Source organism: Paenibacillus cellulosilyticus (genome assembly GCF_003182255.1).
Classification (GTDB): domain Bacteria; phylum Bacillota; class Bacilli; order Paenibacillales; family Paenibacillaceae; genus Paenibacillus_T; species Paenibacillus_T cellulosilyticus.
Map to the genome: position 1 here is coordinate 1 of NZ_QGTQ01000037.1, position 57671 is coordinate 57671.

Sequence of the window (57671 nt, forward strand, 5' to 3'; positions counted from 1 at the left end):
AACGCAGCACCTTCCAAGATGCTATGTATTCACAGCACAACAGTTTTTTAGAGGCCTCCTGGTAAAGGTGGCCTCCATTAGAGAGTGACATTTTCATAGCACAGTTAAAGTGACATTTTCTCAGACGATTGACACCAAGGTGAAACGCCTATCACCATCCTTTGGCGGCGTAATGTGTTTTATTCCGGAGAAATATAAGCCCATTTATAAAATGTATTACTCTTATAAAGTCTTATATTTGTGCAGAGGTCATTCGTCCTCTCCTGGCTTCGTTACAATCACAACATCCTCTACATGTTTACGGTTCATCTGATGGCGCTTCTTCCGGTTCTCCTTCGACTCGAACACGATATCCATATCATAATCCTGTCCGGGATACAGCTTACTCCGGTCGATATACCTTGCGAGCCGCTTCTGGTTGAACGTCAGCTTCCGATCCTCCACTTGTACAATGACATTGCCGCGCTCATCTGCTTCGCGATACACAATGCCTGTTCGTCTCAACGGATGGATCCAAACGCAGTCCCCTGCTCGATGCTGGGCTCCAGACTGTTTAGCTGGTTTGTTACCCTCTGCATGCGAGTTTTCTTCCGGCTTCCTCTTGGCAGCCTGCCGAGAGGTTACTTGTGGTGCCGGCATGTGCAGTTGGAGCTGCTGCCCGCTGCTGGCTGCTAGCGATTCTGCACGTGCAACGATTCGCTCCAGCAGGCCGAACCGCCTTGCCACAGCGAACGCCCGACTCTCCCCTGCCTCACCTATCACCAGACGATGCAGCGGCCGAAGCGTCTCTGGATCGAAGGTCATGCTAGCATTCATGCAACCGGGCGTTTGGGACGCGAACCGTTTGATCTCGTTAAAATGGGTCGTCGCCACCACACGTGCCTTCATCTCCATGAGATGCTCGAGTAAAGCGACAGACAGCGCAATCCCTTCGCCAGGGTCCGTACCTGCCGCCAATTCGTCGAGCAGCAGCAGTGAACGGTGATTGGCCTCCCTTACCATCAGCGCGACGTTTGTCATATGCGAAGAGAACGTACTGAGTGATTGCTCCAGACTTTGCCCGTCCCCAAGGTCCGCCATCACCTTGTGGAAAATACCAAGCTCGCTCCCCGCAGCAGCGGGAATGAGAAACCCGCATTGATGCAGTAGGACGAGCAGGCCAAACGTTTTTAATGCTACCGTCTTACCGCCGGTATTCGGCCCGGTAATCATTAATTGCTGCCAGTCGGCGCCGATTTCCGCATCCAATGGGACGCAGCGCTCTGCTGCGATAAGTGGATGTCTCGCTTGCACGAGCCGCACGAGCGGCTCTTTGTTCATAGCAGGACGGATGCCATTATACGACCGTGACATTTTGCCCCGGGCAGTAATGAAATCGAAAGCTGCCATCGCTTCAATGTTCCATTCCAGCTCAGACGTACGTGCTTCTGCCATCGCGGACAATTGCGCCTGAATCGTATAGCATTCACGCTCCTCGTCCGCCTTCCAGCTATCCCATTCCTGCTGCAGCACGGCAATGTCGCCAGGCTCTACGAACAATGTCTGACCGCTCGATGATTCATCCCATACCGTCCCTGGAACCTGCTTGCGCAAATCCCGCTTCACCGCGATTACGTAATGCCCTCTCCGCTTGCTAATGATCGACTCTTGGAGCGCGCTCTTGTACTTGACCATCGTCTGCTCCAGCTTCTTCTCAATCTTGCCTTCAATCGCATATAGCTGGCGCCGGATACGTCCAAGCTCTGGGCTGGCCTCATCTGCTAGACTGCTGCCACGCAAGCAGCGATTGAGCTCTTGTCGCAGCTCGGGGCAATCATCCATGGATTCGGCATAAGACGCAATGCGTGGTGCAGCTTGGCGTTTGCTGGCCATGTAACGCTTCATCTGTGCAATAGATGTCAGCCACACATTCAATTGATAAAGCTCGGACGGTACATACACTCTTCCCTTGCCGAGCAGCGCAATGATCTCGTCGATCCCTTCCATCGCAGACAGCGGGATGCTTGCGCCTGTCTCCAGCAGCCTCGCTGCTTCCTCTGTTTCTTCCAGCCATGCCTGCACCTGTCGTTCATCCGTACTAGGGGCATGGCGTTCAGCCAGCCTGCGTCCCGCAGGTGACACCGTGTATTCGGCAGCCATCGTCAGCATTTTATCCAATTCCAGCATTCGCTTAGCAGATTCATTAATCATCGTTCAATCTTCCCTTCAACATGATTTTTGGGCACAAAAAAACAGGGACAGAACGCGAGTAAACGTTCCGTCCCTGCTAGGCGTATCAAGATTCGGGCCAAGGTGAACCGACTGATGCCTTCTTATTTAGAAGGCACAGCGCGTTTCATTCTGGAGAAATAGAAGCTAACAAATAAGCAGAAAACTTATCCACGCTTATATTTCAACAAAAAAAGCCGTGCTGCAAGAGCACGGCGAAATTGGACCGAACGTAATATACGCGTTCAGGCGGAATTGTCGTCGCATGTTCTTAACTGATTGGACGAGTTCCACTAAGCTTACAGCACGAATAAAACCTTCACGATGGAAAGTTTCAAAAAAAGCTGTCTCGCTTAGGCAGACACTCGGTTTATCCAATTATTAGTTAAGAACACCCGTCGTCATTAAAATTGCCCCTTACGCATATAAATGTAGATACATCGTCATTGTATCGCTGTCAGGTTCGTCCAGTCAAGCTTCATAATGGGAGTACGCTTTAGGCCGTGCTGTGTTTTCTCAATTATCAAACAATTCAACGTTTCTGCTATTGCCATTCCATAAACTCCGAGTATAATACTAGGTATAACAAAACAAGACGGGTGATGCCTGATGAAAACGAACATAACGAATCAGATCGAAGTATGGATTAACGACCAGCTGGATCTGTACAACTATGCTCTTCAGATCGGCGATACAGACTGGCAGCAGCAAATTCTCGACACACTGTCTCAAAAAGATAAATACCTGCAAGAGCTCTATAACGAGCAGGAAAATCAACGGTTATGGGGCCAATTCAACGAGATCAACCAGGCTATGCTGCAGCTTCTCGAAGAAATTCGTACACAAGCTTTGGATCGTGAACAGCTGGAGGCCATCCGTGTGAAGCTGTCGGAGCTGAAGAAACGTCGGCTTACGATCGTCCACAAAATTAATTCGGTGAAAGTTACGCCTTCATCCAACTAAATAGATACAACAAGGCGCTGCCCTTCCCTAGTCGGGATCGGCAGCGCCTTGTTGTAGGTGAGGGCCGTCACGGAATGTAAATAACCTGCCCCTCTGTAATCGATTGATCCTGCAGTCGGTTGTAGAGAGACAGCTCCCTCGTATTTTTTCCATACCGAACTGCGATATCATCGAGCGTTTCTTCCTTTTGGACGATGCACATCCGAACTCTGCGGAACGACTGTTCATCAGCAAGCTTGCCTAAGAACAGCGTCTTCCATTCGATATCGTCGCCTGTCGTCACTCGAGACTTCTCACGTGCTCCTGCCGAGCTGTTCTCTGCCGCTTCGCGAATTTCTTGTTCACGCCGTGACGATTGCAGCAGCGTACGTAAGCCTACCGGCTCCTTCGAAGGCTCCGCCTCTTCCACCCGCTTCCGGCCGAAAGCAACCTTCAGCTCCTTCCGGTTGGCATCCGCTTCTTCTTGAGGCGCCGCTTCGACAGCAGCCTGCGCTTGCTGTGCTTGGTCAAAGAATGACGCTGAACCTGAACGCTGTGCCGTGAATTCTTGCTCATGCTGCTCTGCCTGTTCGTGCTGCAGCTCAGGCGGTGTATAGAAGCCGCCATCGTCATCCACGAACGCTTCAGCCGACTCATTCGCAGGCTCCTGGCGTGCCTCTTGTCGCGTTTCCGGACGTTCTTCTGGACGCGCAGAAGGCGATATATCGCCAAACGAACCTTCCGCATTCCGATTGGCTTCCCCAGCAGCGTTGTTCGCGACTGGTGCGTCATTAACGGACGGAATTGCCCACGGCTCATCCGGCCTACCATAAGACGAATGATAAATCGGCTCCGGCGCCTGCTCTACAACGGGCTGCGAAGCGAATGCCGACCAATTGATAACCGGCGTGTAAGGCTCCGGTTCAGGCTGCAGCTGCGGCGCAGCAGCTTCGTTACGAATGAACGACTGTGGCTGTTCCCAAGGCACTGAGAATGGCGGCTGCTGCCAGGACTGCACTGGCTCAGGCTCCAGCTCTTCTTCTTCTGGAAATTGAGCCTGTCCGTAGTCATTTGCCCTTACCGATTCAGGGCTGTCATAGAAGCTCGATTGGAACGATGGTTCAGCAGGCTTCGACTCCTCTCGCCGGTGAACGACCGTGATTGGCTCATCTTCCTCCCAGGCATTATCCACTTCCTCACGATGCTCAACAGCAATGCCGTGAAGCGATAAAATACCTGTAATGTTCAGTGTCCGCGATGACAGCAGATCGACATCGAAATGATCGATTTCAACCGATATATCATCCAGACTTTGCACTCGATTCATCGGCAGCGTGATTTCGACCGGAATCCAATGCTCTAGCGACTGCGGCTGCTGCAGATCATTTTGTGACCGATATACACCAGTCAATAGCAGCTGCCCCTTCAAAACTGCCTGTTCGCCCTGTTGGACGACCTGAATGCGAGGAACCAGCTCGATTTCCTCCAGCTCCTCAATCGCAGCAACATCATCCGGCAAATGGACGCGTTCGTAAACATCAAAGCGCAAACCGCTCGTTTGATCCGTCACGCTTCAGTCCTCCCTCCCGCCTTGCAAGCTTGGGCAATCTTCTCATTCAATAACTATCATATGGCAGCGTTGTATAGCGCATGACTATGAATTCGCTATAGATTCGAGCGCGCTGGCCAAAATAAAAAACCGCGGCAAGAACGAGTTCTTGTTCGCGGTTTTGCTATTGGTTATGTTAACGCCCGCCTGAGTGGTTCATACCATTCAGGGCGTGGAGAGAATACTTCCATCTGCCCGCCATGCAGCGGATGGGTAAAGAGCAGCCGCTCGCCGTGCAGCGCTTGATGCGCAAGCAATCGCGTACTGCCACCGTACAGGCTGTCACCAACTAGCGGATGACCGATGTGGCTCATATGCACCCGTATTTGGTGCGTCCGGCCCGTCTCCAGACGAACGCTGACGAGTGCTGCACTGCTGTACTGCTCCAGCAACTCGTAATGGGTGATGGCTGGATCACCACCTGCTCCTGCACGCCGCTTGGCCGAATGATGACGGTCACGTCCAATCGGCGCGTCAATTACACCAGCGCGCCTTGCAAGACGCCCTTGCACGAAGGCGATGTACTGACGATCGATTGCCTTGCTGCGCATCGCCTCATCCAACCGCTGCTGTGCAAGGTCGTTTTTGCTATACAGCACCGGTCCAGACGTCTCATTGTCAAGCCGATGGATGTGGCGAACGGGCAGCGGATCACCCTTCTTAAGCAAATGAACAGCAGCCGCTTCGTCCAGCGTACCACGTTCCCCTGGCTTAGAGGCATGGACAGGCATGCCAGCGGGCTTATTCATCACGAGCACATAATCGTCCTCGTATAGCGGTTCTGCAATAAGACTACCGCTTCCGCTGGAGGTACTCGCAGCTAGACGATAGAGCGGATCCTTCGCAGGATCCGCTGGCACGAATGCATCCAGAACGATTCGCTCGCCTTCCATTCGGATGCCGCCAACCGAAAACAGCAGGTTGATCCACTTCGTTGGGAACCATCCAGCTGCAGCCAGCCACTGCTTCACTGCGTGTGAATGTGAATCGGCTGCTGGCCATGCTCGCTCTCCAGTATCGTCCAAGCCTTGCGGCAGAAGCACCAGCTTGCGCCCTTCACGACGCGCACCGGTCTGCCAATTAAAACTTATGCCGCTTCCGCTCTGCATCGGCAGCTATTATAGACGCGACAGCGCTTCGTCGTTCGCTGCGATCGTCAGATCGATATCTTCTTCCGTATGAACGCCCGATACGAACATGCCCTCGAACTGCGATGGCGCAACGCTTACGCCAAGATTCAGCATCGAGCCGAAGTAGCTGCGGAACTGCTCGAGATTTGACGACTTAGCCGTCTCGAAGTTTATGACATGCTTGTCCGTGAAGAACGGGCACACCATCGAGCCTACGCGATTGATCGTCACCGCGACGCCATGCTTAGCCGCATTCGCTTCGAAGCCAAGCTGCAGGCGCGTCGACAGACGCTCCAGAAGCTCATAGCGCTCTGGCGTCATTAGCTTCAGCGTCGTGTAGCCTGCAGCCATCGCCAGCGGGTTACCGGACAGCGTACCTGCTTGATAGATCGGACCAGCTGGTGCCATCTGCTCCATCAGGTCACGTCTGCCTGCATATGCGCCAACAGGAAGGCCGCCGCCGATTACTTTGCCAAGACATGTCAAGTCCGGCGTAACGCCGTACAAACCTTGCGCGCAATGATAATTAACACGGAAGCCCGTCATAACCTCGTCGAAAATAAGCAAGTTGCCGTACTTCGTCGTCACATCGCGCAGACCTTGCAGGAAGCCAGGAAGCGGAGGCACTACGCCCATATTGCCGGCAATCGGCTCGACGATCACGCAGGCGATCTCTTCGCCGAACTTCTCGAACGCGAGCTTTACCGATTCGATATCGTTATAAGGCACCGTGATCGTATGCGTAGCTACGCTCTCTGGTACGCCAGGGCTGTCTGGCAGTCCAAGCGTTGCCACGCCGGAGCCTGCTTTGATCAGCAAGCTGTCCGCATGACCGTGGTAGGAGCCTTCGAATTTCAAAATTTTGCTCCGCTTCGTATAACCACGCGCAAGGCGCAGCGCACTCATCGTCGCTTCTGTGCCAGAGTTAACCATCCGAACGATATCCGCGGAAGGTACGCGTTCGCATACGAGCTGCGCCATCAACGTCTCGATTTCCGTTGGTGCGCCGAAGCTCGTGCCCTTCTCAGCCGTCTTCTTGATCGCTTCAACAACCTCTGGATGCGCATGGCCCATAATGAGCGGTCCCCATGATGCAACATAGTCGATATAGCTGTTGCCATCGATGTCATAGACGCGCGAGCCGCTTCCTCGTTCGATATAAGCTGGCGTCAAGCCAACCGATTTGAATGCCCGTACAGGGCTGTTAACGCCGCCGGGAATATACTGCTTCGCCAGCTCGAATGCGGCTTTGGACCGCTCATCGTTACGCTGGCGGTTCCGATCGAATGTTTCACTCATCGTTTCCGTCTCCTTCTCTCTGTACGTCCCTCTAGGCATGTATTAGGAAAATTACTGTGATTGCCTTAGCCCTTCAGCCAGTGTGCTGCATCCTTCGCATGGTACGTAATGATCAAGTCGGCGCCCGCACGCTTCATGCCGATGAGCGTCTCCAGTACGATCTTCTGTTCATCAATCCAGCCATTCGCTGCTGCAGCTTTAACCATTGCGTACTCACCACTCACATTGTAAGCAACGAGCGGCAGATCGAATTGATCTTTCAGCGTACGAATAATGTCGAGGTAAGACAAAGCAGGCTTGACCATCAGGAAGTCCGCGCCTTCGAGCACATCGCTCTCAGCCTCACGAAGCGCTTCACGCGCATTCGCCGGATCCATTTGATACGTCTTCCGGTCACCGAACTGTGGCGCGGAGTGTGCTGCCTCACGGAATGGACCGTAGTACGCAGATGCATATTTGACCGAATACGACATAATCGGCACGTTGATGAAGCCTGCCGCATCGAGCCCTTCACGAATCGCTGACACAAAGCCATCCATCATATTCGAAGGGGCGATAATGTCTGCTCCGGCTTCGGCTTGCGATACAGCCGTACGAACGAGCAGCGGCAATGTCGCATCATTATCGACATCCGCCGTACCGTTATGCTCATGAACGTGCACAACGCCGCAGTGGCCATGCTCCGTATATTGGCACAGGCAAGTATCCGCAATTACAACGAGCTCCGGTGCCCATTGCTTAATAAGACGAGTCGCTTGCTGCACAATTTCATTCGCATCATAGGCGGACGAGCCAACTGCATCCTTCGTTGCCGGAATGCCGAACAGCATAATCGATGGAATGCCGAGTGCTACGATCTCGCGAATTTCGGCTTCCAGCAAATCAAGCGAGAAGTGATACACGCCCGGCATCGAGCGGATCTCTTCTTTGATATTCGTCCCGTGTACGACGTAGAGAGGATAAATAAAATCATTTACTGATAACACCGTTTCGCGCACCATGCTGCGCAGTGCAGCAGATCCACGGAGACGGCGATTACGAACCGTTGGGAAACTCATATAGGAAACCTCCTGAAGATTTCTACCCACCAGGCTTTCTACCCGCCCAAACCCTCGGGAGTTCTACCCACCTAAATCCTCCCTGCTAGGGAGGACCCCCGGGGTTTCCAACCCCGGGTCCCCGGAAGTTTGGTGCTGGGAGAAACTAAGGTGCGTGTATGATACTGCGTGCTGGGAGTCGCGTGACCCTTTGGGTCATAGCTTTTGTTCGAGCTTACTAAGACAAAATTACTAATACAAAAAAAGAAGAATGGCTAAAACCAAGCTTTATTCCTCTAGGGGACTACCAATTAAACGTTCAAACTCGCTGCATTCGTCCGCTCAGCTAAACGCTTTGCGACTATGGCTGCAACCAGTGCTTCAATGGTTGCTTCTTCTGGCTCAATCGCAACTTCGAGTCCGGCAGCCTTTACTGCTTGTGTCGTGATTGGGCCAATGCTTGCGATTTGCGTTTGTTTCAATAATGCCACTGGGTCTTCGACGCCATTGGCCCGCAGCAGTGTTAACAAATTCGTTACCGTCGACGAGCTGGTAAACGTAACGACATGAACATCGCCATCTCGCAGCTGCTCAAGCGCCAGCTCATCTTGATTGTCAGCAAGTACGGTTTCATATACATCAAGCTCAACGGCGTCAACGCCGAGTGCTTTCAATTCACGTGGCAGCACCTCGCGTGCCAGATCGCCTCTAGCCAGCAGCGCACGCTGGCCAGCTTGAACCTCGCCGCCAAGCTGCTCAAGCAATCCTTCCTGCTGGAACTTCCCGGGCAGCTCTTCTACGGTCAAACCCCGATCCTGCAGTGCTTCAGCCGTCTTAGGTCCAACTGCTGCAATCCGCGCCCTGCCGAATCGGCGAATATCTGTCCCATAGCGGCGCAGCCAACGGAAGAACGACTCAACGCCATTCACGCTTGTGAACATGAGCCAGTCGAACGATTCTGCTTCATCGAATGCACGCTCGATTGCTTTCTTTTGTACATCCTCCGATACATCGCGCGTCTCAATAACCGGATATTCGCACGGCTCGCCGCCCAGCTCCTCGATCATCTGAACGAGCTCGCTCGCCTGAGCACGAGCACGAGTTACGAGCACTCGCGTGCCGAACAACGGCTTCTTATCGAACCAGCGAAGCATGTCGCGCTGTTTCACTACATCACCAACAACGATTACTGCGGGAGGTTTAAAGCCTGCTGCTTCAACCTTCTCCGCAATGTCAGCCAACGTGCTCGTCAACGTTTGCTGCTCGACACGCGTTCCCCAGCGAACAAGAGCAACCGGTGTTGTTGGCGCTTTGCCATGGAACATGAGCTGTTCGCTAATGTAGCCAATCTTTGCAACGCCCATCAGGAAAATAAGCGTTCCTGTCGCATTCGTTACTTTATCCCAATGAATCGACTGATCTAGTTTCTCCGGGCTCTCGTGTCCCGTTACGATCGACAGAGAGGAAGCCATATCTCGGTGTGTGACCGGAATGCCCGCATAAGCTGGCACCGCAATTGCCGAAGTAATACCTGGTACAATTTCAAACTCAACGCCGTTCTGCACGAGCAGTTCCGCCTCTTCGCCCACACGCCCGAAAATCGTCGGATCGCCGCCTTTAAGACGTGTAACCGTCTTGCCTTCAAGCGCAAGATCGACGAGCAGCTGATTGATTTCTTCCTGCTTCATCGTATGGCGATCCGGAAGCTTGCCGACATATACACGCTCTGCTCCCGGCTTCAGATGAGCCAACAACCGCGGGCTAGCAAGTCGGTCATAGACAACGACATCTGCCCTCTTAATACATTCAAGTCCACGGACCGTGATCAGCTTTGGATCACCAGGACCCGCACCTACCAGATATACTTTCCCCTTCATCGCTCATCAGCCCCTTACTTGCGCCAGAATATCATCTGCACCGGATGCACGGAGTTTGTCCGCAACGGCCAAACCAAGTGCTTCTGGATCAGAATCTTTGCCTATTTCTTTCAGCAAAACCGCACCATCTGGCGATCCGACGATACCGACCAGCTCGATAACTGCGCCTTCGACCGATTTCTCCTCCAAGCCCGCTGGCAGCGTAACGACCGCGTGAGCGCCAATTGGAATCTGGCAGCCACCGTTCAATGCACCGAGGAAGCTGCGCTCCGCGCGCACAGCAAGCTCAGACACCGGATCATTCAAAAGTGAGAGCAGCTCGCGAACGCCAGCATCCGATTCTCGGCATTCAATCCCAAGTGCACCTTGGCCTACCGCAGGAACACAAATATCGATTGGGAGTCGATCGTGAATACGCGATTCCCAGCCCATCCGCTGCAAGCCTGCAGCAGCCAGCACGATCGCATCGAATTCCTCCGTCTCCAGCTTGCGAATACGTGAATCGATATTACCGCGGATCGACACGAGCTCGATATCCGGACGGTAGCTTTTCAGCTGACTGGCACGGCGCAAGCTGCTCGTTCCGATCTTAGCACCTTCAGGAAGCGACGATAGCCCACCGCCAGTCGATGTAATGATGACATCGCGAGGATCAACCCGCTTCGGCACTGCACCATTCATCAGCCCTTCCGGCAGCTCGAATGGCATATCCTTCATGCTGTGTACAGCCATATCAATTTCGCCGTCAATGAGCGCCTGCTCAATTTCTTTGACGAACAGTCCCTTGCCGCCGACCTTGGACAGCGTTACATCGAGAATCCGATCGCCTTTTGTTACGATTTTGACAATTTCGAATGTATAAGGTAATCCATGCTGCTCGCTCAGCTGCTTCAACTGATCAATGACTTGACCGGTCTGGGTGAGTGCAAGCGCACTTTGTCTTGTTCCTACTCGAATGACGCGCGCACTACCGTCTGCCGTATGATTCGCTTTAGTCATCGTTTCTCCTCCTAAAAATGCTGCTGCCTGCAAGTAAATTGCTTACTTCGTAAGCATACGCCTACGTACGGGGCTTACGCAGCCTCTCTATCCATCTATCTATTAGCATTGGATTTAATTCCGTCTGAAAACCATCCTGTAGCACTTGCGCCAGCTCATGCCAGCCTGAATCATCGGCGGCAGCCGCTTGCAGCAGCTGCTTGGTATCTGCTTGCTCAGCCTCAGGCGATCTGGTGTTATTCGCATGCAGCAACCGATCCCGCAGCAGCCGAAGCGCTCGCAGCCGTACGGCATATTCATCGCCATATGATTGCTCAAGCTCTACCTTCAGTCTTGCAGCCAATGATGGGCTCGCTCCATTAGTCGTAATTCCAATGACTAAGTCACCTCTGCGGACGACTGCTGGCGTGACGAATGAGCCTTCATCACCGTCGCTTACGGAATTCGCCCATATACCAAGCGAATCCGCCTCGCTAACGATTCGAGCATTGAGCGTCGAATTGCTTGTAGCTGCAATGACTAGTGAAGCTCGCAGGATATCATCCGAATCATATTGCCGATCAACGATGCGAACGAGGCCCGCTTGCCCAAGTCGAGCCAGATCGTCTGTCACCTGTTCTGCAATGACTTCAATCTGATCCGCCCCAGCAGCTAGCAGCGCTGCTGCTTTACGCTCAGCAACTTTCCCGCCGCCGATGATGACACACCGTTTGCCCTTAAGCCGAAGCATAATCGGATACAACATGCCTTCCGGCATAGCGGGTTCCTCCTTACAGAATCTTTGAAGGCGTTCAAAGTCACTCTGCCCTATAATCAATGAAAGCTCGAAATCGGGTTAAGCAGAACATTAAGAATCATAATACCAAATGCAAGCAAATTATACCTCGCCGCCATGTAGCCGACTTGTCCATGTGTCTTGCGTCTAACGAAGTTTGCAACATAGAGTACAAGAGCTACAAGCGAGATAATCACTTTCAAATCGGCTAAGTAAATCAAGCGTCCTTCAATAACGACTGAGGCGATCGCTAGCGATAATGCGATAGCAAGCAGCGGTACGCCCGCCGATACGAAGCGGAAAGCGTAAATCTCAATCACTTCCAGGCTGGGCAGCCGCTTCATCGGCATGGTCCAGCTCTTCTTCTTCAGTTTGCGATGAAGGAACAAATACATGCCAGAGAATACAGCAGATATGGTCAATGCAGCGAACGCGCAAATCATTAAGCTAATATGTAGAATAAGCAGATTACGAGCTGCCTCATACGGCTCAATGGTTTGCGACGGCTTCGGATTCACAAGAAGCAGCGCCGCTAATACAGCAAACCCAATTAAGTTGACGATGAAGACCAAATATTCAATCCGGAAAAATTGGCTGATGACGAGTGATATCGTAACTAACAGCCAAGAGACAGCAAACCAATATTCAAACCCCGATATATAACCGACGTCGAGATGCGACATCATCCGATATACCAAATATCCCGTCTGCAGACCCCATACAAACATAAGCAGCCCTGTACCAATCCGTCTAGCACTCCGATTCGCATCTACGAAGTCAGAGAAATAAAACAGTAAGGTCAGGGCGTATACGTATAGCATGGCATCATAAAACCAATGTGTTGTTATCATAAGCAGCCCTCCTCACTGTTCCCACAACAATGAAAAAACCGCCACATATAGCGGCGGCTTCTCATGGCGTTGCAGCAGCTATGCCCGCCGGCATTTGAACGGATGCTGACTCGGCAGCCGCCTGCGGCTCTTTTACTTGGGAAGGCTTTGATGCCGCTTGTGCGGTTTCGCGTCCATCCTCGATCGATTGCTCAAGCGCAAACAGCTTGACGAACATATCCATCGCTTCACCGGCATGTTTCTCGCCAGCCATTTCTTTAATACGAAGTATCGGGTCGCTCATCATTTGATTGACGATGCTCTTCGTCAGCTTGCGAATGACCTTCATCTCATGTTCATCCAGACCAGGCAGCTTCTTCTCTAAGCTGTCCATTGTTTCCGAATGGATCGTCTCCGCCTTCGTCTGCAGCGCACGAATGAGCGGGATGACGCCAAGCGTCTTATACCAGCTGCGGAACGACTCGAGCTCGATCGCGATCATCGTTTCAATCTTCAGCGACTCTCTGCGGCGCTGTTCCAGATTGCTGCCCACAATCCCTTCGAGATCATCGATATTGTATAAGAACACATTATCTACTGCAGCGATAGCTGGATCAAGATCCCGCGGCATCGCGATATCAATCATAAATAATGGACGGGATTTGCGGCGCTGCATCGCAGCCGCAACCTGTTCGCGCAGCAGCACATATTTGCTTGCGCCGGTCGAACTAATAACCACGTCGGCTTCATGAAGCCTTGCAATGGCTTCCTCCATTGTGCATGGCGTACCGCCAAGCTTGTCCGCCAACTCCACCGCCCGTTCGAGCGTGCGGTTCGCCACGATGACGCGTTCCGCACCGTTTGATGATAGGTGCTTACCCGTGAGCTCGCTCATTTTGCCAGCGCCAATGATCATGACGGTCTTCTTAGCGAAATTGCCGAATATACGCTTGCCAAGTTCAACCGCTGCGTAGCTGACCGATACAGCCGCTTCGCCGATCGAAGTCTCGGAGTGCGCGCGCTTCGCCATCGTAATGGCCTGCTTGAACAACATATTGAACAGCGTTCCCGTCGCCTTCTCTTTCTGCGCAGTCAGAAACGCTTCTTTGACTTGACCTAGAATCTGTGTCTCGCCGATCACCATCGAGTCCAATCCGCTCGCAACGCGGAACAGATGCTCAATCGCCTGATCATCTTCGTACATATATAGATGATTCGTAAACTGCTGTCTAGGCAGCGCGAACCACTTCTCCATAAAGCTGCGAATGTAATGACCGCATAGATGATGCCGATCGACGACCGCGTACAATTCCGTTCGGTTGCAGGTCGCGACGATGACACCTTCTAAGATGCTCTTAGTCTGTTTTAATTGCTGCAGCGCTGCAGGCAAGTCTTGTTCAGCGAACGTGAACCGTTCCCGTACCTCGACTGGCGCCGTGCGATAATTCAAACCAACAACGATGATATGCATGCGATCCTGCCCCCCTTTCTGTTCGAATCTGTATCTTTCGGTCACGAACATTATAGCATAGTTCAATGGGACTTCTGTCTTCAAATATGAATAATGTTTGAAACAACATCTGTCCCTAGTGTTGTCAGGTGAAACTTCCATTATTCGCAATGCTTGTACAACAGCGGAAAAAATAATAAACAATAAAAAAAGACCATGAGGGTATAATACCAGACCCATGGCCGTTTCTTCTATACAAAGTATGACGCAAATCGTTCTGAATTCGCTATCGTTCGTTATTTCACCGGCGATGCAGAATTCATTTCAGGTTCAACAACTTGCAAATCGCCCATGCGACGAATAAGACTCTTCGTATGCACTGCCGTCGGCATAATGATAAATCATCGTATAAGTGCAGTAAATTCGATTGACGATTGCGTCTCCGCGGAAAGTCGCTATAGCTTTGCGCATCGCGTTCGTTAGTCCCAGATGGACAAACCGGCAAACCTATACGTTGTCGTGAAGTTCAAACACTAACGGCCCGTTTCCCTAAACTATAAACTATTCAGCAATCGTTCCAGCATCCTCTGCATTGGAATGCGAGTCGTCCGTCTTGCTTCCTCGTTCTCCGATCGTCTGCATAATATGACCCCACAGCTGATCACGGCCCTCGCCTGTTTCGGACGAGTACCGAATAATCGTATCACGCGGATCTGCCTGCAGCGTCGTTTTGACGAGCTTGATCTGTTTGTCCCATTGACTCTTCGGTATCTTGTCCGACTTCGTGACAACAATACAAGTAGGAATCTCAAAATGCTTGAGCCATTCGTACATTAAGCAATCGTCCTTGGACGGCGCATGACGAATATCGATAATGAGCAGCACGAGCTTCAGCTCGTCCCGATCTCTGAGGTATCTCTCAATCATCTTCCCCCATGCTTCTCGCTCTGTTTTGGAAACCTTGGCATAGCCATAGCCTGGGAAGTCGATGAAATAGACCTGCTCGTTGATTCGGTAGTAGTTCAATTGCTGTGTCTTACCCGGCTGAGAGCTTGTCCGAGCCAAGTTCTTGCGATTGATCATGCGATTAATAAGTGATGATTTGCCGACATTGGAACGCCCTGCCAGAGCGATCTCTGGCAAGGCGTCAATCGGATATTGATCTGGTCTTACTGCACTTATAACGAATTCTGCTGATGTGATTTTCATGTAACGGTTGTCCCTGCTTTCTGTTCTTGTGCTGAAGCGTCATCTTCAGCATGCGTTGCTGCGGGTAATAAGGCGTGCTGCAGCACTTCATCCATATGACCAACCGGTATGAAGGTCATCTCCTCACGAATGCTCTCTGGCACGTCGATGAGGTCCCGCTCATTATCCTTCGGAAGCAGCACTTTGCGGATGCCTGCCCGATGCGCCGCCAGCGATTTCTCCTTCAGTCCGCCAATCGGCAGCACTCTGCCGCGCAGTGTAATCTCACCGGTCATTGCGACCTCACGCGATACTGGACGGTTCGTCAAGGCGCTGATAAGCGCTGTCGCCATCGTAATGCCGGCCGATGGGCCATCCTTCGGAATTGCCCCTTCAGGAATATGGATATGAATATCATTCTTCTCGTGAAAATCAGGCTCGATCTTAAGCTCCGCCGCTCTGCTGCGCGTGTAGCTGAACGCTGCTTGCGCCGACTCTTTCATGACGTCGCCAAGCTTGCCTGTCAGTGTAAGCTTGCCGCTGCCTGGCAGGACCGTGACCTCGATCACGAGCGTATCGCCGCCAACCTCAGTCCATGCAAGCCCCGTTACAGCACCGATCTGATCCTCTTGTTCAGCGAGGCCGTAACGGAATTTGGCTGGTCCCAGCCATTCCTTCACTTTTGCAGGATCCACTGTAATCGGACCCTCATGGTCCTTGGAGACGATCTGCTTCGCTGCCTTGCGGCACAGTGCGGCAAGCTGCTGCTCTAGATTACGTACGCCTGATTCGCGCGTATATTCGCGTATAATGCCTTGAAGCGCCTCGCTCTCTACGACGAGCTGTTCATTATCCAGCCCATGCTCACGCTTCTGCTTCGGCAGCAGGTAGCGCTCTGCAATCTGAAGCTTCTCGAGCTCCGTATACCCTGGGATATAGAGCACTTCCATCCGATCAAGCAGCGGACGCGGCACATTGTGCAGCGAGTTCGCTGTCGTCACGAACATGACATTGGACAAATCGTACGGCACTTCGATGAAATGATCGCTGAACGTCGAGTTCTGCTCCGGATCGAGCACCTCAAGAAGCGCTGACGCTGGATCCCCTCGGAAGTCCATCGCCATCTTGTCGATCTCATCGAGCAGGAAGACGGGATTCATCGCACCTGCTGTCTTCATTCCCTGCATAATGCGGCCCGGCATAGCACCGACATACGTACGGCGATGGCCGCGAATCTCTGCTTCGTCACGCACGCCGCCAAGTGAGATGCGAACGAACTTGCGATTGAGTGACTTCGCGATGGAACGCGCAATCGATGTTTTGCCGACGCCAGGAGGTCCAACAAGACAAAGGATTGGCCCCTTCAGCTTCTGTACGAGCTTCTGTACGGCTAAGTACTCGAGTACCCGCTCCTTCGGTTTATCCAGTCCGTAATGATCATCGTTAAGAATGGCCTCGGCTTTGTCGAGATCAAGATCGATCCCTTCATCCTTCCCTTTGCGCCAAGGCAATGACAACAACCAATCGATATAATTGCGGATGACGCCCCCCTCCGCTGAGGTGGACGGCATTTTCTCCAGTCGATCAATTTCTTTCTCGACCTTCTCCTTGACCTTATCCGGCAGTCCAGCTTCCTCCAGCTGGCTGCGCAGCTCTTCGACCTCGCCAGCGCGACCTTCCTTGTCGCCAAGCTCCTTCTGAATCGCCTTCATCTGCTCGCGAAGGTAATATTCCTTCTGCGTCTTCTCCATCTGCTTCTTGACGCGTTGGTTGATCTTGCGTTCAAGCTCAAGCACTTCGCGTTCGTTGTGCAGGATGTCGAGCAGCTTCTCAAGGCGTTGACGGACGTCGATCGTCTCAAGAATGTCCTGCTTATCGCGGATCTTCAACGAGAGATGGCTTGTAATGACGTCGGCCAGCCGCCCCGGCTCATCGATGTCAGAGACGGCTGCAAGCGTCTCAGGCGTCACTTTCTTAGACAGATTGATATAAGTCTCGAACTGGGTAAGTACCGTTCGCATAAGCGCATCTGTCTCGGAATCATCCGACTCCTGCTCCGGAAGCTCCTTGATCATAACCTCGTAAAACTCATCGTTTGGCAAATAGTCCAAGACTTCTGCCCGCACAACCCCTTCGACGAGTACACGAATCGTTCCGTTAGGGAGCTTCAGCATTTGTCTGACGCGAGCTATCGTACCGATTCGGTATATATCTTCCTGCGTCGGCTCCTCAATATTAACCTCCGATTGGGAGCACAGCAGAATCATATGGTCCTCGACCATGGCGCGTTCAAGCGCCCGAACCGATTTCTCTCTTCCCACGTCGAGGTGGAGTACCATGCTGGGATATACGAGCAGTCCCCTAAGCGGAAGCAGGGGCAGCCTGCGTCCTTTCGTTTTTCCAGGCCCCATTCCAGCACCTCCAATAGTGATGTCTATCCCATTTTATCACTCTGCCGAATCCGCCTGCAAATACGGCACCGTCGGCGCGATAAAACGGTCCTGCACGGCGGCCGAATCGACCATTTGGAACTTCTCCTCCGATTGCGGGAAAACGATAGCGAATACTTCTTCTACACGGTCAACCGGCGTAATATGTACCCCTTCGAGTCCATCAAAAATCGCCTGCCAGTTCTCACGCGGAATGATCACTCGCTGCGCACCCGCTTGGAAGGCCGCCTCAACCTTCGCCAATACGCCGCCTACTGGCTTCACATTACCGTGAATGCCGATCTCGCCGGTCATCGCCAGCTTGTTATCTACAGGCTCGCCTTTAATGGCTGATGCGATGGCAGTCGCCATTGCAATGCCTGCCGACGGCCCATCAATCGGTGTACCACCAGGGAAATTGATATGCAGGTCATAATCATGCGGTCGCAAGCCATAGCGGCGAAGTACCGTCAGTACGTTCTCTACAGAGCCCTTCGCCATACTTTTACGACGAAGCGTACGTGAGCCGCCACCAAGCTCTTCCTCATCCACTACACCTGTAATCGTAAAGGTTCCCTTCCCTGTTCGAACAGGTATCGCGCTAACCTCGATCTCAAGCAGCGTGCCCATGTTTGGACCGTATACAGCAAGTCCGTTTACAAAGCCGACTTGCGGCTCCGCTGGAACTTTACGATCCGGTCTAGGTGGAATCTGACTGCTGTTCACAACCCATTCAATATCAGCAGCGATAAGCTCGCTCCGTTTCTCAGACAACGCAAGCCCTGCAGCAAGCTGGATGACATTGACGGCTTCCCGTCCGTTCGTTGCATAACGCGTAACGACCTCGATTGCTTCAGGCGATGGCTCGAATCCGATTTTTTTCACCGCATTGGATGCAATCTGAGCAATTTCACCTGCAAGCAGCGGACGGAAATATACTTCCATGCACCGGGAGCGAAGCGCTGCCGGCAGCTCCTGAGGAGAGCGTGTCGTTGCACCAACGAGACGGAAATCCGCTGGCAGACCATTTTGGAACACGTCATGGACATACATCGGAATGTTAGCATCCTCGGAGTTGTAATACGCACTCTCCAAAAATACTTTGCGATCCTCGAGAACTTTTAATAATTTATTCAGCTGGATGGGGTGCAATTCCCCAATTTCGTCAATAAACAATATCCCGCCATGCGCCTTCGTCACTGCACCCGGCTTCGGCTGCGGAATACCTGCGACACCCATGGCACCTGCACCTTGATAGATCGGGTCATGAACAGAGCCAATAAGCGGATCGGCAATGCCGCGCTCATCGAAACGAGCCGTCGTCGCATCGATCTCCGTAAACTTCGCATCAGGCAAGAATGGCGATGTCGGATTTTTCTTCGCTTCCTCCAGAACAACACGAGCCGCTGCCGTCTTACCGACGCCAGGAGGGCCGTATATGATGACATGCTGCGGATTCGCGCTGCACAGCGCTGCCTTAAGCGCTTTGAGGCCATCGACCTGGCCGACGATATCCTGCATCGCCTGCGGCCTTGTTTTCTCCGCTAGCGGCTTCGTAAGCGAAATCGAGCGCAGCTTGCGGAGCTTGTCCAGCTCCTTGCGCGATTCACGATCAACCGCCGAGCGGCTCGTCTTCTGATTACGAAGCAAATTCCAAAAGTATAGACCGATAACGACAGCAAAAAACACCTGAATCATCATTAACACAAAACTTAAAGTCATAACAATCCCCTCCTGACATATGGATCTTTGAGCCTGACAGCAGGATCAAAGACTCTGCCTCCTAATTTGCTTTCATTTTCGATATTGCTTCCTGCAAGCAAATGGTTGGCGCAATGCCAATACAAAAAACACCCGCAGGTCTAATACTTGTCAGTATTCCCTGCGGGTGTTTGAATATACGGAGGAGACTGTTATTCGCGTTAAGAGGTAGTTCAAAAAGTCCGCTTTTGATCACGAAGCATCACAGGATGTGTATTCGGCATCGAATCTTGGATGAAGCTGAGACTTCCGGTTCTCACGTAGCAAACCACTACGCTCCGATCCTCATTCCCACCTTGATCCAACCTTCTCGGTGCTGAAAAGCAGACTTTTTGAACATGAATTTCAAGTCCTATTTGACCGGCGCATGCAGCTTGCGGCCTGGAATTTCGCCAGTCGCTTCGAATACGCGAACGATTTCGTCGATTTCTTTCTTCAGCTCAGACAACAGCTCAGCTTCCGGAACCTTTCGAATCATCTCACCATAACGGAACAGCATGCCCTCGCCACGAGCGCCTGCGATGCCGATATCGGCTTCACGCGCTTCGCCTGGTCCGTTAACGGCGCAGCCAAGTACGGATACTTTAATCGGCACTTTGATCTTCGAGATATACTCTTCGACCTCGTTCGCAATGGAGAACAGATCGATGTCGAGACGACCGCATGTAGGACAGGATATGAGTGTCGCAGCATTCGTGATCAGACCAAATGTCTTCAGCAGCTCACGTGCAACCTTCACTTCTTCTACTGGATCGGCGCTCAAGCTAATACGCACGGTGTTGCCGATGCCCATCGCGAGCAATGCACCGATACCTGCGGAACTCTTGATCGTACCTGTATGAAGCGTACCTGCTTCAGTAATGCCTAGATGGAGCGGATATTTAATTTTCTCCGCTGCCATCGAGTAAGCAGCAATCGCCATCGGTACGTCAGATGCTTTGAGCGATACGATAATATCGTGGAAATCCAGCTCTTCGAGAATGCCGATATGGAACAGTGCGCTCTCAACCATCGCTTCTGGCGTTGGATAGCCGTACTTCTCGAGCAGATGGTTCTCAAGCGAACCTGCGTTAACGCCGATCCGAATCGGAATACCTTTCTCCTTACAAGCCTTAACGACAGCCTCAACCTTCTCGCGGCGACCGATATTCCCCGGATTGATACGTACTTTATCAATACCATTCTCGATCGAAAGCAAGGCAAGGCGATAATCGAAGTGAATATCCGCGACGAGCGGAATATGAATCCGCTTCTTGATTTCCTTGATCGCTTCAGCGGCTTCTTTGTTGTTGACGGTGACACGTACGATTTGGCAGCCTGCTTCTTCAAGGCGCAGAATCTCTGCAACCGTTGCTTCCACGTCTGCTGTCTTCGTCGTACACATGCTCTGAATGATGACTTCGTCGCTGCCGCCAATGGTTAGTGGACCAACCTTAACAGGCACCGTATCCTTGCGTAAGTACATGAGCCCTTCTCTCCCATGAACGTCAAAGTCCACCCGTCAAACAGCCTAAAAAGCTGCATGACGGGTGGAAACTCCGACGGTAATATATGGATCGCCTATCGTTTAGGCGCTCTCTTCTTTCTTTTTGCCCTTCTTCGGCGTCAATTCCGGCATAATTTTCTCGTTGACAACCTGCTCCGTAATGAGACAGCTGCTTACGTCGTCGCGGGATGGCACTTCGTACATAACCTCGAGCATGATGCCCTCGATAATTGCGCGAAGTCCGCGCGCGCCTGTGTTCCGCTTGATCGCTTCGCGCGCAATGGCTTCCAATGCGCCCTTCTCGAACTCAAGTTTCACATTGTCCATCTCAAGCAGCTTCTGGTACTGCTTGACGAGCGCATTCTTCGGCTCGGACAAGATACGTACGAGCGTTTCCTCATCGAGCGGCTCCAGAGAGGAGATAACCGGCAGACGACCAACAAACTCCGGAATGAGACCGAATTTGAGAAGGTCTTCTGGCAGTACCATCGACAAGTATTCGCCTGGCTTCAATTCTTTGCTGCTGTCGCCAGCTGCGTTGAAACCAATAACTTTCTTACCGATTCTGCGCTTAATCAACTGCTCCAGACCGTCAAACGCACCACCGCAGATAAACAGGATGTTCGTCGTGTCGATCTGAATAAACTCTTGATGCGGATGCTTACGTCCACCTTGTGGTGGTACAGAAGCGACCGTACCTTCGAGAATTTTCAGGAGTGCTTGTTGAACGCCTTCTCCAGATACGTCGCGCGTAATGGAAGGATTCTCGGACTTACGAGCTACTTTATCAATCTCATCGATATAGATAATGCCGCGTTCAGCTTTCTCCACATCGTAGTCAGCAGCCTGGATCAGCTTGAGCAAAATATTCTCGACGTCTTCACCGACATAGCCGGCTTCCGTCAGCGAAGTTGCATCCGCAATCGCAAACGGTACGTTCAGAATCTTAGCCATCGTCTGTGCCAGCAGCGTCTTACCGGAACCCGTAGGACCTACGAGAAGAATGTTACTCTTCTGCAGTTCAACGTCTTCCAGCTTGTTCTGCGAGTTGATGCGCTTGTAGTGGTTGTATACAGCAACGGCAAGCGATTTCTTCGCGCTTTCTTGACCGATAACATACGAGTCAAGAATTGCGCGAATGTCCTTCGGCTTCGGAATATCTTTCAGATCAAGCTCTTCCTCATGACCGAGCTCCTCTTCTACGATCTCCGTGCACAACTCGATGCATTCGTCGCATATATAAACGCCGGGACCGGCGACAAGCTTCCGAACCTGCTCCTGCGATTTGCCGCAGAACGAGCATTTCAACTGGCCTTTCTCGTCGTTGAATTTAAACATAGAATCACCCTTTCTATAGTGACGTTACTACCTTGTCAATCAAACCGTATGCAACGGCTTCTTCGGCAGACAGGAAGTTGTCACGATCAGTATCACGCTCGATCTTCTCATATGGCTGACCTGTACGCTCTACATAAATCTGATTCAGCTTCTGCTTCGTCTTAATGATCCAATCTGCGTGAATCTTAATGTCCGAAGCCTGGCCACGAACGCCGCCAAGCGGTTGGTGAATCATCACTTCGCTGTTCGGCAGTGCGAAACGTTTGCCCTTCGCGCCAGCTGTAAGCAGAAGCGAGCCCATACTTGCAGCCATACCAACGCAGATCGTCGAGACGTCTGGCTTGATGAACTGCATTGTATCAAATATACCCATACCAGCGGTGACTGAACCGCCCGGCGAGTTAATATACAGATGTATGTCTTTCTCAGGGTCGTCGGCCGCCAGGAATAGCAGCTGAGCGATTACAGAATTTGCAACATCATCATCTATTGCGCTGCCGAGAAAAATGATCCTGTCCTTTAACAGCCTTGAATAAATATCGTAAGAACGTTCTCCACGATTTGTCTGTTCGACTACGATCGGTACTAAATTCATGCGACCAACCTTCTTTCTTTAGGCGGAATGGTTACTTCCTTATATTATCACGTCGCTGCGCGGCTGTCATTTTTGAAGTAACAGTCGATAATACAGTATACGACGTGGCACTGCCGATATGTACGGGGAATAGCCTTATAGAGGTAGTTCAGAAAGGCCTTCGCTTCTCGGTGCTGAAAACCAAATTATGCACTTCTATATGTATACGTTCAAGAGTCGCAATAAGTTGCTGTGATAGGTATGTAGTAACATTCTCGTATGTATTAAGTGGAAAAATAAGGCACGTTCGAGAACGTGCCTTACTCTCATATGAAGCTAGGGCCGGCATGTAATGCCTTAGGCGTTAACTGCTTCTTTGCTGTTTTCAAGAAGGAACTTAACCGTGTTGCGAACTGCGATATCATCCTTCAGGTTATCGAGGTTGCCGTTGCGTGTGAATATCTCACGCAGCTCTTCCGCTGGGCGGTTGTAAGCTGCAGCAAGCGTCTCGAGCTCTGCAGTTACTTCTTCATCCGTTACTTGGATGTTCTCTGCCTTCGCGATTGCTTCGAGAACAAGGTTGTTGCGAACGCGTTTCTCAGCGTCGCCCTTCATTTGCTCACGGAGCATCGATTCGTTCTGGCCGGAGAATTGGAAGTACAGCTCAAGGTTCATACCTTGCATACGCAGACGGTTTTCGAAGTCCTTCAGCATGTAGTCTGTTTCCGTACCGATCATTGCGGCAGGAATTTCAACTTCAGCTGCTTCAGCTGCTTTCTCAACAACTGCTGCTTCACGAGCGGAGTCAGCTTCTTTCGCTTTGCGCTCTTTCAGCTTGCCTTCGAGATCTTGCTTGAATTCTGCGAGCGTATCGAATTCGCTAACGTCTTTTGCGAACTCATCGTCAAGAGCTGGCAGGCTCTTACGTTTGATTTCATGCAGTTTTACTTTGAATACTGCAGCTTTGCCAGCCAGGTTGTCCGCATGGTAGCTCTCTGGGAACGTAACTTCTACGTCCTTGAAGTCGCCTGTGCCCATGCCGATCACTTGATCTTCAAAGCCTGGAATGAACGTGCCGGAGCCGACTTCGAGCGAATAGCGCTCGCTCTTGCCACCTTCGAATGCAACGCCGTCAACATAACCGTCGAAGTCGATAACCGCGATGTCGCCGCTTGCAACCGTACCTTCGTCAACAACGTCCAGCTCAGCGTGACGCTGTTGCAGACGGTTCAGCTCTTCACCAATTTCCTCTTCGGAAACTGTTGCTTCTGCCGCTGGTACTTCGATGCCTTTGTACTCGCCAAGTTTCACTTCTGGCTTAACCGTTACTTTCGCAGAGAACTTGAACGATTCGCCTTTCGCGAATTGCTGTACATCGATGTCAGGACGGTCAACTGGAATGATGCCCGTCTCTTCGATCGCTTGTGGGTAAACTTCTTGCAGCAGGATATCTACTGCATCTTGGTACAGCGATTCAACGCCGAAACGTTTCTCGAACATCGCGCGCGGCACTTTGCCTTTACGGAAGCCTGGAACGTTTACTTTCTGTACCACTTTCTTGAACGCTTTATCTAGCGCTTCATTAACTCGTTCCGCTTCAACCTCGACGTTAAGCGAAACCAGATTCGTGTCTATTTTTTCCCAAGTAGCTGTCATGGCTTGCATTCCCCTCCAACATTACGCATTCAATGCGAAAATCTCACGTTTAATAAACCATTCTATTATAATCAAAGTCCAGCTATTTATCAAGACTCATGACTGCCCCCAAATGGGCCATACCCAATTACGTGCCGCAGTGCGCGGCAGGCCTGTTCATAACTGAACCGCATCGGCTCCGAAATGCCGTAGGCCTCTCGGGTCGCGTCATCATCTGCTTTGCCATATACGGTGATCAGCAGCGTAAGATGCAGTGCAGCCGCCCAGCAGTCAATATTATAGGTGTCATTTTCCAGCATTCGACGGTATGACGAAGTGCCGTATAAGTATTGAAGCAGATCTTTCCACAGCTCGCGTGCAAAATGAGGCAGTGTCGGATCGTCCGTATCCACTGAGGATTCTACCCGTTCAAGTGCCTGAATGACCGGATCAGGAAACTCCTCTAATGACAGCGGCGTACTCTCGATATCCAGCTCCACCCGCTCGTCCATCCGAGCGAGCGTAATCATCCCCGATGCCCCGTGACGCTTCAAACATTGCAGCGCCTTGAATTGTACGGCGGGGTGTACGGCCGTTGTCGACAACCACTCTATAATCGCCGGATCGACTTCCGGATGATTAAGATGTACCGCACGCTCCAGTGCAAGTATTTGCTGATCTGGCATCGGATGATGCTGAATGATGTGCAAAACCTGCTTGACATAGGACTCGTCCTGTTCACCAGACTTCAGGACACTTCGCCGTATGTCTTCTTCTTCGTCCTCTTCCTCTATGCCAGGCCCAGACTCTTGTTCTGGAAAAGCAACCTCAAGCCAAGACAAAAGATTGCCCCACTCTTCATAATGCCGCTCGTCCTCGCCTTTACAGTGAAGAAGAAAACGAATCAGTTTCTTTGCTTCGCTATATTGCTCTGCTTCCAGCATTCGTGTCAATTGAATCTGGTAGTGGTCGAGCATGCTTGGAAACAAATAAACGTTATCTCGATTGCCTTCTTGATGTTCATTGTTATTCGTAATGATAGCACCGCCTTGCGATGGGGAAAAACCGAGATGCTCAGATCGGTTCCGCCAAACTTTGGTTCATTATACCATGCCGTGCGGTGAAACACACGAAAGCTGTTTTCTTATCTTTTACTACTTCCGAAAGTGCACTATTGCAGTACTGTCCGTTTTTCAATTCCTTTAAACGATTTTGCAGAAAGTTTGCCATTCCAAATGTATGTGGAACGAGCAGTACACACTTTTTGCTAAAAAATCGAGAAAAGGGATTGCGTATCCAAGTTATGCTATGCTATGATAAAAGCCTCGTGTCCCGGTAGCTCAGCAGGATAGAGCAACGGCCTTCTAAGCCGTCGGTCGGGGGTTCGAATCCCTTCCGGGACGTATTTACATTTAACGTCCATATCACGAATATATAGAAAATCCCCGAAGCCCTGTTAGAACAGGGTTTCGGGGATTTTTATTTGCACTCCATCGAATAAAGAACGCGATTAAACACCGTACTATTCAAGTTAACTCTTACGCATGTCTTACAACTGCCATCACCAAATAACCCTACATGAATATGGTCAGCTGATACATTGTACATCCGACATAACTTGACAATGATCCCACACGGTGCTTGTCGGCTATCTAATTCGTATCGAATAAGCTCTTCCCTAGGTATTCCAATCCCTAATGCCACCTCATTGATGGACAGATCTCGTTGGATACGAATACACCGCAGGCATTTGTGCACAATCATTCACCTCAATACATGACAGATTAGATAAGATCAGGTACTCCCAGGCAGAGCGAGATATGAACTCCCTCCTTTCATACTTGTAAGATCACCAGGAGGGATTTATTTCCCTCATACTCCCATTTAACTATTTTAGGATTTTATTGTAAATCGCATTTCAGTCCTTTGAATTTCTGTTGTCAGTCTCTTACTTTTCTGATAAAATGAACAGCCCTTCGGCATCGATAACCGAAGGGCTAATTGGTTTATTAGATCAATTGTATAGGTACGGTCATAGGTGCGCTGTTGAAAAGCAGCTCCTGTTGAATGAGTTCGAATTTCTTTTGAGACATCGAACAACTAATCGTTTTCGGACCGATATCATGTGTGAAGTAAGCTCTGCGAAAAATAGTATCCAGACACACAATTTGATCCAAATTGACAGCATTGGCTCTGTCGCATACAACAAACCGATGTCCTTCGCCTGTACGATTGAGGGTATGTACCCAGTGTTTGAGGGCACCTACAACATAATACTTCTCACCTGTAATCATGAAAACGATGACATAGTCCCCATCGCTTTCAAGGTGTGTAATGTTGCGAATCCTCTGGGAGATCAGACCCGAGGACCCTTCTTTGTCCTTGGTTACTGAGATCATGAGTCCCCCTGCCTTCCTTCCATTTATTTCAGAAGTTCCTCAGGTGTTTCCGGTTGGTGGATATAGTAAGCACTGGCCGAAACCGTCGTAACCGCAGCTGCTGCCAGCGCAAGCAATGAGGCAACCGTATACACAAACGTACGAGCATAGAAACGGCTGAACGCAGATGGCTCCGTCGTTGTCAGTTTCGTTTGCTGTTCATTCACAGCACGCATCTGACGATTACGACGTCTTGCACTTGCAACATGATTAACCTTCGACATATTGTTCACCTCCTTTCAAGCGAATGAGTGTTGCAGCTTGTGCGAAGAAAGTGATTGCAAGTGTAGCAGACGCCCAATAGAAGTTGGTAAGAACAAATGCTGCCGAGATGATCTTCAGTAATGGATAGTACTTCTTAGGTATTCGAGTTTGGCGGTCGATTCTTGATGGGGAAAATAGGAGAACAAGAAGAAGGGAAAATAAATTCAACAAAAATATTGGTTCTGAGCCAAGATCAATTAAACTCATAATGGTAAAAGCCGCGGAAGTCACTATGATACAAAGGTCTCCTGACTTCAAATGGATGCCGCCAGATACTTGCCGAAGAAGTGCGAATGCAGTCAAGATAATGACGGCTTCCTTCGTTCGTCCTGTAACAAAAGACATGCCTAGTGTCAAAAGAATAATTAGGACGGTATTGAGAATAAACGATAATGAGTAGCGAAGCACTGCAACACTAGCAGGATGGTCAGGCACAACATTTTTTATGTAAACTGCAATTTTATTCGATAAATAAAGAAGCATTCTCTTCATTCTCCTTTCTCAAAGAATAGTAGAAAAATATACTCAAACAAATAACAAGAAAAGTCATATTAATATATAAATCTCCGATATATAGCAACACTCCTAAAGGTATTCCAGCCGCCAGTATTAGAGAGGCAACTACGATTGCTTCTTTTCTGAATCTGAACTTCTCAAAATCAAACGTAAAGCCTATACCTAGTCGATAAAGCGCATTCATGATGATAAAACCAAAAACACCGGTTAATAACTGAATGATATAACCGTAAATAGGTATAGTTTGTACCATATGCACCGTTATTCGACCGAATGAAAGAAGAAGGAGACCGGTTTGTAAGGCTATAAACAGGGCATACCCGATAAAAGAAGTAAACATCGCCCAAATCAGTGGTATTCTCACGATAGTCGCCATAAAAAAAACTAAAATCAAGAAGTTAATTACTACTACGAGAAAAACCATCGATGAATCTTCTCTAATGAAGTAGCTTTGTAAACTCATCAAAGTATTAACCATCAAAGCCGGCACAATATATTTTTTCAGATCAAATCTAAACGTGTATAACATGAATGAAAAGATCGCAACGCCCTCAATGATCGAAAATAACACGAACCAAAAAAAGTACAACACGGCCACCACCCTTATTTTCTAACTGCCTCGCGCCCTGTAATTCGCATCATACCTTCAAGGGTAACAAGCCAGACCTTGCCTGACTTTCGCGCCTCGTTAGGCAGGAATTTGCCACGATTACACCATTGGGTGACGGTATTGTCGGATAAGCCCCACTCCTCCGCAGCTTCTCGAGATGTAAGGACCGAGAAGAGAGGTGGTAAAATAGGCTTCCCCTCTTGTTCGCTCATCGACCTTATCATCTCCAATCGATCTTCGTTCACATGTATTGATTGCAATACATAAATGCACACTCAATGTATTGTTTTCAATACAGAATATTCCGGAGCCTCTACAGTAAATATACGGCATTTTTACAATTTCGGGTAGTATCTTCCTTCGTTAAACAACGGAAGGTTGTCATTTTTATTATTTTTCTATCGAAATGTCTATGCAACGCGGTGTATTACCAAAGCCTTATTTACAGCTTACAGGACGACCCATATACTGGAATTAAGTTTCGATTACGAAACCTTCACATCGCGCGGATCCACTTCATTGATTTGTAATGGAAGGAGCTATGCCCATGCATTCCTTAGGTCAAAAGATAAAAGAACTTCGTACCCATGCACATCTTACCCAAATGGATCTAGCTGATAGGTTAAATCTGAAATACGGTGGAGTCATCGGCAAGAGCATGATATCGAAATGGGAAAATGACCTCGAGGAGCCCAGCTTGGCGAATGGTCGGAATTTAGCTCGTTTCTTCAATATTACGCTTGATGAGCTGCTTGGCTTAAATTTGGAGATTGCGACACCTGGTCCTACCCAAGAGGATGAGGGCTGGTCTGTTGAAGAATTAGAGGAGATCGAACGATTCAAAGCCTTGATCCGACATAAACGCAGCCTCAACAACTGAGCCCAACAGCCAACTTCAGCTATCCATCCTTCCTATACGTCAGCTAACAAACAAGCTGCCCGCCCTTGATGGACGGGCAGCTTTGTATTCAAGCCATTCTGCCAAGCAAACGACTAATTGCCGCGTCCGAATCACGAAGAATAGCAGCCTCGTCTATCGTTGTCATCACCCTGCCCCGCATGACGACACGCCCGTCAATCCATACCGTATCCACATCGCCTCGCCCAGCAGCATACACAACTCTCGAGTACAGATCGGCTTCATAGGAAGGAAACGCGTGAAATTTGTTCAGATCGAGCAGCACGAGATCGGCCTTCTTCCCTACTTCGATCGATCCGATCTCCCGCTCCAGTCCAAGCACTTCCGCACCACCAATGGTCGCCATACGCAGCACTGTCCTTGCATCCATCGAAGTTGGGCCATGCTGCACCTTATGAATCATCGCCGTAAGCCGCATTTCTTGAAACATATCCAGATTGTTGTTACACGGAGCGCCATCCGCGCCAAGACCTACCTGCACCCCGCTTCTGAGCAGCTCCGGCACAGAAGCAATGCCGGAAGCGAGCTTCAGGTTCGAGCCTGGACAATGTGTGACCTTCGTTCCCGTTCGACGAATGATTTCGCGCTCTGCATCATCAAGCCAGATCGAATGCGCCAACACCAATCGCGGCGAAGCAAGACCTAGATGATCGAGATAGACGATGTTGCGCATGCCCGTCTCACGCTCAACCAACTCGATCTCTCCGCGATTTTCAGAAGCGTGGGTATGGATGAGCACCTGATGCTGATCCGCCAAATCGCGCACCTCAACTAACAACCGCTCGGTACAGGAAACAACGAATCGTGGGCAAAAGGCGTATCGCAGCCGTCCGCCGTCATAGCCATGCCATTGCTCCAGCAGTGCCACACTGTCCGCAAGTGAACGATCGGTGTCTTCCTGCAATGCAGATGGAATATGTTCACCACGACGATCCATCATGACTTTACCGCTGATCGCTCGAATTCCACTCTGAGCCATCGCACGGAAAGCGGCATCTGTATGATGCACCGTCTCCATATCCAGCAGCGTCGTCGTCCCGCTCTGTATCAGTTCACCGATGCCAAGCATTGCGGATATGTACACGGATTCATCATCATGCGCAGCTTCAAGCGGCCAGATCCGTGTCCGAAGCCAGTCGAGCAGCTCCATATCGTCCGCTCTGCTGCGGAACAAGGTCTGGCACAGATGAACATGCGTCTGGATGAAACCGGGCAGCAGCAAACGCCCTTTCGCTTCCACGATCTCATCAGGAACAAAATACTCATCTTCAGCTCCAATTCCGATGATTCGATCATCCGTTACGCGCACATCCCCACGTATAACCTCGTCTGCCGCATTCATTGTTACAATACATGCATCTCGTATTAGCGTGTTTCCCAAGCGCATCCCCTCCAGCTTATGGATCAACAACCTTTATCCTATTATTGTAAGTTATGCTGCAAGAAGAGCGCCAATATCTTAGGACACAATTCCTAATCGATATTGGCGCTCCACTTCCCCACTATGCGTCCAGCCTTAATGCCCCTTGTTCTTGCCGCGATAATCCATGATCGTGCGATACATAGAGAGATTCTTCAGCTTCGTGAAAGGTTTAATTTGCGGCCTCGTGTTCACTTCAAGCAGCCATATTCGGCGGTTATCGTCCACGGCAACGTCCAGTCCAAGCTCAATGCATTTTGTATACACGTGGGTGTAGCGCTTCGCGATCCGCAGTGCAAGATGATCGATCGAGTTTCTGAGCTGTCCCGTTTGTCTCGCTGACATATTCGCACCGAACACCTGCTGGTACGGATGAATCGATGCTCCTTGACTGCCGTTCGTTACGATCCGACCAGGTGCCGCCACGCGTGCGAGAACGCCTGTAACACGCCAATGATCGGCTGAATTTCTGCGCTGCGTCACAACGCGCAGGTCAAATCTGCTGCCCCGATACTTCATCAGATTGATGCCTCTTTGAACGAGGTAGCTGCCTGATTTTTTGTACGAATGAATAAGTGACATTAATTGGGTAATCGAGGAGACATGCTTCCGAAGCAGCTTATACCGCCACTCATACTTACTTGCTGATAGCTTGCGAACCCGCATAACACCGACACCCAGCGCGCCGACATTTGGTTTCACATAGACGGTTCTGTAGTTTCCAAGCATCCTTCTCAGGCTGGAGGCCGACAGAATCACCGTCTTCGGAATCGCAGCTTGCACATGAGAATCACGAAGCAGGATACGCGTTTTTCTCATTTTGTTATGGTCGAATTTTACCATGCTTATAGGTCGCCTCCGCTAAAGGATGGTTTCTACAGCATATGTCATATAGGTGGTCCCATCGTGTGCTCGAACCCATGCAGGTCCAATCGGACTGGCATAAGATATCAAATCGGGGAGGAATGTGCTTGAAAAATCAACATTTGAGAAGGCTGGCCGCTTATTACGCGCGTCAATTCCCTTGGTATGCCGAGCTGCTGCGATCCGATGGCAACAGCTCCGCTGCCGATGAACCGCCTTATATGACTGCTCAATTGCTAGAGCAGCACTACTACAGTGCTCCTGCGCCAGAGGAACATTTCGTCTATCGTACATCAGGAACGAGCGGCGGCGCCCGGAAAGCCATTCAGTATTCACATGCCGACGAGCGCCGTTATTTGCAGGTGAAGGTTCGTTTGTTCGAGCAGTTGGCAGGTAATCGTCCCATCAAACACGCTCTCGCCGATATGGGTACTGGACATGCTGCCGCAACTGCTCTTGATGTGTTCCGCACGCTAGGCTGGGAAGCGGAAGCGGTCGCTTACAATGAGCCACTAGCGGTGCACGTCGAACGTTTGACAACCGTCCGGCCTGATTTGCTCTACACAATGCCCTCGCTGCTGGATCGGCTTGTTTGTGCATTAGACAATCCGGCGGCACTCGGCATTCAATGCATCGTGACGGTCGGTGAGCCTGCGTCTGCGCAGTGGCGGCGTGCGATGGCAGCCAGCTTCGGATTGTCGGAGGCCGATGTCATCGACACCTACGGTTCGATCGAGGTCGGTACCATTGCGTGGTTCGATCATGAGTCTGGCTTCTACCGGCTTGTTGATGGCATCCATGCAGAAGTAGCAGAACCTGCATCACTAGGATTGTATGATTCGCTCGCTCCGAATGAAGGGGCTTTGGTGCTGACCTCGACGATGCGCGCTGCCTTTCCAGCCATTCGGTTCGCGACGGGCGATGTTGTCAGAGGGTTTAAAAGCAGCGGTAAGGATGGTTCAAAAGCAACGTTCGAGGCGATTGTAAGGCGAATTGGACCAGAGCTAAAGCATGGTGAAAAGATCAGCATTCACGATATCGAAGCCGCCGTATTCGTACACGCAACCCGTATCCAAGCACGAGCAGCCTCTGACGGCAACCGTCTCGTTGTCTATTTGCATGGCCCTGATGCGACTCCGACGGCCGCACAATTAATTGAGGAAGAAATTGAACGGAAAGTACCGGAGATCGGAGACATGATTCGCGGCGGCATGCTGCCCCGCATTCAAATTGTCCTCGCTACTAGTGAAAGTGAACTGCCCCAAGGGAGTGTGAAGCAGAAAAAATGGCATCGTCTGACCGATTCCAACTAGAGCTGGAAACGGGTGTCCTTCGTCTTATCGGCGGAACGCCGCTCGTACCGCTGCACCGCTTATATCCCGATGCACACGTGAACATCTACGCCAAACTTGAAATGTATAACCCGGGAGGAAGCGCCAAAGACCGTCCAGCGCTTCGGATGATGCGCGAGGCCATTGCATCAGGTCTCGTCGGCCCTCATACAACAATCGTTGAGTCGAGTTCCGGTAATATGGCCATTAGTCTCGCAATGATATGCGGTATTCTCGGACTGCGCTTCATCTGTGTCGTGGACCCCCGAACTGCTGAAACGAATTTGCGCATCATTCGTTCCTACGGTGCGGAAATCAACTATGTAACAGAACCAGATCCAGCTACGGGCGAATTCCTCCCTGCCCGAATCGCACGGGTGAATGAGCTGGTACAACAAATTGGAGACGCGTTCTGGCCAAATCAGTACGGGAATCCGTATAATGCGGCAGCTCATCGTGACACGACGATGCCGGAGATCGAAGCAGCTATCGGTCGAATCGACATGCTGCTCGTTGGCGTTAGCAGCTGCGGCAGCATTCGCGGCTGCGCTGACTATGTACAACAAAACGGGCTGGATACAGCTGTTATAGGCGTCGATGCTGCGGGCAGCGTTATTTTTGGCGGACCAGGAAGCAGACGACTGCCAGGCCTTGGCGCAGGTATTGTCCCCCCGCTCTTCGCGCCGGGGCTTGCAGCCGGACATGAAACGGTTACTGATTTGGACTGCGTCAGCGGATGCCGACGGCTGCTGCGCAAAGAATCCATTATGGTTGGCGGTTCAGCAGGCGGCGTCGTAACTGCGCTTGGAAGAAGACTCGATCAACTGCCGAATGGCGCGAATGTCGTCCTGATTCTTGCTGACCGCGGCGATCGCTATCTGGACACGGTGTACAGCGACGACTGGGTAACGCGCTGCTTCGGCGAAGAAGCAGCGGCTCGATTGGCGGCTGAGCGCTAATATGCTGTATTTAAACGAAGACGACCTGCTTGCGCTAGGCGCCGATTGGGGCAAGCTAGCTGACACGGTAACGGATGCGCTTGCCAGCATGGCGGCCGGCGACTACGTACAGCCGCTCAAGCCTTATCTTCGCTTCAAGGACCCTGCGAATCGAATCATTGCAATGCCTGCCTATATCGGCGGTACGTTCGACGCCGCTGGTATCAAATGGATCGCAAGCTTCCCGGCTAATCCGTCCATCGGCATTCCTCGAGCGCATAGCGTGGTCGTGTTGAATGATGCGGCGACTGGCAAGCCTGTGGCGCTCGTGAACAGTCCGCTGCTTAGCATTATGCGTACGGCCGCAGTAAGCGCGGTCATGCTGAGACGATGGCTGGAGCTGCCCAATCAGCATCATAACCGTCCGCTGAACGTTGGCCTTATTGGATGTGGGCCAATTGGCCAATGGCATGCCCGTATGCTGACGGTCATCTTAGGTTCACGGCTTGGGAAGCTAAAAACGTACGACCTTTCACCTGCGCGTGCTCGACAAGCGGCAGATGCAGCCGGATCTGCCGGTTCGGCCGCAGCAAGTTGGGAAGAAGCGTATTTCGAATCGGATATTATCGTCACATGCACCGTATCTGGAAGCCGGTACATTTTCTCACCTCCACCGCGAGGAAGCCTGCTGCTGCACGTCTCGCTGCGCGACTATCGCCCATCAGCGCTAGCTTCAATCAACACCGTCGTCGTTGATGATTGGGACGAGATATGCCGCGAGAATACCGATATCGAACAGATGCATCTGACGGTTGGGTGGGAGAAGGATCGGACGATTACGCTCTCAGAAGCGGTATTCGGCGACAAGCTGCTATCTATGCCGAAGGATGGACGACTGTTGTTCAGCCCGATGGGCATGGCCATCTTCGATATTGCCGTTGCAACCTATACGCTGGGACTGGCCCGTGACAAAGGAATTGGTTTAGAGCTAAAATAGCGAGCGACACCACTTTAATCAACGTATTTGCAGCAAAAAGGGGCTATCGTCCGATGCCAGCAGTGCAGTCATCACTGCTGGCCGGGCAATAGCCCCTTCCTTTTTACCTTATCTAATGCAAATGGTTGTCTTCGATAAACTGCCTCGTATCTTCTGTACCCAGCTCATGCAGCAGCGTATAAATTTGTCTAATGATCGCGTTCGTTCCGCCGCTTAGTGCACGATCATCATTGGTCTCATAGGGATGACGGGTAAAATGGAGCGCCTCCGCCTCATCCATGCTGGAATATTCGCTGAACAGCTCTTTCAGCTGATTCACCTCGTCAGCATTCGCTTGAATGATCAGTTCATAGGAAGCTGCATGCTGATCTTCGAGCACCTGACCAGCTCCTACCGATACATAATAGGTGCGGCGTTCGCCAGCGTCACCAGTGGAATGCCCAAGGTTGTGTTGATGGCTATCGCTGTGATTGCGATGATGGGTATGGTTGTCATGTGACATAAAGAATGGCCCCCTTCCTTGTCCGGATCACGGACACTCTTTACGTAGGTTCCCCCTATGGACAGACATTTTATCCTATATTTCCGCATATAACTGGTATTATCTCGACAAAATAGACAACTGCCGTTCCCCCGGCCCTCGCGCCAGTTGAACCGCAGGATGCGGACGAGCGAGCAACAACAGACAACATCCTGGAGAGAGGGATGAGTTAGTATGTGTGGAATTACCGGTTGGATTGATTGGAGCCGTGATCTGACACAATTCAGCGAACAGCTCGAACGGATGACGGAAACGTTGGCCCCTCGCGGCCCGGATGCGTCAGGCACATGGATTTCGTCACATTGCGGTTTAGGGCATCGCCGGCTGTCTGTCATTGATCCGGAGAATGGGGCGCAGCCAATGATTCGCCATGAGGGCGAGCGGACGTGCGTCGTCGTTTATAACGGAGAGCTGTACAATGCACTGGAACTGCGGGCGGAGCTGGAGAGCAGAGGAAGAACGTTCACGACAAACTGCGATACGGAAGTGCTGCTCGTCGCTTATATGGAGTGGGGCAAATCGTGCATAGAGCGTTTCAATGGCATCTTCGCCTTTGCGATCTGGGATTCGGCGGAGCAGCATCTGTTCCTAGCACGCGACAGGCTGGGTGTAAAGCCGCTGTTCTACAGCGAAGGCGAAGGCAAGTTCATGTTTGGCTCTGAGCCCAAAGCGATTCTAGCGCATGACGAAGTGCCTGCGCGGGTTGGAGCAGAAGGATTGGCTGAGATATTCATCGTTGGGCCGGCACGCACGCCGGGGCATGGCGTCTATAAGAACCTCCGCGAGCTGCGGCCAGGACAATGTATGACCGTACGGCGTGAAGGCAATGCCATTCGCACCTATTGGAAGCTGGAAAGCCGTCCACATACGGACGACGTCGATGCAACGGCAGCTCGTGTTGGGGAGCTCCTGCGGGATACAGTGGAACGCCAACTCATCTCTGACGTGCCGGTATGTACACTGCTTTCTGGCGGTCTTGACTCGAGCGCGCTCACATCGCTTGCGGTCCGCTATTATCAAGGCACAGGCCAAGGCAATATTCATACGTATTCCGTCGACTATGTCGACAACGACAAGCATTTCAAGGCGCACGCCTTCCAACCGAATGCGGATGCACCTTGGATCAAACGAATGAACGAGTATTTAGGTACGATTCATCACAACGTTCAATTCGATACACCAGAGCTGGTCGACGCCCTGCGTGCGGCTACGCTGGCGCGCGACTTGCCGGGTATGGCGGACGTCGATGCTTCGCTGCTGCTGTTCTGCCGGGAAATTAAAAAAGGGGCGACCGTGGCGCTGTCCGGTGAAGCGGCAGACGAAATCTTCGGCGGCTACCCGTGGTTCCATCGGGAAGAAGCGTTGAACGCTAACACATTCCCATGGTCGCTAGCTACTGGGATGCGTGCCGATCTGCTCAATCCAGAGGTTGCTGACTGGCTGAAGCCGCAGCAATACTTGGCAGACCGTTATGAAGATGCGCTTGCCGAGGTCCCTCATCTGGAAGGCGAAGACGCTGCTGCACAGCGGATGCGCATCATGTCCTATTTGAACATTACACGTTTCATGCCGACACTGCTCGACCGGAAAGATCGGATGAGTATGGCCGTTGGTCTTGAGGTACGCGTTCCTTATTGCGATCATCGCCTGGTTGACTATGTATTCAACATTCCTTGGGAGACGAAGACGTCGGGCGCCCGCGAGAAAGGCATACTTCGCAAATCGTTGACCGGCGTTCTGCCTGACGACGTCCTATGGCGGAAGAAGAGCCCTTATCCGAAGACACATAATCCGAATTATCTCGACGCCGTACGCAGCAAGCTGTTGGAGGTGCTCGACGATCCGAGTTCGCCGCTGCTGCCGCTTATTAACGTTAACAAAGTACGTGAAATTGCCGCTTCGACCGATGCGAGCTCGAATATCCCATGGTTTGGCCAGCTGATGAGCGGTCCGCAGCTGTTCGCTTACTTGTGGCAGACAGACCTGTGGCTGCGTCAATATAACGTTTCGATCGGGTAATGAAGTCGAACAACAAAAGGCTGGGCGAGAAGGATATGGTTCACACCATGACTCTTCTCACTCAGCCTTCTTTACATGAACACCCTATTGAAGCTTCGCCAGCAGCTCGCGCAGCGCCGCACCGCGGTGGCTGATCGCCTGCTTCTCATCGGTTGTGAGCTCCGCCATCGATCGGCCCAGCTCTGGCAGCCAGAACAGCGGGTCATAGCCGAAGCCGCCCGTTCCTCTCGCACTGGACAGAATCCGTCCTTCAACCGATCCTTCCGTATCAACGAACGATCCGTCAGCCGGATCATACAGCGCAAGTGCACAGCGGAATTGTGCGCCTCCGAACAAATTGACACCATGCGCCTCGATTGCCGGCACATCACCCAGCGCACCAGCAAGACGGGTTAATTCGCGAAGAAGCTTCGCATTGTTGTCTGCATCCGAGGCATCTTCACCTGCATAACGAGCAGAATAGACGCCCGGCGCACCATCCAGCGCATCTACGCACAAGCCGGAATCGTCGGCGAGAACCGGGAGCTGGAGCGCATCACCAATGATCTTCGCCTTCTTGCGGGCATTCGCTTGGAATGTGTCGCCATCCTCAACGATCTCTGGAAGCCCTTCATAGTCGCGCAGGCTGCGGACCTCTAGGCCCAACTGGGCGAATGCATGAGCGAACTCCTTCACCTTGCCCGCATTGCCGGTAGCTACAACAACGACTTGTCCATCGGCAAATTTCATGCTTTGGCTCCCCCGATCCTAGCGCCTGCTTGTCCAAGTGCGTCACGCTGCTTGTTAATCAGCTCGCCGATACCGGACTCTGCCAGCGCAAGCAGATCGTTAAGCTCTTGTCTGGAGAACGGCGACTCCTCGCCTGTGCCCTGCACCTCGACGAATTGTCCTGCCCCTGTCATGACCACGTTCATATCTACCTTCGCCGATGAATCCTCTTCATAATTCAGGTCAAGCAGCGGCGTTCCGTTAATAACCCCTACGCTAACTGAAGCAAGATAGTCCGTAATCGGATAACGGCTGAAGTTATGTTTCTCCGACAGTTTATTGATCGCAATCGCCATCGCAATGAACGCGCCGGTAATGGAAGTCGTCCGTGTGCCGCCATCCGCTTGAATGACGTCGCAATCCAACGTAATCGTCCGTTCGCCGAGCGCCTGCAGATCAACGACCGAGCGCAGCGCACGACCGATCAGGCGTTGAATTTCCATCGTACGTCCGCCGAGCTTCCCTTTCGCCGATTCGCGCTGGTTGCGAGTTTGAGTGGCGCGCGGCAGCATCGAATATTCCGCTGTCACCCAGCCTTTGCCCTGCCCCTTCATGAAAGGCGGAACCCGCTCCTCCACCGTCGCCGTACAAATCACTTTCGTATCGCCAAACGAGATTTCTACCGAGCCTTCTGCATATTTGTTCACGCCTGTCTGAATAGAAACAGGACGCAGTTGATTTTGTTGACGTCCATCGGATCTCATGCTTGTCCTCCTAAAAGATATCACTGCCTGCAAGCAAATTGCTTGCTTCGTAAGTGTAAGTGTATGTTCCGTAACCACCTTCCCCATTTTACCAGACACGCTTCATAAAATCGACCTGCCACTCCGCTGCGCAGCACACAACACAAGATGGCCACGCAGGAACAGCGTCCTGGAGGCCATCTTGAATGGAATAATTTCACCGTATGGGATTAAGACTTAAGCGCGTTCACATACGTTGGACGGCTCACTGGCTCTGTCATGAGATTCGTCTCGCCGTTCAACGTAATTTGAACTTTGGAAGTGTTCGCGTTCTCCGTCACTGACAAGATGATAGCTTGCAGCATTTCATCCGGCTCTATCTGGCCTTCCATAAAGGCCTCATCCTGCAGGTTGACGGTGATCGTATTATCTTTCGGCACGACGCTCTTCACTTGTACATCTGGCGTCATTACACCGATCAATTGGCTCTGACTGAGTGGTCCGGCGATCAGTTGATCGATTGAAGCCTTCAGCATATCATCTGTACGATTAATGAGGCGCGTAACCGGTACATAGTATGAATCACCATCCGGCGTCTCCGACGAGAAGTAGAGTGTGACCGGTACCGATTGTCCATAATCAATGCCATCGGCTACTTCAAGGTTGATGCCAACGGAGCGATCCAGTGGACGATCAAGCGGGTATGCATGCTCTGGCATTTCGGTCAGCTTCGTTCCATCCAGCATCAGCTCTACGCCCGACACATCTGGAAGGCCCGTTAGCGTCCACGCAATCGCTTCGACGATCTTCCGTTCATCCGCTGCGTTATAGTCAGTGAACGATTGGGAGAAATCAACCGTTGCCAGCTTCTTCTCCTTCGACTCCGTATAACCATTCACTTGGGTGCCCTTCGGAATAATACCCGTAAAGCCAGCTGGCAGTTGATCCGCATAATCTCCGCCGTCAACCATCATTTCCAGCGCCTTCTGGCCAAGCTTCTCCTCACCGCCTAAGGTTGTCCGAAGTGTAACTGGCGCAAGGTAGCCATGTGAATCCAGCAGGTACACTGTCATTTGCGTTTCACCCGTTTGAAGATCGATGGTGCCCGTCTCCGTACCCGTAGTGTTCTGCTGCAGGCTGCCGCTTGCCTCGTTCTGCGTTTCGACAGGCGGCGGATCGATCTCCTTCGCTGTATTTTGCGAGAAAATTCCGCAGCCAGCTGTCATTAGCGGCAGTGCGACAACCCCTGTCATTGCTGCTAGGCGAATCCAACGATAACGATTCATATCCGTTTCTTCCTCCCATCATCTTCGCGCCGCGCCACGGCGTAAGTGGTTCATTGGCTCGGTTTGTAGTACTATGTATACGAGCCCTCCGCTGTTTTAGACCAGTTTTGTCCAACCAATTGGACAAAGTTTGTTGCGTCCGCGGCGGAACTCAAACATCAACCATTACGTACGCGAGGAGGCTGTTGCACGATGTCTTCAACCGAGCCTTATAGACTGAACAGCCGAGCGGTCGCCGAAGCGACTAGGCAATGGCTGACGAAGCGCGGTGTCTCCATCGAGGAGATTGCAGAGCTCGCCTACTTCCTACAGAAAGATTACTTCCCAGAGCTAACGGCAGAAGCTTGCGTCTCACATGTGGAGGCCGTATTGTCCAAACGCGAGGTTCACAACGCGGTATTAACGGGCATCCAGCTTGATATGCTTGCCGAGCAGCGCATGCTGCTTCCTCCTCTGCAGGAGATGCTGTTCCACGATGAGCCGCTGTACGGCTGTGATGAAATACTCGCGCTATCCATCGTGAACGTGTATGGCAGCATTGGACTAACTAACTTTGGCTATATTGATAAACTGAAGCCAGGTGTTGTGAAGCGGCTTAACGAGAAGAACGGGCATGATGTGCATACGTTTCTCGACGATCTCGTTGGCGCGATTGCCGCAGCTGCTGCAAGCCGAATTGCACATCGGATGCAAGCCGCGAAGGAAGAGGAGCATCCGGAATAATTACACGTATATTACGCACAAAAAAAAGGCTGTCATACAGCAGGTTATGGAGATCTAACCTGCCATATGGCAGCCTTCTTCTATTCTACGAATCAATGGACCGTGCGCTGCTGTTCTGAACATGGGAGCTGATCGCAGCATCTTTGTCCGCTTTCCTAGCCGCTGCCTTCCGGTTAATCATAATATTGCGGAAGTAGACGAACACGCTCGGCAGTTGACCAAGCAGAAATACCGGGTCCTTACGATAAATGGCGTATGCGGACAGTATGGCGCTGCCTACTATGCTGTACACCCAGAAAGACAGTGGTATGACCGTTTGCTTAGCCTTCTCGCTAGCCAGCCATTGAGTAACGAAACGCAGCGAGAACATGATTTGCCCGGCGAACCCGAACACAACCCAGCATATCTCGCTCAACGACAGGCTGCCGAATATATAGCTTCTCATCTACTGGCCTCTAACTTGGTAGCGAATCACCCGTTTTCTAAGCCAGCCAATGACAATCGCATCCATCAGCCCGACGAATGCACGATTGAATACGCCGTATTTGGACACCCCGTGCTGCCGTTCACGGTGCGATACCGCTACTTCAATCACTTTAAAGCCGTTGATCTTCGCAAGCGTCGGCAGGAAGCGATGCATCCCTTCGTACAAGTAATAGCTCTCCGCTACTTCGCGTTTCATCAGCTTCATCGGGCAGCCCGTATCGTAGATTTGATCGCCAGTGAGCCAGTTGCGAACCCCGTTGCCTACGCGAGAAGATACCTTCTTCACCAGCGTATCTTGACGTTTCACTCGTTTGCCGTTGACGAAATCCATCTGCGGGATGTATGGCATCAACTTAAAAATATCGCGCGGATCTGTTTGTAAATCCGCATCTATGAGCGCTATCAACTCGCCTTTGGCATGTTTAAGGCCCGCATAAATCGCGGCCGTCTGCCCGCAGTTGGAGACGAAATGAACAACCTGAACAGCCGGATCCTCTACTGCAAGTTCATTCAGAATGCTGGCACTGCGATCCTTGCTCCCATCATTAACGAGCACGATCTCATAGCTCTCTACCCGGTTCTTCACCGCATTTGTAATGGCCTCATGCAATAGTCGAATGTTCTCTTCTTCATTATAAATCGGCGCTACAATTGACAGCTTCACCATTTACGTTCACCCCTGTACCAAGTCACGAATCTTGCTATTCCTTCTTCAAAATCGGTCTTCGGATCGTATCCGAACAAACGATTCGCTTTTGTTACATCTGCATAAGTCTGTTCCACATCCCCTGGCTGATCTGGCATCCATCGTATGTTCGCACTGCGGCCGGAGCACCTCTCCAGCGTCTGCACGAGCTCGATTAACGTAACGGTATGATGGGTTCCTAAATTGATGATCTCGTATACACGTTCTTCGGTCTCGATGTAATGAAGCGCGCCAAGCATGCCCTGAATAATATCATCAATATGCGTATAATCGCGTCTCGACGATCCGTCGCCATACAACGTCAACTCGTCGCCGTTGTCCAGCATTCTCATAAATTTATGAATGGCAAGATCGGGACGCTGCCGCTCTCCATACACCGTGAAGAAACGCAGCATGATCGTATCGATTCCGAATAAATGGAAATACGTATGTCCCATAACCTCGCACGATTTCTTCGTTGCTGCATAAGGCGAAATCATGCGGTCCACGACATCAAGCTCAGAGAAAGGCAGCTTCTTCTGGTTGCCGTAGACCGAGGAGCTAGAAGCACACAGCCATTTGCGAACGTTATGTCTGCGCATCGCCTCGAGCATATGCATCGTGCCCTTCACATTCACTTCTTCATACAACATCGGGTCCTCAATCGAAGGTCTTACACCCGCCATGGCGGCCAAGTGAATGACGACATCGATTGATTCGCTCGCAAATACCGCATTAACGGAAGCTCGATCACGAATATCTGCGACCACCAGTTTATAGTTATCACGATTCACGATACTTGGAAGCTGCTGAAGATCTGTTTGTTTATCTGTAAAAGAAAGCGATTCGGTCGAACCCGTACTGTTCAGCACGTTACCGATCTTTATTCTGTAATCATAGACATCATTGAAACTATCAATACATAGGACGCGATGGCCAAGGCGCAGCAATCGCTCGCACAAATGGGAACCGATAAAGCCCGCTCCCCCCGTTACACAATACGTTGTCATTTGGCCTCCTGCAGCGAATACACTTTAGGCTCCGAATAGGTGCCAACGCCATAGTAAGAAAATAGCTGCTGGACGTCTGTATTCATTGCGAACATATTTCTTAAATCAAACATCGCGCGATTGCCTCGCATATTACTTGCTATTGCTGCCAGGTCTACATTCCGGAACTGTGCCCATTCCGTCATCAGTACAATCGCATCTGCGTTCGCTGCGCTTTCGGCCTCACTGTCGCAATAATGAATGGCTCCGTTCAATTCCGACCACAGCCGCCTTGCCTGCCTCATCCCTTGCGGGCAGTATACCTTGACGGTGGCACCAAGATCGACCAAGCCTTGAATGATGTCGCGGCTCGGAGCGTCGCGAATATCGTCCGTGTCCGGCTTGAATGACAAGCCCCATACAGCGACCGTTCTGCCCCTCAGCTTCCCATTGAACGATAACCTACTTGCAATCTTCGTGATCATCTTCTGCTTCTGCTTCTTATTTGCTTGGATGGCTGCCTGCACAACAAGCAAATCCTCACCGTTTCGTTTGCCTATATCAACAACGGCCTCTGTATCTTTCGGAAAGCAGCTTCCGCCATAACCTGGTCCAGCCTGGAGAAAATGGGGTGAAATCCGACTGTCGAGCCCCATCCCTTCTGCAATGTCATCAATGTTGGCACCTACCTTCTCAGCTAATAGCGCAAGCTCATTGATGAATGAAATTTTGACGGCCAGGAATGAATTCGCTGCATATTTGACCATCTCAGCTGTCTCCGCGTTCGTGTATAAAACCGGCACTTTGCGCTCAATCTGAGTAGCATAGATACGCTGCAGCATTTGCTTAGCAGCATCAGAATTCGTCCCGATGACAATTCTAGATGGAGACAACGCGTCACTAACCGCCTGCCCCTGCCGAAGAAACTCTGGGTTGGAAGCAACGTCCACTCGGAAGGAAGCACCGGACGCTTGGAGCGCTCCATTGAGCTGCTCTGCAATGCGGCTGCTTGAACCGATGGGCAGCGTTGATTTGCACACGACCACCTTATAGCCGTTCAAATGATTGCTGATCGTCTGCACAACGCTCCGTACATAAGACAGATCGGCGCTGCCATCCTTCTTCGAAGGAGTTCCTACCGCTATGAAGATCACATCGCTTGTTTGCACAACCTGCTGGGCATTTGATGTGAACGACAATGTACCGCTCTCGATGCCACGCTGGATCAGCTGCTCCAAGCCTGGTTCGTAGATCGGGGATATGCCAGCGGCTAATTGTTTTATTTTATGCTCGTCTACATCCATACATGTAACATTGAACCCATAACTTGAAAGAACAGCGCCATGGACTAGTCCGACATACCCGGTCCCCATAATGCCAATGTTCATTTGTTCCACCCCGTTGTCATATGCAAATCGTCTTAACTTGAAAGTTTTAACGAATAAATATATTTAGTTTAGTAACCTAAGTATATTTTCATCTATAATAATAATGAACATTTGGGCACAATTCAAGTATTATTAACAATATACATTTGCCATTATAGACAGGAGAATCTATGGAAAAGAATGATACGATTCAAGAGCTGCACGACGCATTTTTGCGCTTCTCCAAGGCCGAATGGCGGCAGCAGCCGGTTAGAGGATACAAGCGTAGTGAGCTGCGTGTACTGTTCTGCGTCATGGAAGGCATGAAGGATGGAAGACACGGTGTAAAGCTGTCGGAAATTAGCAAGCGGTTGATGGTAACTCCACCGTCCGTTACCCAGCTGATGAAGACATTAATCGAGGATCAGCTTGTCGAGCGTACAATCGATCCTGAGGATAAACGATCCTTCGATCTCGTGCTGACGCCGAAGGGGATGCAAATTGCACAAGAAGCAGACGAGCATTTCAAGCAGTCCCTAGGAGGCTTAGTCGAGCATCTGGGTGAAGAGCAAAGCCAACAATTGGCTGACCTGTTGACGAAAGCTTTTTATTATTACGCCGATCGCAGCCGCAACCTATAAAGAAATCCATAATCAGAGCAGATGCTCGTAGGTAAAAAACGCCTGGCTTCTCATCATTTGGTGAGGAACGCGGGCGTTTTATTGTTTGTTAGTCGTGCGTTTGATGTTATTTGGCTCGATAGATGTATTGTCCGTTCTGCTCCAGCAGCGCCACTCTGCCCTGCTTCTCAAGGCGAACAAGATGAGCAAGCGTCTCCGCCATCGCGAAACGCAAATTGTGCATATTAAGCGTGATGCGGCCGCTGAACAGCAGCTCGCACATCGCAAATCCCGTTACTGACGATTCCGGCTGTTCTTGTATGAAAGCAACCATTTTGTCCAGACGTCGTGCATGATGGGCAATCAGTGCTTCACAGCGTCCTGTAAAGTCGATGATTGGGTCACGATGACCTGGCAGCGCCAATGAAACGTCCAGCTTGCTTAGCTGCTCCAGACTGATCAGGAAAGCTTCTAATGGGTCTTCTCTCTCTCCAGGCACAACACTTACGTTCGGTGTAATATCCGGCATCACCTGATCCCCGCAGATCATGATTCGACTCGCTTCATCATAGAACAAAATTTGACCTTCCGCATGGCCATGCGCTTCAATTGTCGTCCAATCGATGCCACCAAACCGGAACGGCTCGCCCGCTTCCATATAGCTAACCGCTGGATACGGGGAGACCATCGGTACAAAGCTCTCCAAATTGTCTTTAATGCCGTCACGGAGATCTGCAGGCATGCCATGAAGCCGGAATACTTCTACCAATCGATCAGCTAGCGAGCGATCGACGCCCCACATCCGCTCCGCATATCGCTGCGATGCGCGGCTGATCCATACCGGTGCGCCGCTGCGCTGCTGGAACAGACCAGCCAGTCCATAATGGTCGGGATGTTGATGAGTAAGTACAATGCGTGCAATATCGCTGAACGTGATGCCTAGCGACTGCAGTACGCTTTCCCATGCTTCAACAGCTTCAGGCGTATGCAGCCCTGGATCAATAACCGTGCAGCCACCTTCAGGCTCTGGTATCAGATAAGCATTCACATACTTCAGCGAGAATGGCAGTGGAACCTTAACTCGTAACCAACCGTTCTCCAGCTGTTGAATGAATTCTAGTTTATTCGTATTTGATTGTTCGTTCGTCATTTAATCCGCTCTCCCACTAATAATCAATCGTTTCGACTCGGACTCGTTATAGCTCGTGCCATCATATTGTCCCGCAATGCGCGATATACGAAGACCTGCCTCAGCGAGTGCCTTCTCGAACCAATCGAGTCTATATAACTTTACTCGTTCTTCATAGTGCCGTTCTTCCCCGGACGGCGTAATTATCGAGATCGTCTTGCATACCACATCTAATTCGATCGTCCGATGCTCGCGGATGATCCAGCCCGTTTGCTCATCTTCCCGTTCAGACCAAGGTACAAGCGTACGCTTTACTTCGCTGGCATTAAGATAATCGATAACGAAAACGCCGCCCGAGCGAAGCACCCGGCGCAGCTCACGAAGCACCTGTTTATTGTCCTCATCGCTGAAATAGCCAAAGGAAGTGAATAGGTTGACCGTCGCATCAAAGGCGTTATCCGGATAAGGCAGCTCACGCATATCGCCTTGCTGCCAGCTTATGTAATGATGCGCATCGTGGCTGCGCGCCTCCTTCAGCAGCGGCAGCGACAGATCGATCCCGCGATAGCCCATTTCGTCCAGCGCAACCGCGTGGCGCCCCATTCCGCACCCGACATCAAGCATCCTCGAGCCAAGAGGCAGCTCAAGCCATTCCAGCAGTAATCGAACTTCAGCAATTGCCTGATCCCAATTCCGATGTCGGTATACAACCATATAGTCGTCGCCGAAGCTTGATTCATACCAGTCACTCATCGCTTGCACATCCTTCTTACTGAACCTGTATGCCCACGACAGCCGCAGAAGAAACAACAGAAACTACAGTCCATTGTACTTCATTATAGGTCAGACGAGCAAAACGCATGCAGCGCAAATAGGGCGATCAAGCTCCGTCTGCTTGATCGCCCTATTTAATCGCGAGTGCCGAGATGGCTCCGTACTCACGCGTATCGATTAATGCTCCATATGGTCTCTTGCCTTCGACAGTACGTTGACGATTGAGCCGCTGCGGCGCTCGATCATGCCTTCAGCTTGAAGTTACCGATAACGCTAAAGTGACAATGCATTGTTGTTGCTGTCAATCCATAAATTGAGTACGATGGAACCATAGATGACGATCCTCATATTAAGATCTCGCTAGAGGTCTCTCACATAAAGGTTCGATAGGAAGGCTGGTTTAAGCTGATGGTTACGATCTACGATATTGCCAAGCAAGCGAATGTATCGGCAATGACAGTGTCACGCGTCATTAACAATACCGGACGAATTAGCGACAAAACGAGAGCAAAAGTCCGTCATGTGATGGAGGAGCTGAATTACGTCCCTAACGCCATGGCGCGCTCGCTTGTGCTGCAGAAAACGAATATCGTCTCCTTGCTGGTTACCGATATAACAAACCCATTCTACACGACGCTCGCGCGCGGTGCAGAAGATGCGGCGCGTGCGCATGGTTACAAGTTATTGCTTGGTAACAGTGATGAGGACTTAATTAAAGAGAAGGAATATATCGAAACGATTCTGTCGACTCGAGTAGATGGCGTGCTGCTGACCCCTGCAAGCGACTATTCCAAAGAGCAGCTGGAGGCGCTTAAGCGGCATGGCACACCATTCGTTGCCATTGACCGCGATGTGCCGGGTATTGTGTGCGATGCCGTCGTTGGTGACAGCGTTGGAGGTGCACGCAAGCTGATCGATCATCTCGTGCAGCTTGGTCATCGTGTCATTGCGTTGGTTGGTGGTACGTTCGACGTATCGACCGCACGCGAGCGGCATGACGGCTATCGGGAAGCACTTGCCGCGAACGGTCTGCTTTATGATGAGCGGTTCGTCTTCCAGACCGGGTATCGGCTGCACGATATGGAGCAAGCTGTCGAGCGACTGCTCGCCTTAGAACCCGCTCCAACCGCAATCTTGGCCGGCAACAACTTACAAGCACTCGGGCTGCTCCAGTCGTTCCGCCGCCGCGGTATCGAGACACCGGGGCAAATGTCGATCGTAACATTCGATAGTCTCGGTTACCGCGATTTAATCGATCCCTTGTTCACGACAGCGGAGCAGCCTGCTTATCAATTCGGAGAGCTTGGCATTACGATGCTGATCGAACGAATCGAAGGCAGAGCTGAGATTCAACCGAGACGCAAAGTGCTTCCGAATGAACTCATCATCGGCAGCTCGACGAGTGAGCCAACAGCCGCTCGAACTCATAATTAATTGGTATCCGACATAAAAGCAAACACTTCGGTTCGATTCGGTATCGAAGCCTGTGCTCCGAGCTTCATAACAGACAGCGCTGCAGCTGCTGTTGCATATTGCAGCGCTGTCTGCGGTGAGGCATCACCCGCTGCTCCTCCATAACGGATCGCAGCATAAGCACCAATGAAAGTATCCCCCGCCGCTGTCGTATCGACCGGTTGAACTTGTCTGGCAGGCACACGGCAGCTAATCCCCTCGGCATCCCGATAGAAGCTTCCTTCCGCACCTAGCGTTATAATAACCGCTCTTGTTCCTCTCGTTAGAAACCATGCCGCCGCTTCTTCAAGACTCGTCTCATCCTGCGGCATCTTGCCGGTAATGAGTTCGGTCTCCGTCTCATTGAGTATAATCGTATCAATGAGCGGCAGTACATCAACTTCCAGCTGTCCTGCCGGTGCTGGATTGTATATGACGGGTACGGACGCATCTGAAGCCTTGCGCATGAAGGCCGCGTTTGAGGCCCATGGAATTTCATTTTGCAGCACAATTGCTCCTGCCTCGGTCAGCAGACGATCCAGCGCATCGATCTCTACGTCTGCTACCTTGCCATTCGCTCCTGCGCACAAGACGATCTGGTTCTCTCCGGCATCACTAACTGCAATGAGCGCGATCCCAGATGCCCCGTCCTTCACGCTAACCTCCGTCACGTCCACTTGCTTCAGCTTTAGTGCATCCAACAGTTGTTGACCAAAGCCATCCGTACCAACGGCACCGATCATGCAGGTCAACGCACCTGATTGTGCTGCTGCTACCGCCTGATTGGCACCTTTACCGCCCGGCAAATAATGGACCTCACTGCCATGTACCGTTTCGCCAGAACGAGGGAACCGCGCTACGCGGCTTACGACATCCATATTCATACTGCCTGCAACGATAAGAGTTCGCTTACTCATCGTGCAGCCCCGTTCTTCTCCTGCAGCCGTTCAGTCGCGGCAAGTTCTTGGATCGATGCTGCACCAATACCGAACATTGAAGCTCGCAGCTCGAACTCAATCTGCTCAAACTGACGATGGAGCAGCCCCGAATCTCCCGCCCGTGCAGCATATGGGAGCAGTGTCCGGCCGAAGCCTACGATATTCGCGCCTAGCGCAATCGCTTTTGCCGCTTCAACGCCGTTCTTCAAGCCGCCGCTTCCAATGACAACGGCTTCATATGGCAAGTGCCTTCTTACATCGCTAATACTATCTGCTGTTGGAATGCCCCAGTCCGCGAATGCTTCCGCTGCTGCGCGACGCATCGGATCCGTTGTACGGAATTTCTCAACCTGGCTCCAAGAAGTCCCGCCCGCTCCTGCTATATCAATGAAAGAAACACCTGCATCGTACAATTTCCGAGCCGTTCGGCCGTCGATTCCCCAGCCTACCTCTTTCACGCCAACCGGCATCTCAAGACGATGGCACACTTCTCGAATCCGCTCGAGCAAGCCGCTGAAATCGGTATCCCCTTCTGGCTGGAACAGCTCCTGCATACCGTTCAGATGCAGCACGAGTGCATCTGCTTCCGCGAGTTCTACTGCACGACGACATTGATCGACGCCATAGCCAAGCGCAAGCTGCACTGCTCCTAGATTTGCGATAACCGGCGCTGTTGGCGCAACATGTCGTACACGGAACGAGTCTGCGAGGTCCTCGCTTTCGATTGCAGCGCGCATCGAACCTAACCCGATCGCCCAGCCTCTCGCCTCTGCTGCTTCAGCTAATCGAACGTTGATCGCGGACGCCTCTTCCGTGCCTCCAGTCATGGAGCTGACGAGCAGCGGGGCACTCAGCTTTTTTCCAAGAAATGAAGCAGCCAGCGATATGGTCTCAAACTGAAGCTCCGGCAGCGCGCAGTGCTCGAAACGATACCGCTCAAATCCGGCTGTAATACCTTCGCCCTCCACGTCCTCCTGCAAGCAGATTCGAATATGCTCCCCCTTGCGCTTCGCGGTCAGTGCGGCTTGTTCTGCCGTCTCTCGCGACTGATTCGTCACGTTTCATTCCCCCATTATCATACAACCTATCGTTCATCATAGCGTAGTAGGTGACCCTCGAGCAAATTCGCAGTTTCCACCCACCTAAAGATCCCTGCCCACCTAAATCCTCCCTGCCAGGAAGACCCCCACGGGACTAAGCGTATGCTTCCGAAGCGGTTTCCTCACGGAAACCTGTATCCCTGGCCCACCGGAAGGGTGAACGTTGGTTGAGCAGAGGCGCGAACGCGTTCTTGGGTGATAATATCGCGCGCGTGCCCCTGTGGGGCAAAGCTTACTATTTGAGCTATAGCGTAAACGTGTAAATCAAAATAAGACAGGCCCTGTCTAGCTGTTGAACAGTAGACCAGAGCCTGTCTTTTTATCTTTCTACCCAAGCTTGTCCGCCCAGTCGCGCAGATGCAACTGCCCATGTCGGGAGCGCTTCCCAGTCGCCGCGCATTTGGACGGCCAGTGAGCCCGTTACGCTCGCAAGCTTCACCGCTTCAAGTGGTGTCATGCCTTTTACAATACCAGACAAGAAGCCCGCACAAAATCCATCACCTGCTCCAACCGTATCGACAACGTTGTCAGCCGGGTAGAAAGGTACCCCTTGCGTCTCGCCTTTGCCCAGAATTACCGTTTGATCGTCCTTACTCTTAACGATCGAAATCGCACGAAGTTCAGACAGACGCGCTGCGACAATCTCCCAATCGCTTGTCTCATACAGCAGTTGAAGCTCGTCCCATCCCGGAAGGAAATAGTCCGCCTTCGCCGCGAGTGGCAGAAGTGCCTCACGTGCTTCCTCGATCGACCACAGCTTCAAACGCAAGTTTGGATCAAAGCTAACGGGTACGCCTGCATCACGTGCGATATCTACCGCTCGTTCAACCGTCCGTCTGCTGCTCTCGCTGATCGCCATCGAAATACCGGTTACGTGAAGCAGTTTGCTGCCCCGAATGTACGCCTCGTCTAGATCCTCAGGCTGCATACGGCTTGCTGCGGAGTGCTTCCGATAATAATGAACGGCCAGCCGACCTGCAACCGTCTCACGGAACATGAGACCTGTCGGAGCCTCGTTGCTTAGCTTCACGCGGGAGACATCAACGCCTTCACCACGAAGTGTCTTCACAATCATATGGCCGAACGGATCGTTACCAAGTGCTCCGAACCAGCCTACCGACACGCCTAAGCGCGCAGCCCCTACTGCGACATTGCTCTCTGCTCCGCCGAACCCTTGCTCGAGCGTGGATGCACGCTCGAGCGCTCGGTGTTCCGGCGGCATGAACAAAGCCATTGATTCGCCGAATGTAATCAAATCAGGCGATGCTTGCGTCATGCGACACTACCTCCCATGATAGCCTTGCGGTTTAGCTAAAAGGATTGGTCATCAAATACATAATTACAGCATAAAGCACAAGAATGATGAAGCTCAGTGCGCGCGCTTTGGCGATGTGTGCCGTTGCGCTCTTCCCGTCGCGAATCGATTCGCCGATCCGCTTCAGCGGTTTGCCCATAATGCCGGAGAGTGCGCCGATCGCTACGAAAATAAGCAAAATAATAATCATCCACAGCGTCGAGTAATCTCCTTGCGACATCAGGTATCCGCCTGTCAGCAGCTGCACGATCAGCGCATACTGTGCAATGCGGTTAGCCGAGTACAGGCCCGCCGAAAGTCCCTCTTGACCTGCACCTGTCAGCTTCGTTGCTTGTCCGACAAGCACTGGCATTAACAAGTAAACGCCCATGCCTGCCGCTCCAATTACGTGCAGCCAAATCATAAAGTTGTACACGTTTCTGTTCCTCCTAAAAGCAATTTGCTTGCTGCTTCGATATGCTCTCTGTTAAGCAAATTGCTTGCTTCGAAAGCATACGCTTAGCAATTTGCTCGCTGCTGCGACATACTCCCCTGTTAAGCAAATTGCTTGCTTCGAAAGCATACGCAAGAAAGCGTTGCCTTTGTATCATCTTTAGTATACTAAAATATAAACCATTACTCAAAGCGCAACCGCTGTTTGTCACGATATTGCCGTTTATTGAAGACTGCGCTTGGCAAGCGCTGCTTTGATCATGAAATAACTGATCTCATCGGGCAGCGCTTCCTTGATTGGCTTCAACTTCTCCGCCCCAACCTGATCAACAGCTTCCATGATCTGAGCCTCGTAAACTGCTGGCAGCATTCGCTCCCAATCTACCGAAAGTCCTTCCAATGCACATCGAATCAAATGCCCCTCTATCGTGACCTCGCTCAGGCCACGAGCAGCAGCAATGTCCTTCATACTCATGCCCGCTTCGAACTGCTCGAGAGATTGCACGTGACTTGCGCCATCGCCATCCGAAGATGTAGTTGCTGACGCCTTCTTGCTCGATGCAGGTTTACTGCTGCTATCCACAGTGTCCATATTCGTATAATCAACAGTCGCGCTAACAGTTAGCAACTCTGGTACCTCATTAGTTGTCGGGCTGTCCGCGGCGAAGGAACGAATAATGGACATGATATCATCGCCGTACTTATCCGCCTTCGCTGCACCAATCCCTTTGACGGATAACAGCTGTTCGCGTGAAGTAGGTGCCGCATCCGCCAGCTCACGCAGCGTTGCATCGAAGAACAGCATGAATGGCGGTACCTTCTCGCGTGCCGCAGCCGTTCTCCGCCATTCACGCAATGCTTCGAATAACGGCGAGCTGACAGCCTGAGACGATGCTTGACGAACCGTCGTCCGTTTCCGCTGTTGCACCCGTTCCCTGCCCTCCAGCACCGGCAATGAGCCGGATGCGAGTGATACGGTCGGATACTGCCCATCACTCATGACAAGATAGCCCTCAGCAACGAGCCAGTACAGCCAATCCGAAATCTCCTTCTCTGGCCAGCGCGAGAACAGCCCATAAGTAGAAAGCTTATCCAGCCCCCACTCCAGCACTCGTTTATCGCGTGAGCCCTTCAACACCTTCGCAGCAGTAGTAACCCCGAATTTGCCTTTCAGACGCGCGACACAGGATAACGCTTTAAGCGCGTCGTCTGTACGGTCAATCAATTCACTCTTATCGAGACAGCTGCTGCACTTGCCGCAGGGCGGAACATCCGCTTCGCCGAAATATTCAACGATAAACTGCTGCAGGCAGCGCTGCGTTCGCGAATAGTTCATCATCGTGTGCAGCTTCGCCATTTGAATCGACTTCCGATCGCCGTCGCCTGTTCCTTGATCGATGAGGAAACGCTGGACTTGAACGTCCTGCGGCTCGAAAAGCAAAATGCATTCGCTCTCCTCGCCGTCACGCCCTGCACGGCCCGCTTCCTGGTAGTAGGACTCAACATCGCCTGGCATCTGCCAGTGCAGAACAAATCTTACGTTGGGCTTATCGATGCCCATGCCGAATGCATTGGTTGCAACCATGACACGCACGTCGTCGAAACGGAACTTCTCCTGCATCTCCGCCCGCTCCACATCGCCAAGCCCGCCGTGGTACTTGCCTGCGGGAATGCCCATTTTCTCAAGTACGGCATGTACCTGCTCCGTCTCCTTGCGAGTAGCCGCGTAGATGATGCCCGATTGATCCTTCCGCTCCCCCATAAACTTGCGCAGAAATGCTGGCTTGTCCGCTCCGCTTACAACCGACAGCGACAGGTTATCACGTGCAAAACCACTGACATGAATGCTAGGGTCGTGTAAGCCGAGCATGCTCGCAATGTCACGAGCCACCTCTTCCGTAGCCGTTGCTGTAAAAGCGGCGACCAGTGGGCGATTGTTCATCCGTGCAATCCAGCCCGCCAATTGACGATAGCTGGGACGGAAATCATGCCCCCACTGCGATACGCAGTGCGCTTCATCGATCGCAATAAGCGGGATATGCATCTGCTCGGACAGCGATGCGAACATCGGTGCATCAAGTCTCTCTGGCGCTACATAGAGCAGCTTGTACTCGCCCATGAATGCTTGACGCATAACTTCCCGGTACTCAACCGCACTCATCGAGCTGTTAAGATATGCTGCCTTTATACCAAGCCGATTGAGGGCATCGACCTGGTCCTTCATCAGCGATATAAGGGGGGATACGACCAGCGTCGTGCCGTCCATAAGCAGCGCAGGAATTTGATAACAGACCGACTTGCCCCCGCCTGTCGGCAAAATCGCCAGCGAATCTCGGCCTTCCATTATGCCGCTAATGATCGCCTCCTGACCTTTACGAAACGTATCATAGCCGTAAACCTGCTTCAGCAGGTTTCTTGCTTCTTGCAAACGAACCCCTCCTTGATCATTTCTGCCCACCTGAATCCTCAGACTTCTACCCACCTAAATCCTCCCTACTAGGGAGGACCCCATGGGACTCCCGTCCCCTGGACCCCGGAAGGGGTCTGCGGCAAATAAGAGACGCGAGTGTGTTACTGCGTGCTTAGGGTCGCTTGCCCCTCTGGGGCACAGCTTTTGTTCGAGCAGAATTCGGGGCTGTGCCCCTATGAGTCCAAAAAAATAGACCCTGAGCGTTGTGCAGCTTGTCAGGGTCTTCCTGTAGCTATTATAAAACATTATGAGCGTGCTGTCAGCCTTGGACGATTTGGATGACGCTGCGTACGGACTCAGCGGATTGGTCGAGTGCTGCCTTCTCTTCTGCGGTCAGATCCAGCTCGAAAATGTTCTCGATACCGTCTCCTCCGATAATCGTCGGGACACCCATGAACAGATCGTTATAGCCGTACTCCCCTTGCAGCAGGGCAATGACAGGCAGGATCCGCTTCTTATCCTTGAGGATCGCTTCGGTCATTTGAACAAGGGATGCTGCAGGCGCGTAATAGGCGCTGCCGTTGCCGAGCAGATTGACGATCTCGCCGCCGCCGACACGTGTCCGCTTCACAATCGCTTCAATGCGATCGGCAGGAATGAACTTTTCGATCGGAATGCCGCCAACGTTCGAATAACGAACGAGCGGCACCATGTCATCGCCATGGCCGCCAAGCACGAAGCCGCGAACATCCTCAACCGAAACGTTCAGCTCCTGGGCAATGAAAGTGCAATAACGAGCAGTATCTAAGACACCAGATTGCCCGATAACGCGATTCTTCGGAAAACCAAGCGCGTGATACGCCACATACGTCATCGCATCAACCGGGTTCGACAAAATGATTACAATGCTGTTCGGACTCGTCGCCTTGATGTTCTCGCACACTGACCGGACAATGCCCGCGTTCGTGTTTACAAGATCATCTCGACTCATTCCCGGTTTACGCGCGATACCCGCTGTAATGATGACCACATCGGAATCCCGTGTATCCTCGTAGTTCGACGTCCCCGTAATCTTCGCATCAATGCACTGAACCGGCGTCGACTCCAGCATATCGAGCGCTTTACCCTTCGTCGGATTCTCCAGCTGCGGAATATCAACGAGCACAATGTCGCCCAATTCCTTCTGCGCAAGCATCAGCGCCGTCGTAGCGCCCGTGAAACCCGCCCCAACAACCGTAATCTTGTTCCGTTTAATCGCCATCTCGGATTCCTCCTTGATCTAGCTTAAGATCTCGCAGCTAACTCCCAATCACCGACGTCATGATTGCATGTATCAATGCATGCACAACAACAACCTTAATCACCCACACGATCATGCAATCACCCCCGTACTTTTAAGCCCATCGAAGAAAATGTTCCCACCAAGGGAACATGCTTTCGACGATGGTTCCCACTGGGAACCATCGTCGACCCCGAAGCTTTACCCTCAACGCCCTTCGACGATGGCCGTTCCCACAGGGAACCATCGTCGTCCTCGAAGCTATTCACCCACGCCTTTCGGCGATGGCCGTTCCCGCAGGGAACCATCGTCGTCCTCGAAGTATTACCCACAAGCCCCACATTGCACGAGCCATGCGAGTGCCAAATCCCAATCTGGACCAAACACGTCAGCACGCACCCGCCCCAAACGTTCGAATCCGCCAACCACTAAAGCGACTCACACCCTCAAACATAAAGCGTGTCCAATCCCCCACAATCCTATTCCGACGAATAGGATTGTGGGGGATTGGACAAAAGCGGCTCCCTACTCTCTAGTCACCCAGGCGCGCATATGCGAATACCTTCCGGTGTCCAGAGGGCGGGAGCCCTTTGGGGTCCCCCTTCCTTGGGGAAGGGGGATTTAGGGGGTTGCGGGATTACATGTTCTCGATAACTTTATCAGCAAACTCCGAGCACTTAACTTCTTTCGCGCCTTCCATCAGACGTGCGAAGTCATAAGTAACCGTTTTGTTGTTGATCGACGTTTCCAGACCTTTGTAGATAAGGTCTGCGGCTTCTTGCCAGCCGAGGTGCTCGAGGAGCATTACGCCGGACAGGATAACCGAACCTGGGTTAACAACGTCTTTGTCAGCATATTTAGGAGCCGTACCGTGCGTAGCTTCGAAGATCGCATGGCCCGTCAGGTAGTTGATGTTAGCGCCTGGAGCGATACCGATACCGCCAACTTGTGCAGCCAGTGCGTCGGACAGGTAGTCACCGTTCAGGTTGAGCGTTGCGATTACGTCGAAGTCCGTAGGACGCGTCAGAACTTGTTGCAGCGCGATGTCTGCAATTGCGTCTTTAACGAGGATTTTGCCGGAATCCAAAGCAGCTTTTTGAGCAGCGTTAGCCGCTTCTTCGCCTTGCTCTGCTTTGATTGCGTCGTATTGGCCCCACGTGAACGTTTGTTCAGCGAACTCTTGCTCAGCTACTTCGTAGCCCCAGTTCTTGAACGCGCCTTCCGTGAACTTCATGATGTTGCCTTTGTGTACGAGCGTAACCGACTTGCGGCCATGCTTGATTGCGTACTCGATCGCTGCGCGAACAAGACGTTTCGAGCCTTCGGACGATACTGGCTTGATGCCGATACCGGACGTTTCCGGGAAGCGGATTTTGTTAACGCCCATTTCTTGTTGCAGGAACGAGAGAACTTTCTTAACAGCTTCCGTACCAGCTTGGTACTCGATACCAGCATAGATGTCTTCCGTGTTCTCACGGAAAATAACCATGTCAACGAGCTCAGGACGTTTAACTGGCGAAGGCACGCCGTCGAAGTAACGTACTGGACGAAGGCAAGTGTACAGGTCAAGCTCTTGACGAAGAGCTACGTTCAGGGAACGGATACCGCCGCCGATTGGCGTCGTCAGAGGACCTTTGATTGCAACGATGTACTCACGGATTGCCGTCAGCGTATCAGCTGGCAGCCATTCGCCAAATTGGTTGAATGCTTTCTCACCAGCGAATACTTCGTACCAAGCGATCTTCTTCTCGCCTTTGTATGCTTTCTCTACAGCAGCGTCGAGAACGCGAACGGATGCGCGCCAGATGTCG

Annotated in this window: 52 protein-coding genes and 1 tRNA gene (1 of these 53 running past the window's edge); 10 read left to right on the forward strand and 43 right to left on the reverse strand. The window is 51.6% G+C overall.

Annotated elements, in window-relative coordinates; all coding sequences use genetic code 11:
- Positions 1–249 precede the first annotated feature (249 nt).
- Positions 250–2190, reverse strand: coding sequence for an endonuclease MutS2 (locus DFQ01_RS27505; RefSeq protein WP_110047140.1), 1941 nt, complete (start codon positions 2188–2190; stop codon positions 250–252).
- 627 nt (positions 2191–2817) lie between these two features.
- Between DFQ01_RS27505 and DFQ01_RS27510 the strand changes: the two genes are divergently transcribed.
- Positions 2818–3171: a hypothetical protein gene (locus DFQ01_RS27510; protein WP_110047141.1), complete on the forward strand. Its 354-nt coding sequence runs from the start codon at positions 2818–2820 to the stop codon at positions 3169–3171.
- Between the two features lie 67 nt (positions 3172–3238).
- Here DFQ01_RS27510 and DFQ01_RS27515 read toward each other — a convergent pair whose 3' ends face one another.
- The 17 genes from DFQ01_RS27515 to DFQ01_RS27600 form a co-directional block, all read right to left on the reverse strand.
- On the reverse strand, positions 3239–4720 hold the full coding sequence (locus DFQ01_RS27515; protein ID WP_110047142.1) for a LysM peptidoglycan-binding domain-containing protein: 1482 nt from the start codon (positions 4718–4720) through the stop codon (positions 3239–3241).
- 170 nt (positions 4721–4890) lie between these two features.
- Positions 4891–5868, reverse strand: coding sequence for an RluA family pseudouridine synthase (locus DFQ01_RS27520; protein ID WP_110047143.1), 978 nt, complete (start codon positions 5866–5868; stop codon positions 4891–4893).
- A 9-nt stretch (positions 5869–5877) separates the two neighbouring features.
- On the reverse strand, positions 5878–7188 hold the full coding sequence (gene hemL / locus DFQ01_RS27525) for a glutamate-1-semialdehyde 2,1-aminomutase (protein ID WP_110047144.1): 1311 nt from the start codon (positions 7186–7188) through the stop codon (positions 5878–5880).
- Positions 7189–7253: 65 nt separating this feature from the next.
- Complete coding sequence (gene hemB, locus DFQ01_RS27530) at positions 7254–8246, reverse strand: porphobilinogen synthase (protein WP_110047145.1); 993 nt, start codon at positions 8244–8246, stop codon at positions 7254–7256.
- A 290-nt stretch (positions 8247–8536) separates the two neighbouring features.
- Complete coding sequence (cobA, locus tag DFQ01_RS27535) at positions 8537–10102, reverse strand: uroporphyrinogen-III C-methyltransferase (RefSeq protein WP_110047146.1); 1566 nt, start codon at positions 10100–10102, stop codon at positions 8537–8539.
- 6 nt (positions 10103–10108) lie between these two features.
- Positions 10109–11101 carry a hydroxymethylbilane synthase gene (hemC, locus tag DFQ01_RS27540; RefSeq protein WP_110047147.1) on the reverse strand — a complete coding sequence of 331 codons (993 nt, stop codon included), beginning with the start codon at positions 11099–11101 and terminating at the stop codon, positions 10109–10111.
- Between the two features lie 61 nt (positions 11102–11162).
- A complete protein-coding gene (locus DFQ01_RS27545) occupies positions 11163–11858 on the reverse strand; it encodes a precorrin-2 dehydrogenase/sirohydrochlorin ferrochelatase family protein (protein WP_110047148.1) in 696 nt (231 codons plus the stop codon).
- 56 nt (positions 11859–11914) lie between these two features.
- On the reverse strand, positions 11915–12727 hold the full coding sequence (locus DFQ01_RS27550; protein WP_110047149.1) for a cytochrome C assembly family protein: 813 nt from the start codon (positions 12725–12727) through the stop codon (positions 11915–11917).
- A gap of 61 nt (positions 12728–12788) precedes the next feature.
- Positions 12789–14177: a glutamyl-tRNA reductase gene (gene hemA, locus DFQ01_RS27555; RefSeq protein ID WP_110047150.1), complete on the reverse strand. Its 1389-nt coding sequence runs from the start codon at positions 14175–14177 to the stop codon at positions 12789–12791.
- 540 nt (positions 14178–14717) lie between these two features.
- On the reverse strand, positions 14718–15365 hold the full coding sequence (gene yihA / locus DFQ01_RS27565; RefSeq protein WP_110047151.1) for a ribosome biogenesis GTP-binding protein YihA/YsxC: 648 nt from the start codon (positions 15363–15365) through the stop codon (positions 14718–14720).
- Positions 15362–17755 (reverse strand): endopeptidase La, encoded by a 2394-nt coding sequence (gene lon, locus DFQ01_RS27570; RefSeq protein ID WP_110047152.1) that lies wholly within the window; start codon positions 17753–17755, stop codon positions 15362–15364. The genes yihA and lon overlap by 4 nt, the downstream gene beginning before the upstream one ends.
- Before the next feature lie 36 nt (positions 17756–17791).
- The gene (gene lonB / locus DFQ01_RS27575) at positions 17792–19495 is read right to left on the reverse strand and encodes an ATP-dependent protease LonB (protein WP_110047153.1); all 1704 of its coding nucleotides are present in this window, start codon (positions 19493–19495) and stop codon (positions 17792–17794) included.
- Between the two features lie 391 nt (positions 19496–19886).
- A complete protein-coding gene (ispG, locus tag DFQ01_RS27580) occupies positions 19887–20999 on the reverse strand; it encodes a flavodoxin-dependent (E)-4-hydroxy-3-methylbut-2-enyl-diphosphate synthase (RefSeq protein WP_110047154.1) in 1113 nt (370 codons plus the stop codon).
- A 102-nt stretch (positions 21000–21101) separates the two neighbouring features.
- Entirely contained in the window at positions 21102–22358 is a 1257-nt protein-coding gene (gene clpX, locus DFQ01_RS27585) for an ATP-dependent protease ATP-binding subunit ClpX (protein ID WP_110047155.1), read from the reverse strand.
- A 13-nt stretch (positions 22359–22371) separates the two neighbouring features.
- Positions 22372–22953, reverse strand: coding sequence for an ATP-dependent Clp endopeptidase proteolytic subunit ClpP (gene clpP / locus DFQ01_RS27590; RefSeq protein WP_110047156.1), 582 nt, complete (start codon positions 22951–22953; stop codon positions 22372–22374).
- 336 nt (positions 22954–23289) lie between these two features.
- A complete protein-coding gene (tig, locus tag DFQ01_RS27595; RefSeq protein WP_110047157.1) occupies positions 23290–24588 on the reverse strand; it encodes a trigger factor in 1299 nt (432 codons plus the stop codon).
- Between the two features lie 89 nt (positions 24589–24677).
- On the reverse strand, positions 24678–25556 hold the full coding sequence (locus DFQ01_RS27600) for a hypothetical protein (protein ID WP_245946907.1): 879 nt from the start codon (positions 25554–25556) through the stop codon (positions 24678–24680).
- A 340-nt stretch (positions 25557–25896) separates the two neighbouring features.
- Here DFQ01_RS27600 and DFQ01_RS27605 point away from each other — a divergent pair.
- Positions 25897–25970 (forward strand) — tRNA-Arg (locus DFQ01_RS27605).
- 76 nt (positions 25971–26046) lie between these two features.
- On the opposite strand, the gene DFQ01_RS32260 is transcribed toward DFQ01_RS27605, so the two are convergent.
- The 6 genes from DFQ01_RS32260 to DFQ01_RS27635 all read right to left on the reverse strand — a co-directional run bounded on the left by DFQ01_RS32260 (position 26047) and on the right by DFQ01_RS27635 (position 28607).
- On the reverse strand, positions 26047–26331 hold the full coding sequence (locus DFQ01_RS32260) for a helix-turn-helix domain-containing protein (RefSeq protein ID WP_110047159.1): 285 nt from the start codon (positions 26329–26331) through the stop codon (positions 26047–26049).
- 245 nt (positions 26332–26576) lie between these two features.
- Positions 26577–26966, reverse strand: a complete 390-nt coding sequence (locus tag DFQ01_RS27615) for a LytTR family transcriptional regulator DNA-binding domain-containing protein (protein WP_110047160.1) — start codon at positions 26964–26966, stop codon at positions 26577–26579.
- Between the two features lie 23 nt (positions 26967–26989).
- Positions 26990–27229: an AgrD family cyclic lactone autoinducer peptide gene (locus tag DFQ01_RS27620; RefSeq protein ID WP_110047161.1), complete on the reverse strand. Its 240-nt coding sequence runs from the start codon at positions 27227–27229 to the stop codon at positions 26990–26992.
- Positions 27216–27752 carry an accessory gene regulator B family protein gene (locus tag DFQ01_RS27625; RefSeq protein ID WP_110047162.1) on the reverse strand — a complete coding sequence of 179 codons (537 nt, stop codon included), beginning with the start codon at positions 27750–27752 and terminating at the stop codon, positions 27216–27218. The genes DFQ01_RS27620 and DFQ01_RS27625 overlap by 14 nt, the downstream gene beginning before the upstream one ends.
- A complete protein-coding gene (locus DFQ01_RS27630; protein WP_146216935.1) occupies positions 27730–28209 on the reverse strand; it encodes a hypothetical protein in 480 nt (159 codons plus the stop codon). Before DFQ01_RS27630 ends, DFQ01_RS27625 begins: the two co-directional genes overlap by 23 nt.
- Before the next feature lie 179 nt (positions 28210–28388).
- A complete protein-coding gene (locus DFQ01_RS27635) occupies positions 28389–28607 on the reverse strand; it encodes a helix-turn-helix domain-containing protein (protein ID WP_110047164.1) in 219 nt (72 codons plus the stop codon).
- A 335-nt stretch (positions 28608–28942) separates the two neighbouring features.
- Between DFQ01_RS27635 and DFQ01_RS27640 the strand changes: the two genes are divergently transcribed.
- Positions 28943–29275, forward strand: a complete 333-nt coding sequence (locus DFQ01_RS27640) for a helix-turn-helix domain-containing protein (protein WP_174812766.1) — start codon at positions 28943–28945, stop codon at positions 29273–29275.
- Positions 29276–29363: 88 nt separating this feature from the next.
- Here the strand turns inward: DFQ01_RS27640 and DFQ01_RS27645 are convergent, their stop codons facing one another.
- Positions 29364–30695 (reverse strand): 5'-deoxyadenosine deaminase, encoded by a 1332-nt coding sequence (locus DFQ01_RS27645; protein ID WP_110047166.1) that lies wholly within the window; start codon positions 30693–30695, stop codon positions 29364–29366.
- Between the two features lie 135 nt (positions 30696–30830).
- Positions 30831–31577: a YheC/YheD family protein gene (locus tag DFQ01_RS27650; RefSeq protein ID WP_110047167.1), complete on the reverse strand. Its 747-nt coding sequence runs from the start codon at positions 31575–31577 to the stop codon at positions 30831–30833.
- A 128-nt stretch (positions 31578–31705) separates the two neighbouring features.
- Here DFQ01_RS27650 and DFQ01_RS27655 point away from each other — a divergent pair, with 128 nt between their 5' ends.
- Genes DFQ01_RS27655 through DFQ01_RS27665 form a run of 3 tightly spaced genes read left to right on the forward strand, consistent with a single transcriptional unit; the run spans position 31706 to position 34864 of the window.
- Positions 31706–32911 carry a phenylacetate--CoA ligase family protein gene (locus DFQ01_RS27655; RefSeq protein WP_110047168.1) on the forward strand — a complete coding sequence of 402 codons (1206 nt, stop codon included), beginning with the start codon at positions 31706–31708 and terminating at the stop codon, positions 32909–32911.
- Positions 32884–33888: a 2,3-diaminopropionate biosynthesis protein SbnA gene (sbnA, locus tag DFQ01_RS27660; protein WP_110047169.1), complete on the forward strand. Its 1005-nt coding sequence runs from the start codon at positions 32884–32886 to the stop codon at positions 33886–33888. The genes DFQ01_RS27655 and sbnA overlap by 28 nt, the downstream gene beginning before the upstream one ends.
- A 1-nt stretch (position 33889) precedes the next feature.
- Positions 33890–34864 (forward strand): 2,3-diaminopropionate biosynthesis protein SbnB, encoded by a 975-nt coding sequence (locus DFQ01_RS27665; protein WP_110047170.1) that lies wholly within the window; start codon positions 33890–33892, stop codon positions 34862–34864.
- Positions 34865–34976: 112 nt separating this feature from the next.
- Here DFQ01_RS27665 and DFQ01_RS27670 read toward each other — a convergent pair whose 3' ends face one another.
- Positions 34977–35366 carry a hypothetical protein gene (locus DFQ01_RS27670; protein WP_245946908.1) on the reverse strand — a complete coding sequence of 130 codons (390 nt, stop codon included), beginning with the start codon at positions 35364–35366 and terminating at the stop codon, positions 34977–34979.
- A gap of 213 nt (positions 35367–35579) precedes the next feature.
- Between DFQ01_RS27670 and asnB the strand changes: the two genes are divergently transcribed.
- On the forward strand, positions 35580–37424 hold the full coding sequence (asnB, locus tag DFQ01_RS27675) for an asparagine synthase (glutamine-hydrolyzing) (RefSeq protein WP_110047171.1): 1845 nt from the start codon (positions 35580–35582) through the stop codon (positions 37422–37424).
- Between the two features lie 84 nt (positions 37425–37508).
- Here the strand turns inward: asnB and rdgB are convergent, their stop codons facing one another.
- The 3 genes from rdgB to DFQ01_RS27690 form a co-directional block, all read right to left on the reverse strand.
- The gene (gene rdgB, locus DFQ01_RS27680) at positions 37509–38153 is read right to left on the reverse strand and encodes an RdgB/HAM1 family non-canonical purine NTP pyrophosphatase (RefSeq protein WP_110047172.1); all 645 of its coding nucleotides are present in this window, start codon (positions 38151–38153) and stop codon (positions 37509–37511) included.
- Entirely contained in the window at positions 38150–38896 is a 747-nt protein-coding gene (gene rph / locus DFQ01_RS27685; protein WP_110047173.1) for a ribonuclease PH, read from the reverse strand. The genes rdgB and rph overlap by 4 nt, the downstream gene beginning before the upstream one ends.
- A 209-nt stretch (positions 38897–39105) precedes the next feature.
- The gene (locus DFQ01_RS27690) at positions 39106–40161 is read right to left on the reverse strand and encodes a GerMN domain-containing protein (protein WP_110047174.1); all 1056 of its coding nucleotides are present in this window, start codon (positions 40159–40161) and stop codon (positions 39106–39108) included.
- Positions 40162–40353: 192 nt separating this feature from the next.
- Between DFQ01_RS27690 and DFQ01_RS27695 the strand changes: the two genes are divergently transcribed.
- Positions 40354–40884, forward strand: a complete 531-nt coding sequence (locus DFQ01_RS27695; RefSeq protein ID WP_110047175.1) for a phosphatidylglycerophosphatase A family protein — start codon at positions 40354–40356, stop codon at positions 40882–40884.
- 85 nt (positions 40885–40969) lie between these two features.
- Here DFQ01_RS27695 and DFQ01_RS27700 read toward each other — a convergent pair whose 3' ends face one another.
- The 4 genes from DFQ01_RS27700 to DFQ01_RS27715 are packed head-to-tail and all read right to left on the reverse strand — an operon-like array spanning position 40970 to position 44432.
- The gene (locus DFQ01_RS27700; protein ID WP_110047176.1) at positions 40970–41329 is read right to left on the reverse strand and encodes a lipid-A-disaccharide synthase N-terminal domain-containing protein; all 360 of its coding nucleotides are present in this window, start codon (positions 41327–41329) and stop codon (positions 40970–40972) included.
- Positions 41330–42037, reverse strand: coding sequence for a glycosyltransferase family 2 protein (locus DFQ01_RS27705; protein WP_110047177.1), 708 nt, complete (start codon positions 42035–42037; stop codon positions 41330–41332).
- On the reverse strand, positions 42031–43065 hold the full coding sequence (locus DFQ01_RS27710; protein ID WP_110047178.1) for a GDP-mannose 4,6-dehydratase: 1035 nt from the start codon (positions 43063–43065) through the stop codon (positions 42031–42033). Before DFQ01_RS27710 ends, DFQ01_RS27705 begins: the two co-directional genes overlap by 7 nt.
- The gene (locus tag DFQ01_RS27715; RefSeq protein ID WP_110047179.1) at positions 43062–44432 is read right to left on the reverse strand and encodes a UDP-glucose dehydrogenase family protein; all 1371 of its coding nucleotides are present in this window, start codon (positions 44430–44432) and stop codon (positions 43062–43064) included. The genes DFQ01_RS27710 and DFQ01_RS27715 overlap by 4 nt, the downstream gene beginning before the upstream one ends.
- A 170-nt stretch (positions 44433–44602) precedes the next feature.
- On the opposite strand from DFQ01_RS27715, the gene DFQ01_RS27720 reads away from it, so the two are divergent.
- The gene (locus DFQ01_RS27720; protein ID WP_110047180.1) at positions 44603–45052 is read left to right on the forward strand and encodes a MarR family winged helix-turn-helix transcriptional regulator; all 450 of its coding nucleotides are present in this window, start codon (positions 44603–44605) and stop codon (positions 45050–45052) included.
- Positions 45053–45158: 106 nt separating this feature from the next.
- Here DFQ01_RS27720 and DFQ01_RS27725 read toward each other — a convergent pair whose 3' ends face one another.
- Together DFQ01_RS27725 and DFQ01_RS27730 are read right to left on the reverse strand one after the other, a co-directional pair.
- Positions 45159–46181 (reverse strand): MBL fold metallo-hydrolase, encoded by a 1023-nt coding sequence (locus DFQ01_RS27725; RefSeq protein WP_110047181.1) that lies wholly within the window; start codon positions 46179–46181, stop codon positions 45159–45161.
- Positions 46182–46913, reverse strand: coding sequence for a class I SAM-dependent methyltransferase (locus tag DFQ01_RS27730; protein ID WP_174812767.1), 732 nt, complete (start codon positions 46911–46913; stop codon positions 46182–46184).
- Between the two features lie 429 nt (positions 46914–47342).
- On the opposite strand from DFQ01_RS27730, the gene DFQ01_RS27735 reads away from it, so the two are divergent.
- Positions 47343–48368: a LacI family DNA-binding transcriptional regulator gene (locus DFQ01_RS27735; RefSeq protein WP_110047183.1), complete on the forward strand. Its 1026-nt coding sequence runs from the start codon at positions 47343–47345 to the stop codon at positions 48366–48368.
- Here DFQ01_RS27735 and rbsK read toward each other — a convergent pair.
- The 7 genes from rbsK to icd all read right to left on the reverse strand — a co-directional run.
- Positions 48365–49303 (reverse strand): ribokinase, encoded by a 939-nt coding sequence (gene rbsK / locus DFQ01_RS27740; protein ID WP_110047184.1) that lies wholly within the window; start codon positions 49301–49303, stop codon positions 48365–48367. The genes DFQ01_RS27735 and rbsK overlap by 4 nt on opposite strands.
- Positions 49300–50382 carry a type 2 isopentenyl-diphosphate Delta-isomerase gene (gene fni, locus DFQ01_RS27745; RefSeq protein WP_110047185.1) on the reverse strand — a complete coding sequence of 361 codons (1083 nt, stop codon included), beginning with the start codon at positions 50380–50382 and terminating at the stop codon, positions 49300–49302. The genes rbsK and fni overlap by 4 nt, the downstream gene beginning before the upstream one ends.
- Before the next feature lie 361 nt (positions 50383–50743).
- Complete coding sequence (locus DFQ01_RS27750) at positions 50744–51700, reverse strand: sugar kinase (RefSeq protein WP_110047186.1); 957 nt, start codon at positions 51698–51700, stop codon at positions 50744–50746.
- 31 nt (positions 51701–51731) lie between these two features.
- A complete protein-coding gene (locus DFQ01_RS27755; protein ID WP_110047187.1) occupies positions 51732–52154 on the reverse strand; it encodes a hypothetical protein in 423 nt (140 codons plus the stop codon).
- A 240-nt stretch (positions 52155–52394) separates the two neighbouring features.
- Positions 52395–54599 (reverse strand): DNA helicase RecQ, encoded by a 2205-nt coding sequence (gene recQ / locus DFQ01_RS27760; protein ID WP_110047188.1) that lies wholly within the window; start codon positions 54597–54599, stop codon positions 52395–52397.
- Positions 54600–54900: 301 nt separating this feature from the next.
- A complete protein-coding gene (mdh, locus tag DFQ01_RS27765) occupies positions 54901–55842 on the reverse strand; it encodes a malate dehydrogenase (protein WP_110047189.1) in 942 nt (313 codons plus the stop codon).
- Between the two features lie 655 nt (positions 55843–56497).
- Positions 56498–57671 carry the 3' portion of an NADP-dependent isocitrate dehydrogenase gene (gene icd / locus DFQ01_RS27770; RefSeq protein ID WP_110047190.1) on the reverse strand. 122 nt of this gene lie beyond the right edge of the window, so only the last 1174 of its 1296 coding nucleotides appear in the window; its start codon lies beyond the right edge, outside the window; the stop codon is at positions 56498–56500.

Excerpts from the sequence above, each read along its gene's own strand:
- clpX (WP_110047155.1), bottom strand. The coding sequence starts at position 22,358 with ATGTTTAAATTCAACGACGAGAAAGGCCAGTTGAAATGCTCGTTCTGC.
- DFQ01_RS27720 (WP_110047180.1), top strand. The coding sequence starts at position 44,603 with ATGGAAAAGAATGATACGATTCAAGAGCTGCACGACGCATTTTTGCGC.
- DFQ01_RS27550 (WP_110047149.1), bottom strand. The coding sequence starts at position 12,727 with ATGATAACAACACATTGGTTTTATGATGCCATGCTATACGTATACGCC.
- ispG (WP_110047154.1), bottom strand. The coding sequence starts at position 20,999 with ATGTACTTACGCAAGGATACGGTGCCTGTTAAGGTTGGTCCACTAACC.
- mdh (WP_110047189.1), bottom strand. The coding sequence starts at position 55,842 with ATGGCGATTAAACGGAACAAGATTACGGTTGTTGGGGCGGGTTTCACG.
- DFQ01_RS27710 (WP_110047178.1), bottom strand. The coding sequence starts at position 43,065 with ATGACAACGTATTGTGTAACGGGGGGAGCGGGCTTTATCGGTTCCCAT.
- DFQ01_RS27695 (WP_110047175.1), top strand. The coding sequence starts at position 40,354 with ATGTCTTCAACCGAGCCTTATAGACTGAACAGCCGAGCGGTCGCCGAA.
- DFQ01_RS27630 (WP_146216935.1), bottom strand. The coding sequence starts at position 28,209 with ATGGTTTTTCTCGTAGTAGTAATTAACTTCTTGATTTTAGTTTTTTTT.
- rph (WP_110047173.1), bottom strand. The coding sequence starts at position 38,896 with ATGAGATCCGATGGACGTCAACAAAATCAACTGCGTCCTGTTTCTATT.
- cobA (WP_110047146.1), bottom strand. The coding sequence starts at position 10,102 with ATGAAGGGGAAAGTATATCTGGTAGGTGCGGGTCCTGGTGATCCAAAG.
- clpP (WP_110047156.1), bottom strand. The coding sequence starts at position 22,953 with ATGAATTTAGTACCGATCGTAGTCGAACAGACAAATCGTGGAGAACGT.
- DFQ01_RS27545 (WP_110047148.1), bottom strand. The coding sequence starts at position 11,858 with ATGCCGGAAGGCATGTTGTATCCGATTATGCTTCGGCTTAAGGGCAAA.
- DFQ01_RS27505 (WP_110047140.1), bottom strand. The coding sequence starts at position 2,190 with ATGATTAATGAATCTGCTAAGCGAATGCTGGAATTGGATAAAATGCTG.
- hemL (WP_110047144.1), bottom strand. The coding sequence starts at position 7,188 with ATGAGTGAAACATTCGATCGGAACCGCCAGCGTAACGATGAGCGGTCC.
- DFQ01_RS32260 (WP_110047159.1), bottom strand. The coding sequence starts at position 26,331 with ATGATTGTGCACAAATGCCTGCGGTGTATTCGTATCCAACGAGATCTG.
- DFQ01_RS27725 (WP_110047181.1), bottom strand. The coding sequence starts at position 46,181 with ATGACGAACGAACAATCAAATACGAATAAACTAGAATTCATTCAACAG.
- DFQ01_RS27520 (WP_110047143.1), bottom strand. The coding sequence starts at position 5,868 with ATGCAGAGCGGAAGCGGCATAAGTTTTAATTGGCAGACCGGTGCGCGT.
- DFQ01_RS27625 (WP_110047162.1), bottom strand. The coding sequence starts at position 27,752 with ATGCTTCTTTATTTATCGAATAAAATTGCAGTTTACATAAAAAATGTT.
- DFQ01_RS27650 (WP_110047167.1), bottom strand. The coding sequence starts at position 31,577 with ATGGTAAAATTCGACCATAACAAAATGAGAAAAACGCGTATCCTGCTT.
- DFQ01_RS27750 (WP_110047186.1), bottom strand. The coding sequence starts at position 51,700 with ATGACGCAAGCATCGCCTGATTTGATTACATTCGGCGAATCAATGGCT.
- hemB (WP_110047145.1), bottom strand. The coding sequence starts at position 8,246 with ATGAGTTTCCCAACGGTTCGTAATCGCCGTCTCCGTGGATCTGCTGCA.
- rbsK (WP_110047184.1), bottom strand. The coding sequence starts at position 49,303 with ATGAGTAAGCGAACTCTTATCGTTGCAGGCAGTATGAATATGGATGTC.
- lon (WP_110047152.1), bottom strand. The coding sequence starts at position 17,755 with ATGGGGCCTGGAAAAACGAAAGGACGCAGGCTGCCCCTGCTTCCGCTT.
- DFQ01_RS27665 (WP_110047170.1), top strand. The coding sequence starts at position 33,890 with ATGCTGTATTTAAACGAAGACGACCTGCTTGCGCTAGGCGCCGATTGG.
- tig (WP_110047157.1), bottom strand. The coding sequence starts at position 24,588 with ATGACAGCTACTTGGGAAAAAATAGACACGAATCTGGTTTCGCTTAAC.
- sbnA (WP_110047169.1), top strand. The coding sequence starts at position 32,884 with ATGGCATCGTCTGACCGATTCCAACTAGAGCTGGAAACGGGTGTCCTT.
- DFQ01_RS27620 (WP_110047161.1), bottom strand. The coding sequence starts at position 27,229 with ATGTCGAAGGTTAATCATGTTGCAAGTGCAAGACGTCGTAATCGTCAG.
- DFQ01_RS27615 (WP_110047160.1), bottom strand. The coding sequence starts at position 26,966 with ATGATCTCAGTAACCAAGGACAAAGAAGGGTCCTCGGGTCTGATCTCC.
- DFQ01_RS27735 (WP_110047183.1), top strand. The coding sequence starts at position 47,343 with ATGGTTACGATCTACGATATTGCCAAGCAAGCGAATGTATCGGCAATG.
- DFQ01_RS27705 (WP_110047177.1), bottom strand. The coding sequence starts at position 42,037 with ATGGTGAAGCTGTCAATTGTAGCGCCGATTTATAATGAAGAAGAGAAC.
- yihA (WP_110047151.1), bottom strand. The coding sequence starts at position 15,365 with ATGAAAATCACATCAGCAGAATTCGTTATAAGTGCAGTAAGACCAGAT.
- DFQ01_RS27730 (WP_174812767.1), bottom strand. The coding sequence starts at position 46,913 with ATGAGTGACTGGTATGAATCAAGCTTCGGCGACGACTATATGGTTGTA.
- DFQ01_RS27510 (WP_110047141.1), top strand. The coding sequence starts at position 2,818 with ATGAAAACGAACATAACGAATCAGATCGAAGTATGGATTAACGACCAG.
- hemA (WP_110047150.1), bottom strand. The coding sequence starts at position 14,177 with ATGCATATCATCGTTGTTGGTTTGAATTATCGCACGGCGCCAGTCGAG.
- DFQ01_RS27640 (WP_174812766.1), top strand. The coding sequence starts at position 28,943 with ATGCATTCCTTAGGTCAAAAGATAAAAGAACTTCGTACCCATGCACAT.
- DFQ01_RS27700 (WP_110047176.1), bottom strand. The coding sequence starts at position 41,329 with ATGAGAAGCTATATATTCGGCAGCCTGTCGTTGAGCGAGATATGCTGG.
- DFQ01_RS27715 (WP_110047179.1), bottom strand. The coding sequence starts at position 44,432 with ATGAACATTGGCATTATGGGGACCGGGTATGTCGGACTAGTCCATGGC.
- DFQ01_RS27635 (WP_110047164.1), bottom strand. The coding sequence starts at position 28,607 with ATGAGCGAACAAGAGGGGAAGCCTATTTTACCACCTCTCTTCTCGGTC.
- asnB (WP_110047171.1), top strand. The coding sequence starts at position 35,580 with ATGTGTGGAATTACCGGTTGGATTGATTGGAGCCGTGATCTGACACAA.
- lonB (WP_110047153.1), bottom strand. The coding sequence starts at position 19,495 with ATGACTTTAAGTTTTGTGTTAATGATGATTCAGGTGTTTTTTGCTGTC.
- DFQ01_RS27690 (WP_110047174.1), bottom strand. The coding sequence starts at position 40,161 with ATGAATCGTTATCGTTGGATTCGCCTAGCAGCAATGACAGGGGTTGTC.
- hemC (WP_110047147.1), bottom strand. The coding sequence starts at position 11,101 with ATGACTAAAGCGAATCATACGGCAGACGGTAGTGCGCGCGTCATTCGA.
- rdgB (WP_110047172.1), bottom strand. The coding sequence starts at position 38,153 with ATGAAATTTGCCGATGGACAAGTCGTTGTTGTAGCTACCGGCAATGCG.
- DFQ01_RS27670 (WP_245946908.1), bottom strand. The coding sequence starts at position 35,366 with ATGTCACATGACAACCATACCCATCATCGCAATCACAGCGATAGCCAT.